Raw genomic sequence first — 56,157 nt, 5'->3', positions numbered from 1 at the left:
AGGATGCCGTACTTCTGGCTGCTGAGCCTGGCCTACATGGGCTGGAAGTACGTCTATGTTCCGCCCTGTTCGCTGGAGCTGGCGATGCTGGCGCTGACGCTGGCGGTGTTCGTGCCGCTGTATCTCGCCAGCTACTGGGCGCGCGGCTGGCAGGTGTTCGCCTGCATGCTGGCCGGTTGCCTGCTCGGCGCCGCCTGGGTGCGCTGGAACGTCGGCGCCGCCACCTTCTTCATCTTTGCCTGCGCGATGGCGGCCCGGATCGTGCGTTTCCAGCATGCGATGATGGCGATCGCCGGCGTGATCGCGGTCGGCCTGCTGGCTTCGCTGCAACTCACGAACTCGCAGATGCGTTTCGTGTTCCTGATGCCGCTGCTGACCGCCGGCCTGCCGGTGGGCATGGGCGCCTTCATGGATGCGCGCCTGCGCCGCTCGCGCCAGGAGCTGCTGCGCAAGCAGGAAGAGGTCGAGCATATGGCCACCATCGCCGAGCGCGAACGCATCTCGCGCGACCTGCACGACCTGCTCGGGCATTCGCTGTCGCTGATCGCCCTGAAGGCCGAGCTGGCCCGCAAGCTGGTGCACCGCGACCTCGACGCCTGCGCCCGCGAGGTGGGCGACATCGAGACCAGCGCGCGCCAGGCCCTGGCCGAAGTGCGCGCCGCGGTGACGGGTTACCGCGAGAAGGGCCTGGCCCATGCGCTGGCGAGCGCACGCGCGAGCCTGGCGGCAGCGGATGTGCGGCTGGACGAGAAGGTGGAACGCTTCGCGCTGGCGCCGGCGGCGGAGAACGTGCTGGCGCTGGCGCTGCGCGAAGCCGTCACCAACGTGGTGCGCCATGCCGGCGCGCGCCGCTGCAGCGTGTCGCTGGAGCTGGAACATGGCGTGGCCGTGCTGCGCATCCTGGATGACGGCAAGGCGCGCAGCGACGCCGACATCCGCCACGGAAACGGCTTGAGCGGCATGCGCGAACGGGCGCAGTCGGTCGGCGGCAGGCTGGCGCTGCGCGCCCGGGCCGGCCTTGAACTCGAACTGCGCGTCCCTGCCGCAGTCGCACCGGGAACCGCCCCATGATCCGCATCCTGCTGGCCGAAGACCAGACCCTCGTCCTCGGCGCGTTGGCCGCGCTGCTCAGGCTCGAACCCGACTTCGAGGTCGTCGGCGCCGCCACCAACGGCAGGGAGGCGCTCGACATGTGCGAGCGGCTGCAGCCCGACATCGTCCTGACCGACATCGAGATGCCCCTGATGACCGGGCTGGAGCTGGCGGCGCAACTGAAGGAGCGCCGCCTGCCGCCCAGGCTGATCGTGGTGACGACCTTCGGGCGCAGCGGCTACCTGCGCCGCGCCCTCGAAGCGGGCGTGCGCGGCTACCTGCTGAAGGACGCGCCGGTGGATGCGCTGGCGGCCGCGATTCGCGCCGTGCACGGCGGCGGTCGGGCGATCGCGCCCGAGCTGGCGATGGAGAGCTGGAGCGGCGGCGAGGACCCGCTCACCGAGCGCGAACGCCAGGTGCTGCGCCTGGCGGGGGAGGGGCGCTCCAGCGCCGACATCGCGCGCCAGGTGCACCTGTCCGAGGGAACGGTGCGCAACTACCTGTCCGAGGCGATCAGCAAGCTCCATGCGGCGAACCGGGTCGAGGCCTACCGCATGGCGCGCGACGCCGGCTGGCTGTAGCGGCGCCTGCAGCCTTAACGGCGTCCCAGCGCCGGCAGAGGGGAGCCGCCGTCGCGCGAGCGCATCTGGCGTCCGCCCGGCCGCTGTTGGAGCAGACCATACAGCGCCACCGATACGATCATCGTAAAGCTCAGCAGGGTCCCGCTGATCCACAGGGCCGACGGTTCTGTGCTGCGCCATAGCGTGACCGCGGCGAACAGGAAGGGCGCCAGCAGCAGCACGGCGCACAGGCGGCCCAGCACGGGCGAGCGCTTGATGCGTTGGCCGGCCAGGCCGATGAAGAAGAAGCTCGCGGCGGACAGCAGCAGTCCTGCCAGCATGGCGGCCGACCTGGCCACGTTCAGGGCGCCGTTCGGGTACAGAACGGCCGGCACAAGCAGTACCAGGATGCCGGCCAGCAGGCAGGTAAGACGCAAGAAGATCATTCGGTTCCTCGTTCAGTTCGTTGGCATGCAACTCATCTGTACGAAAGATAGCGAAATTACAATTTTTGTGGCGCGCGCCTGGCGCTACCCGTGTTTGACGGTGCTGGAAAAGAGCTGGGGAGAGCGGAGGAGGCCGCGAGTGCGGTGGCGCCGAAGGCAAGGTAGAGGAGAGGCCGGGTCTGCGGCCGGCCCTGCCTTGCCCGGAGCAGGAGCAGCCGGCACGATCGGGGAATCCCGATCATGCCGCGCCCGTCCCGATGACGCTTACTGTTCGCGGACCCAGGTCTGCGAACGGCCGAACATCGGCGCGCCGATGTAGCCGCGCACTTCGAGCTTGCTGCCGTTGTCCTTCAGGGTAGCCTTGCTCTTGTAGGTCTTGCCCTTGGAAGGGTCGAGGATCTCGCCGCCGGTGTACTCGTTCCCGTCCTTCTTGAGGCCCGACAGGATGGTCATGCCGATGATCGGCTGGTCCTTGCGCGCGCCTTCGCAGGCCGTGCATTTCGGGTTCTGGTCCTGGTCCGCCGGGCGGAACAGTTTTTCGATCTTGCCGGTCAGGGCGCCGCCTTCTTCGGTGATGCGCACCAGAGACTTCGGTTTGCCGGTCTCGTCGTCGATCGTTTTCCACACGCCCACCGGCGAGGCGTTCTGCGCCATCGCCACCAGGGGCATCGCAAGCATCGTGGCAATCAGGGCAGCCTTCTTCAAGTGTCGCATCTTGGGTCTCCAGAATCGTTATTGGGTATGGCAGAGTGTAGCAAACAGTGTTCACCAAGTGGACAGGGGAATCCGAGGAATCCCTCCAATCGCGACAAGCGCCACGCGCCGCCACGCCACCGGGGTGACAGTTGGTGATAATCCGGCTGCCTGCGCGCCAATACAATGCTTCTTTCCCTCGAAGACCCGCTTACCGTGAAATCCCTTGCCTTCCTGATCTCGATGTCGGCCGCACTATCCGCCCCTTGCGCCGGCGCAGCCGAGCCGGCCGCCGTCCACGCGATGAAAGTGCACGACCTGGCTACCGCCTTCCAGCAGGTGGCCGACCGTCACGCCGGCAAGCCGGAAGCGGCGGCGAAAGAGTTCCGCGAGACGATCGTGCCGCGATTCCCGCAGTTCTACGGACCCCAGCGCTACCAGGGCAAGGTGAGCGAGCAGCAGCGCGACGCCCAGTACCTCAAGGCCTTTGCCGAGTTTCCGGCGATCCGCACGGCTTATATGGAAAAGGTCGCCGGCTTCACACGTGGCCTGCCCGGGCACATCGCCCGCTTCCGCGAGGAATTCCCGGACTATGCGGCCACCACCGACATCTGGTTCCTCCATTCCCTGAGCGAGATGGACGGCGGCACGCGTACCCTGGACGGCAAGCAGTATTTCGTGTTCGGCGCCGACGTGATGGTGCGGGCGCATGGCAATGGCGACGAAACCGCCTTCTTCCACCACGAACTGTTTCACGACTACCACACCATGGGATGCGAGACGCGGCAGGTCTGGACCTCCCTGTGGGAAGAGGGGCTGGCAACCTATGTGTCGAAGCGGATGAATCCTGGGGCGAACAATGCAGAATTGCTGCTGGATATCCCGAGGAACCTGGTGGCGGACACGCAGGCGCAGATCGGCGCCGCCTTCGAGGACCTGCAGGCGAAGCTGGAGAGCAGCGACCCGGCAGCCATGCGGAGCCTGTTCCAGGGGTACACCACCAGCGCCAGCGGCCTGCCGGCGCGGCGCGGTTACTACCTGGGCTACCTGGTGGCAGAAGACATTGGCAAGGGCATGAGCATGCAGCAGATGGCGAAGCTGGACTGCGAGGCGGCGCGCAAGGAGGTGGTGGGGGCAGTGGAGCGGCTGGGCAGCGCGCATGCATCTGCTGTCCGGCGAGACCGGTAGCGTGGGCGGGTCTTCCCGCCCACGCGGTGAGCGCCAGAGGTACCGATCTCGGGCTCGATGATCTTGCCGCCAACGATCACCGCGTGGGCGGCGCCTGCGGTACCGATGTTCGAGCTGCAGGGTAGAGCCGCCCACCCTGCAAAAAAAAAGCACGGCCAAGGCCGTAATGCCGTTCAGTTAGCGTAAAAATGTAGGGTGGTCGGCTCTGCCGACCGCGCGTTCAGCTCACAGATGCTCTGTGGCGGAGCATATTTGAGTTGAACGCGCGGCCGGGAAACCCGGCCACCCTAGCTTTATCTAAACGGCATTACGGCCAAGGCCGCGTTTTTCATGAGGCTCAGGCCGCCGGCAGTTTCGCCAGCTGCTCCTGCATCTTGGCCAGCGTCGCCGAGAAGCTGGCAACGCGTTCCTTTTCCTGCTCCACCACGGCGGCCGGGGCGCGGGCGACGAAGCTTTCGTTGGACAGCTTGCCGCTGGCCTTGGCGATCTCGCCCTGCAGGCGCGCGATCTCCTTCGACAGGCGCTCGCGCTCGGCGGCGACGTCGATCTCGACCTTCAGCATCAGCTTGGTGGTGCCGACGATCGACACGGCGGCCGGCGATTCCGGCAGCGCATCGACGATCTGCACCTCGGCCAGCTTGCCCAGCGCCTGGATGTAGGGCGCGAACACCGCCATGCGTGCACGGTCTTCCGCATTGCCCGGTTCGACGATCAGCGGCACGCGCACCGACGGCGACAGCGACATCTCGCCGCGCAGGTTGCGGGTGGCGTCGATCAGGGCCTTGAGCTGCTCCATCCAGGCTTCCGCCTCTTCGCTCACGAACGAAGTGTCGGCCAGCGGGTAGGGCTGCAGCATGATGCTGTCGCGGTTTTCGCCCAACCCTTTGCCCGCCATCGGCGCGATCGCCTGCCACAGGGCTTCGGTCACGAAAGGAATGATCGGGTGCGCCAGGCGCAGCACCACTTCCAGCACGCGCAGCAGGGTGTGGCGGGTGGCGCGCTGCTGCGCTTCCGTGCCCTGCTGGACCGAGACCTTGGCCAGTTCCAGGTACCAGTCGCAGTACTCGTACCAGACGAAGTTGTAGATGTTGCTGGCGATGTTGTCGAAGCGGTAGTCGGCAAAGCCCCGGGCGATATCGAGTTCGACGCGGTTCAGCAGGGAGATGATCCAGCGGTCGGCCTGCGACAGGTCTTCCGGATTCGGCTGCCCGCAATCCTTGCCTTCCGTGTTCATCATCACGAAGCGGGTCGCGTTCCACAGCTTGTTGCAGAAGTTGCGGTAGCCCTCGCAGCGGCCAAGGTCGAAGTTGATGTTGCGGCCAAGCGAAGCGTAGCTCGCCATGGTGAAGCGCACGGCGTCGGTGCCGAAGGCCGGGATCCCTTCCGGGAATTCCTTGCGGGTGGCCTTGGCGATCTTGTCCGCGGCGCGCGGGTCCATCAGGCCGGTGGTGCGCTTGGCAACCAGCGATTCGATGTCGATGCCGTCGATCAGGTCGATCGGGTCGAGCGTGTTGCCCTTCGACTTGGACATCTTCTGGCCTTGCGAGTCGCGCACCAGGCCGTGCACGTACACGGTCTCGAACGGCACCTTGCCGGTGAAGTGGGTCGTCATCATCACCATGCGGGCGACCCAGAAGAAGATGATGTCGAAGCCGGTCACCAGCACCGAGGACGGCAGGAAGTGCTTCATGTCCGGGGTGTCTTCCGGCCAGCCCATGGTCGAGAAGGGCACCAGGGCCGAGGAGAACCAGGTATCCAGCACGTCGTCGTCGCGGCGCAACGCGCCCGTGATGCCTTGTGCCTTCGCCTTTTCCTGTGCTTCGGCGTCGTCGCGCGCGACCACGATCTGGCCGTCTTCGGCGTACCAGGCCGGGATGCGGTGGCCCCACCACAGCTGGCGCGAGATGCACCAGTCCTGGATGTTGCCCAGCCACTGGTTGTAGGTAGTGGTCCAGTTCTCGGGCACGAACTTGATCTCGCCGCTGGCGACCTTTTCCAGCGCGACGTCGGTGATCGACTTGCCCGGGTTGAACGTGCCTTCCGGCGCCGGCTTGCTCATGGCGACGAACCACTGGTCGGTGAGCATCGGCTCGATGACGACGCCGGTGCGGTCGCCGCGCGGCACCATCAGCTTGTGCGGCTTGACCTCGGCCAGCAGGCCTTGCGCGTCCAGGTCGGCGACGATCTGCTTGCGCGCGGCGAAGCGGTCCAGGCCCTGGTACTGGCTCGGGCCGTTCTCGTTGATTTTGGCGTCCAGCGTGAAGATGTTGATCGGCGCGAGCTTGGCGCGCTGGCCGACCGCGTAGTCGTTGAAGTCGTGGGCCGGCGTGATCTTCACGCAGCCGGTGCCGAATTCCTTGTCCACGTAGCTGTCGGCGATCACCGGGATCTGGCGGCCGGTCAGCGGCAGGGTGAGCAGCTTGCCGACCAGGCTCGCGTAGCGTTCGTCGGTCGGGTCCACGGCGACGGCGACGTCGCCCAGCAGGGTTTCAGGGCGGGTGGTGGCGACCGTCAGGTGGCCCGAGCCGTCGGCCAGGGGATACTTGATGTACCACATCGAGCCGTCTTCTTCCTGCGAATCGACTTCCAGGTCGGAGACCGCCGTGCCCAGCACCGGGTCCCAGTTGACCAGGCGCTTGCCGCGGTAGATCAGGCCCTGTTCATACAGGCGCACGAAGACTTCCGCCACGGTTTTCGTGCGGCTCTCGTCCATCGTGAAGTATTCGCGCTTCCAGTCCGCCGAGGCGCCCATGCGGCGCATCTGCCCGGTGATGGTGTTGCCCGACTTTTCCTTCCACTCCCAGACCTTCTCGACGAAGGCTTCGCGGCCCAGGTCGTGGCGCGAGATCTTCTGGGCGTCGAGCTGGCGCTCCACCACGATCTGGGTGGCGATGCCGGCGTGGTCGGTGCCCGGGATCCAGGCGGTGTTGTAGCCGCGCATGCGGTAGTAGCGGGTCAGGCCGTCCATGACGGTCTGGTTGAAGGCATGGCCCATGTGCAGGGTGCCGGTCACGTTCGGCGGCGGCAGCTGGATGCTGAACGACGGCTTGCCGTCTTCCATGGTGGCGGTGAAGTAACCGCGCTGTTCCCACTCGGTGCGCCAGTATTGTTCAATGTCTGCGGGCTCGAAAGACTTGGCAAGTTCCATAGTGTGGTAGCGAAAAATTGTGCGAAAAGAACCATTATAGAGTAGATGGCGCTATAATCCGCCGCGCTGCGTTCCGGGAAGCCGGGCGCGGCACACGCTAGGGGTCCTGCTGTCGCGAATGTGACACGCGGGTGAGAAATACCCTCCGAACCTGATCTGGATAATGCCAGCGAAGGGAAGCAGTCAGCACACAGCCCAGGGCGCACATGCGCCTGCGCGGCCGTACCTGGCACACTCCTTTGCTGGCTCCGCAAAGGAGCCACATGAACGCACCACTCACTGCCAAACCCCTGTTCGAAGCCGCGACCGCCACGGTCGACCAGGCGGCCATCGAACCCTTCCCGAATTCCCGCAAGGTCTACATCGAAGGCAGCCGGCCCGATGTCCGCGTGCCGATGCGCGAAATCTCGCTGTCGCCCACGCCTGACAGCTTCGGCGGCGAAGCCAATCCGCCGCTGTTCGTCTACGATACCTCGGGCCCGTACACCGACCCGGCGGCCAGCATCGACATCCGCCGCGGCCTCGGTACGCCGCGCCTGCCATGGATCCTCGAGCGCGGCGATACCGAGGAGCTGGCCGGCCCCACCTCCGACTACGGCAAGGCGCGCCTGCGCGACCCGGGATTGACCGCGCTGCGCTTCGAGCTGCAGCGCACGCCGCGCCGCGCACGCGCCGGGCGCAACGTCACCCAGATGCACTACGCGCGCCGGGGCATCGTGACGCCGGAGATGGAATTCGTCGCCCTGCGCGAAAACCTGCGCCGCAAGGAATACCTGGCCACGCTGCTTGACTCCGGACCGGTCGGTGCGCGCATGGCCGGCCTGCTGTCGCGCCAGCACCCGGGCCAGTCCTTCGGGGCCAGCATCCCGCAAGAGATCACGCCCGAGTTCGTGCGCCAGGAAGTAGCGCGCGGCCGCGCCATCATCCCCGCCAACATCAACCACCCGGAAATCGAACCGATGATCATCGGCCGCAACTTCCTGGTGAAGATCAACGCCAACATCGGCAACTCGGCGGTCACCTCCTCGATCGGCGAGGAAGTGGAAAAGATGACCTGGGCGATCCGCTGGGGCGCGGACAACGTGATGGACCTGTCCACCGGCAAGCACATCCACGAGACGCGCGAATGGATCATTCGGAATTCGCCGGTGCCGATCGGGACGGTGCCGATCTACCAGGCGCTGGAAAAGGTCGGCGGCAAGGCCGAGGAGCTCACCTGGGACATCTACCGCGACACCCTCATCGAACAGGCCGAGCAGGGCGTCGACTACTTCACCATCCACGCGGGGGTGCGTCTGGCCTATGTGCCGATGACGGCGAAGCGCCTGACCGGGATCGTCTCGCGCGGCGGCTCGATCATGGCCAAGTGGTGCCTGGCGCATCATCGGGAGTCCTTCCTGTACACGCATTTCGAGGAGATCTGCGAGATCATGAAGGCCTACGACGTGTCGTTCAGCCTGGGCGACGGCCTGCGGCCCGGCTCGATCTACGACGCCAACGACGAAGCCCAGCTGGCCGAATTGACGACCCTGGGCGAGCTGACGCAGATCGCCTGGAAGCACGACGTGCAGACCATGATCGAGGGCCCCGGCCACGTGCCGATGCACCTGATCAAGGAGAACATGGACCTGCAGCTGGAACAGTGCAGCGAAGCGCCGTTCTACACCCTGGGGCCGCTGACTACCGACATCGCGCCCGGCTACGACCACATCACCTCCGGCATCGGCGCCGCCACCATCGGCTGGTACGGCACCGCCATGCTGTGCTACGTCACCCCCAAGGAGCACCTCGGCCTTCCAGACAAACAGGACGTCAAGGACGGCATCATCACCTACAAGATCGCGGCCCACGCGGCCGACCTGGCCAAGGGTCATCCGGGCGCGCAGATGCGCGACAACGCGCTGTCGAAAGCGCGCTTCGAGTTCCGCTGGGAAGACCAGTTCAACCTGGGCCTGGACCCGGACAAGGCGCGCGCCTTCCACGACGAGACCCTGCCCAAGGATTCCGCCAAGGTGGCCCATTTCTGCTCGATGTGCGGGCCGCACTTCTGCTCGATGAAGATCACCCAGGAAGTGCGCGAGTACGCGGCCAGGGAGGGCGTGGAGGAGGGCGCCGCGCTGGCGAAGGGCATGGAAGAAAAGGCGATCGAGTTCGTGCGCGGCGGCGCCAAGCTCTACCGGGAGGTGTGATGATCGAGCTCGAACTGAACGGCGCCCCGTACAGCGCGCCGTCCGGCGTGTCGCTGCTGGACCTGGCCGGCCGGCTCGGCCTGGCCGGACAGGCGGTGGCGGTCGCCGTCAACCGCGAAGTGGTGCCGCGCCCGCAGTGGCCGGAGCGGCGCCTGCAGGCCCGGGACCGGGTGGACATCGTGCGCGCCATCGGCGGCGGATGAATGACGATTTTCGTAGGGTGGTCCGGGGCGCGTAGCCGGCTCCGCCGACCGCGCGTTCAGCTCCGGTATGCGCCGCGACGGAGCATGCGTGAGTTGAACGCGCGGTCGGGCAAGCCGACCACCCTACGCCATAGAAGGAATGTGAGAATGAACGCAATGCCAGACACTGATTTCCTGACCATCGCCGGCCGCCAGTATGCCTCGCGCCTGCTGGTCGGCAGCGGCAAGTACCGCGACCTGGAGCAAACCCGCGAGGCCACCCTGGCCGCGGGCGCCGAGATCGTCACGGTGGCGATCCGCCGCGTGAACATCGGCCAGGACCCGAACGCACCGAGCCTGCTCGACGTGCTCCCGCCGGACGAATTCACCATCCTGCCCAACACGGCCGGCTGCTACAGCGCGAAGGACGCCGTGTACACGCTGCAGATGGCGCGCGAGCTGCTCGGCGGGCGCAAGCTGGTCAAGCTCGAGGTGCTGGGCGACGAAAAGACCCTGTTCCCGCAAATGCCGGAAACGCTCAAGGCGGCGGAAACCCTGGTGCGCGACGGCTTCGACGTGATGGTGTATTGCAGCGACGATCCGGTGCAGGCCAGGCTCCTGCAGGAGATCGGCTGCGTGGCCGTGATGCCGCTGGCCTCGCTGATCGGCTCGGGCATGGGCATCCTCAACCCGTGGAACCTGTCGCTCATCATCGAGCAGGCGACGGTGCCGGTGCTGGTCGACGCCGGCGTCGGCACGGCCTCGGATGCGGCCATCGCCATGGAGCTCGGCTGCGACGGCGTGCTGATGAACACGGCGATCGCCGCGGCGAGCGACCCGGTGCGCATGGCGCGCGCGATGCGCCATGCCGTGATCGCCGGGCGCGAAGCCCATCTTGCCGGACGCATGCCGAAACGCTTCGCGGCCTCGCCCTCGTCGCCGCTGCAGGGGCTGGCCACCTGATGGTGCCGACCGTGCTCGTGTTCGCGGGGCTCGACCCCGGCGGCGGGGCTGGCCTGGCGGCGGACATCGCCGCCATCGGCGCGCTCGGCGGCCATGCGCTGCCGGTGGCGACGGCCATCACCGTGCAGGACAACAACCGCGTGTACGAGGTGCAGCCGGTCGACCCCGGCCTGGTCCTGCGCCAGGCCGAGGCCCTGGCCGCTACCTGCAGCATCGACGCGGTGAAGATCGGCATCCCCGGCAGCCGCGCGAACGCAGCGGCCATCGCCGGCCTGCTGCGCCGGCTGCGCGCGGCCGACCCGAGACTGCCGGTGGTGCTCGACCCGGTGCTGGCGAGCGGCCATGGCGACCCGCTCGGCCAGGGCGACGCCGTCGCCGCGCTGGCCGAGCTGCTGCCGCTTGGCACCGTGCTGGTGCCGAACCTGCTGGAAGCCCAGGCCCTGGGCGCCGTACCCTGCGAGCACGTGCTGCTCACCGGCGGCCATGGCGAGGGCAGCGTCGTCGTCAACCGCTGGCTGCGGAGCGGCGTGGAACAGCGCGCCTGGCGCACGCCGCGCCTGCCGCACAGCTACCACGGCAGCGGCTGTACCCTGGCCGCCGCGATCGCAGCGCGCCTCGCCCTGGGCGACAGCATGCACGACGCGCTCGAGTCCGCGCTGGACTACTGCCACCAGACCCTGGCGCATGCCTTCCGGATCGCCCCCGGGCAGCGCATCCCGCGCCGCATCCTCCAACCCCATTGAGCCAGTAAAGGACCATCGTGGACAAGCATTTCATGCGAGGCCTGTACCTCGTCACCCCGGACTGGGACGACACCGAAGCCCTGCTCGCCGTCACCGACAGCGCCCTGACGGCCGGCGCCGCGCTGGTGCAGTACCGCCACAAGACGGCCAGCCCGGCCCTGCGCGCCGAGCAGGGCGAAGCGCTGCTGGCGCTGTGCCGCGAACACGGCCGGCCGCTCGTCATCAACGACCACCTCGACCAGTGCCTGTCGCTCGGCGCCGACGGCGTGCACCTGGGCGGCACGGATGCGCCGGTGGCCGAGGCGCGCGCGCTGCTCGGACCGGGCAAGATCGTGGGCGCCTCCTGCTACGGCGACCTGAAGCTGGCCGAGCTGGCCCGGCAGGCCGGCGCCAGCTATGTCGCCTTCGGCGGCTTCTATCCCTCGCCGGTCAAGAAGTACAGCTTCGTGACGCCGCCGGAACTGGTCGAGGTATGGCGCGACCGCGTGTCGCTGCCGCTGGTGGTCATCGGCGGCATGACCCCGGCAAACGCGGCACCGCTGGTGCGGCGCGGTGCGGCCATGGTGGCGGCGATCACGAGCGTGTATGCGGCGCCGGATCCAGCCGCGGCGGTGCGCGAATTCTGCGCGCTGTTCAGGCAGGCCTGAACCTACAATAGCAGCCTTGACAACCACATACCGCCAACCATGCGACCGCTGCGCCTGCTCATCCATACCCGCCGCCACCCGTCCGCCATCCTGCTGCTGGTGCAGCTGCTCGGCATGCTGCTGTATCCCTTCATCGAAAAGGCGCCGGCCGGGCAAGCGGCCTTGAACGTGTTCGGCGTGCTGGTGCTGGCGCTGACCATCCGCATGGTGCGGCGCACGCCCGGCGAAACCTGGGTCAGCGTGGCGCTGGCGGTGCCGATCGTGATCCTGCTGGCGCTGCAGAGCTTCCTCGACATGCGCAGCGAGCTGCTGCCGTGGTCGTCGGCGCTGGAAGCGCTGTTCTACTTCTATGCCGCCGGCAGCCTAGTCGCCTACATGATGGGCGACCGCCAGGCCACTACCGACGAGCTGTTCGCCGCAGCCGCCACCTTCACGCTGCTGGCCTGGGGATTTACGCACCTGTTCCTCATGGTGCAGGAGCTGCAGCCCGGCACCTTTGCGGCCGCCGTCAACGCCGACGCGCCGCGCTCGTGGAGCGAGCTGAACTACCTGAGCTTCGCGCTGCTGTCGAGCACCGGCATCGGCGACGTGATTCCGCTCACCGTGCATGCGCGTGCGCTGTGCAGCGTCGAGATGCTGGTCGGGCTGATGTACCTTGCGGCCGTGGTGGCGCGCCTGATCGGGTTCACCACGCAGGGCGGGATCCACCGGCGCCAGCCGACTGCCATGCGTGAGCCGTGGGAAAAGCATTGAAGACGATCTGATAGGGCGGCGCTGTTGTACGGTGCTACCATTTCTTCGCCTCCGGCAAGCTTGCGTTCCCTGCCCGAGAGTTTGCCGATTACAATGCTGATCCGATCTCTTTCGTACTCATGATGTCGAATCCAATCGCTTCCCGTTTGGGCAGGGTATGTCGCGGCATGCTGGCCAGTGTCTTGTTGGTCGCATTGGCGGTCGCCGGCGCCGAGGCCCGGCCGATGCCGGTACGCGTCGGTCTCGATGCCGAGTTCGGCCTGGATAACAGTACCTCGGCGCAGGCCGTCGAACTGGGGCTGCGCACGGCCATCGCCGAGATCAACCGCGCCGGCGGCGTGCTGGGCGGCAGGCCCGTCGAGCTGGTCACCCGGGATCACCGCTCGATTCCGGCCCGCGGCATCCGCAATATCGAAGAGTTCGCGCGCATGCCCGATCTGGTGGCCGTGTTCGGCGGCCGCTTCAGTCCGGTCATCATCGAAGAGCTGCCCATCCTGAAAGCGACCCGGACCCTGTTCCTGGCGCCCTGGTCGTCGGCCGACGTGATCATCGATAACGGCATGCGGCCCAATTACGTCTATCGGCTGTCGCTGCGTGACAGCCTGGCCATGCCCAAGCTGCTGCAAACGGCGCACAAGCGTGGACTGGCGCGGGTCGGACTGCTCCTGACAAATACCTCCTGGGGACGCAGTAACCTGGCCGCGGCTGAAAAATTCGTGGCCGCAAACAAGCAGGTCGCGATCGTGCAGACCGCCTGGTACAACTGGCGCGACCAGACCCTGATCGCCAAGTACAAGGCGCTGCGCGCCGCCGGCGCCCAGGCGATCGTCCTGGTCGCCAACGACGACGAGGCGGCCGTGCTGGTGCGCGAAGTGGCCGCCTTGCCGAAAGCGGATCGACTCCCGGTCCTGAGCCACTGGGGCGTTACCGGCGGCGAGTTCACCAAGCAGGCCGGACCGGCCCTGAACGAGGTGGACTTCTCCGTGATCCAGACCTTTTCCTTCTTCAGGGCCGACAAGCAGCAGCTCGAGCGCTTCATGCGCAGCGCCGCCACGGTATCGCCGGTCCGCCGGATCGAAGACATCCACGGGCCGGTGGGCGTGGCGCATGCCTACGACCTGATGCACATCCTGGCCAAGGCGATCAACCTGGCGGGCAGCACCGACAGGAAGGCCGTGCGCGACGCCCTGGAAAAAGTGCGGTCGCATCGCGGACTGATCAAGAACTACGCGCCGCCGTTCACGCCGGCCCGCCATGAAGCGCTGGGCCCCCGGGAGCTGTTGATCGCCCGCTACCGTGCAGACGGCGTGCTGGTGCCGACTGACGACTGATCATGGCTCTGTGGTCGAAGCCTGGCACCGCGAGCCTGACGCAGCGTTTTGCGCTGGCGTCGGCCATCCTGACCGCCGTCGCCGTGCTGCTGGTGGCGGCGACTTCGCTCTGGCTGGTCAACCGCCAGCACGATTCCGCCATCGCCCTGCTGCAGCAGCGCGAGGCCGCGTTCAACGCACGCACGGTCGGCAACAACCTCGGCACGCTGGTCACCCGCATGGACGAGGTGGCAAGCAGCCCGATCCTGGCGACCGGCCTGGTCGACAGCGCGGGACGCGAAACCTATCTGTCGCCCTTTCTCAGCGGCCTGCGCCAGATCAACGGCATTCCGGTCCAGCTTCTGTTCACCGACTTCGAGGGCAAGCCAATTGCAGGCAATGGTCTCGAGCGCTTCGACCAGCAGCAACTGGCATGGCTGCGCGCGCGCATCGACGAGGGCAAGGAAAGCGCTGCCATTTTCGACGGGGCCGCGGGTGCGGAACTGGTCGGTGTCAGCCTGCTGCGCTATTCGCGTACCAACACCCCCGAAGGCGCGCTGGTCTACAAGGTCCGGATGCCCGACCTGCACCCCGGCCCCTCGTTCTCGCTGGCGTGGAAGGCGCAGGCGCGGGCGGCGTCGACCGGTTCCACGCTCGAGATGCCGGTCAGGGCGCCAGCCCGCCTGGCGCATCTCGGCCTGCTGCTGCGCGTGGATCCATCGGAGTTCGACCAGCTCCTGGAAGAACCCTGGTCCCAGTACGGCCTGATCGGCGGCATCGCGGCGCTGCTCGCCCTGGTGGTGTTCTTGCTGGGATCGCGCCTGTCGCTGGGCCTGACGCAAGACCTGCGGGAGCTCGAGCGGTTTGCCGGCAGGCTCGGCGAGGAGGGGATCAACGAGCGCCGCGCCAACCTGGCCGGCAGCAGCGAAACGATCAACCTTGCCAGGTCGATCAACCAGATGCTCGACCGCCTGCAAAAGCAGCAGGAGCACCTGCAGGGGGAACACCGGCGCAAGGACGAGTTCCTGGCCATGCTGGCGCACGAGCTGCGCAACCCGCTGGCACCGATCAGCAGCGCCGCGCAGCTCCTGCGCATGCTGTTTGCGAACGAGCCCCGGATCAGGCAGGCCAGCGAGGTCATCGCCCGCCAGGTCGCGCACATGACCCACCTGGTCGACGACTTGCTGGACGTGTCGCGCGTCACGCGCGGCCTGGTCACCATCAACAGGACGGAGGTCGAGCTCGGCGCCGTGCTGCGCGAAGCCGTCGAGCAGGTCGCTCCCGTGATCGAGGCCCGGGGGCACCGCCTGATGCTGGACTGCGCCAGCCAGCCCATGCATGTCAGCGGCGACCGCACCAGGCTGATCCAGGTGGCGGCCAACCTGCTCAACAACGCGGCGAAATACACGCCCGACGGCGGCGAGCTGCGCGTCGTGCTGCAGGAACAGGACGGCAGCGCGGTCCTGCAGGTGCGAGACAACGGCATCGGCATCGGTCCGGACCTGTTGCCGGCCGTGTTCGACCTGTTTACGCAAGCCCAGCGCACGCCCGACCGGGCGCAGGGCGGGCTCGGGCTGGGCCTGGCCCTGGTGAAGAAGCTGGTCGAGCTTCACGGCGGCGCCGTCGAGGCGCACAGCAGCGGCGTCGGCCAGGGCAGCACATTCACCGTCCGCCTGCCGCTGCTGCGGCCGTCCACGAGCTCGGACTAGGCGGCTGACGGCCGTTCCGGTCGTTCGGCGCTCAGGGAGCGCGGTAAATGCGCACCGCAGGAACACGTGTCATGACCTTGGCACGACCGGAGAAGCATCATGCAGCTTGCCGCTCGCTTCCTTGAGGCCGGCGCCGGGCAGGAAGCGCTCCGAGATCGTCAGGACCGCGTGCAGGTTCTGCCTGAGCTTGTCCAGTTCGATCGGTCCGGGCTGGAGCGCCGTCTGGAGCAGGTGGATCGCCATGTCGGCCAGCAGCAGGCGCTGCTTGTCCAGCCAGTCCTCCCTGTCGCCGTCCCTGGTGGCGGGGTGGCGCAGGGCGCTTTCTTCCACAGCATGGTGGATGCGCCAGGCCAGGTCCGCCAGTTCCACTCGTGTCACATCGTCCATGCTCATCCCCGGTTATGCATGCGCCTTTGCGTTAAGCTTTTAATAAGGCTGATCCGGTAAGTTTGCCATACTGTTCAGCCGGGCGCCTGTGTCGTGGCTGCAGCACCACGACGCGAGATGACGACCAAGACTTATCATTACACCCGCCGCGCCTGGGTCCTGTCCAGGAACCTCCTTGCCGGGCTGCTGGCCCTGGGATTGGCGTATGCGCTCGCCGCTTGCTTCCCCAAGCCGGTGTTCGACCATCACGTCACCTACCAGAATTACCGGGTATGGTCGGACCGCCCCATTCCGGACGAGATCGCCGATGTGCTCGACGACGTGACGCGCCGCTTGCGCACCTCGGTCCTGCACGACCGCAAGGTGCCGGTCGAGATCTTCTTCTGCAACGAGTCCTGGCGCCTCTGGCTGTACGGCCGGAGCTTCCATGCGCGGATGGGCGGCGCGGCCGATGTCTGGCTGACCCGGCAGGTGTTCATCCGCGCGTCCGACATTCCGGCCAACCGCATCCACCCGCCCGGGAAATGGCCGATCGCCGACGCGGCCCAGCGGCCCCTGTCCTACTTCATCGCGCACGAAATCACCCACAGCGACATCTCGCGCAGCTTCGGGCGCACGACCATGCTGCGCTATCCGAAGTGGCTGCTGGAAGGCTACCCCGACTACGTGGGCAAGGGCGGCGACTTCGACTTCGCGGAGAACCGCGCGCTGTTCGCCGCAGGCGCACGCGAGCTCGATGCCGAAAGGAGTGGCCTGTACCGCGAATTCCACCTGAAGGTCGCGTATCTGCTGGACAAGAAGGGCTGGACCCTGCAACAGGTGTTCGCGCGCCCGCCGGCGGAAGCCGAACTCGATGCCCTGATCCGCGCCTACCCCCAATAGTCGGCATGCTGGCGCCGCAGTTGCTCGAGATCGGGCGGAAAATCAAGTGCCTGTTCGGACCGCGCCTTCGCGAGGGCGGCATGACGGCGGGCGGAGACACGCATGCTCGCGTCGCCGCAGGCGCCGAGCTCTCCCAGGATGCGCTGCAGGCGCATCGACACCTCGATGAGTCCGGCGCCGTCGCGTGCGATCGCCGGAAAGGCGTCCTCGAACATGTCCGCGACGGCGAGTTCCGGCACTTCCACCCGGTCGTATTCCGGTTCGTCGGGTTCGGCAGTCCGCGCCGATTGGGCGAACAGGCGATGCAGCGCAGCCAGGATGCCGATGGCGGTACCCGGGTCGTTGATACCGGGAGACAGCGCGCGGCAAGCGATCTCCGACAGGGCCACGAGTCCGAACCGCGGGTCGTCGTCGAACTGGCGCAGTGGGCCGATGACGAAGGCCTCGCGCAGGATTGCTGCTTCGATCGGCCCGCTGTCGTCGGCATCCGGCAGCACGTAGCCGAGTGGGCGCGACGGCACGATCAAGGAACCGGGAAGGACAGCCAGCGTGATGCGGACCCCGCGTTTCGCAGCGATGCGCTGCAATGCGGCCATATGGATGCGCTGCAGGTAGCCGCCCCGCTCGCTATGGAAGGCCAGGCCGCCCGGTGGGCCGGAAGCGGCAATGCCGCCCAGGAAGGGACGGCGTTTGCGCTGGGCCATTGCCTCGGCACAAGCCTGCTCGACCTTCTCGATAACGGCGCCCAACCGGCCGAGGCGGGCGATGCTGTCCACCCATCGCACGAAGACCACGACGACGACGACCAGGGTCGACAAGGTCAGCACGAACAGCGTGAAGCGGCCAGCCTTTCCGAAATAATCGTTGGTCGTCGCACTGAGCGCGACGATGGCGAAAATGAAGGCGCCGACGAAGATCGACAATGCATTTTGAGAAACGTCGTCCGCCAGGACGAGCGGGAAGGCGCGTGCAGTCGCAGACTGCCCGGTCGAAGCGTAGGCCGACACCATCGAGGCGACGGCGAAGGTGGCCACGCCGAGCATGCTGGCTGCGATGATCTTGAGCAGGTCGACAACCGAACCCTGTGCGATCTCAGGTACCTTCAAGTCGATGGGAACGGCATCGGCGACATGCGCCAGCATCACGCCGGCGATCGACAGGACGCAAGCGATCAGGGGCTTGACCCACAGGCGCTCCCTCAGGCGGCTCAACAGGAATTGAAGCTGTTCTCGCATCGATCGGCACTCCGTCGGCATGGAGGAAAGGCAGTGCGGCATGCCTGCCTTCCTGACAAGGTACGAGGAAGTGTAAGGGGAGTTCGCAGCACAGTCCGTGCGCTTGGGAACATGCCGGCAAATACGCCGCAAGACATATGCATTGAAAAGCGCCTCTCACGGATTGACCGCATGCGGGCGGGCATGCGATATTGCTTTTCTAGCCATCTTTAACGGAAGCAATCGCATGCGTCTCTACCTTTCCGCCATCGTCCTCGCCCTGGCCAGCGCCGGCTGTGCCCAGATCCCCGCCACTGCCCCCGACACCATCTCGCCGGCGGCGCTGCGCGGCCATGTGTCCTTCCTCGCTTCCGACGCGCTCGAAGGGCGTGGCACGCCATCGCGCGGGCAGGACGTGGCGGCCGAGTACATCGCGGCCCAGTTCCGCCGCGCCGGCCTGGAGCCGGTGGGCGACGACGGCTACTTCCAGACCGCGAACTGGCAGTTTGCCGAGCGCAAGGCCGATGACGTGACGATGAGCGTGAACGCGGGCGGCAGCACCATCACGGTGGCGGCCGGCGGCGCGACCGGCAACTTCCTCGCCCCCCTGACGCTGGCGGCCACCCCGGCCGTCTTCATGAGCTGGAAGGATGCGCTGGACAACAGCGAGGCTGCCAACGGCAAGGTGCTGGTGGTGCCGGCCCCGCCGATGCCGGGCGCCGCGCGCCAGCTGCAGGAAAAACTCAAGGGCACGCCAAGGCTGGTCATCCTGCTCGACCGCGAGCGCCGCCATGGCGCCGGCACCGGGGGCTGGCTGATCGACCCCGAACAGCCGCGTCCGAAGAGCGCGCCGCCGGTACTGGTGTTGCATGCGGCCGATGCCGCGGCGGCGCTGGAGAAGGGCGGGGCGACGGTCTCGGCCCGGGTCGCGGCCCCGGCCATCCGTCCGGTCAAGCTGCGCAACGTGGTCGGCCTGCTGCGCGGCTCGGATCCGGCGCTGAAAAACACCTATGTCCTGGTGACGGCCCACCACGACCACGTCGGCATCCGCGACGGCGAGATCTACAACGGCGCCAACGACGACGCCAGCGGCGTGGTGTCGACCATCGAGATCGCCAATGCGCTGGCGGCGCGCAAGGAGCGCCCGCGCCGCAGCATCGTGTTCATGACCTTCTTCGGCGAAGAGATGGGCATGCTCGGCTCGAAGTATTACGCGCGCCATCCGGTGTTCCCGCTGAAGGACACGGTGGTGAACATCAACCTGGAGCAAACCGGCCGCACCGACGACAGCGAAGGGCGGCAGGTCGACTCGATCGCGATGACCGGCTTCGACTTCTCGACCCTGGGCGAGATGCTGAAGAAGTCCGCCGACCAGACCGGCATCCGCCTGTGGAAGCATGCGTCCTTCAGCGACATGTTCTTCTCGCGCGCCGACAACCAGTCGCTGGCCGACGTCGGGGTGCCGGCGCACACGCTGTCGGTGGCCTACGGCTTCCCGGATTACCACGGCAAGGACGACACCTGGGACAAGATCGACTACGACAACATGGCGCGCGTGACGCGCATGCTGGTGCAGGGCGTGGCCGACGTTGCCAACGCCGCCGAGCGTCCGACCTGGACCGCTGCGCCGAAGGCTGCGGGCTACGCCGCCAAGGGGCGCGCGCTGGCCGCGCCGCAATGATGGAAGCGGTCGAGGAGGGGAACGCGGTGCGGCGCCTGCAACCGGCAGACTGGCAGGCCTACCGCGCGATCCGGCTGGCCGCCCTGGCGGATGCGCCCGACGCCTTCTGCGCCACGCTGGAGGAAGCGCAGGCCTGGCCGCCGGAGCACTGGGCGGCGCGGCTGGACAAGGCTGCGATGTCGGGCATCGACTATCCGCTCGGCGCTGAACGCGACGGCGAACTGGTCGGGCTGGTGTGGGCCCAGGTGGATACCGACGATCCGGATACCGTCAACCTGTACCAGATGTGGGTGGCGCCCGCCTGGCGGGGACGCGGCGTCGCCGGCGCACTGCTCGATGCCGCGATCGGCTGGGCCAGGGCGCGCGGCGCGCGTACCGTGGGGCTGGGCGTGAATTGCGCGAACCGGGCCGCGGTGGCGCTGTACGAGCGCGCGGGTTTTTGCGTGCTGGGGGAGGCCTATCCGATGGCGGGAACTGCGGGGCGCATGGAGTATGCGATGCGCCTGCAACTGATGTAGGGTGGTCGGCTCTGCCGACCGCGCGTCCAGCTACGCTCGGCGCAGCCACAGCGCATCATTGATTTGAACGCGCGGTCGGCGAAGCCGGCTGCGCGCCCCGGACCGCGCTACAAAAAAAAGGGACGCCAGCAGGCGTCCCTTCTACGTTGCGACGACAGGTATTCCTTAGTTACCGCAGCCCAGCGAAGCGATGCGGTCGCGTGCGGCCTTGGCCTGCACCAGGCCGAAGCCGTACTTGGTGTCGCGGCCAGCGGTGCCCAGGTCGAGCGCGCTCTTGGTGAGCGAGGCGCGCATCTGTGCGGCGGTGCATGTCGGGAAGTAGCTCCACACCAGGGCGGCGACGGCCGACACGTGCGGGGTTGCCATCGAGGTGCCGTCGAAGTAGGCGTAGTTGCTGGCCTTGATGCCGACAGTCGCGCTCTGGCCCAGCTGCGCCTTCATCGCGGCGCCATCGGTATCGGTCGCGGTGACCGACGGGATGCTCGTCACGGTGGTGCCCAGCGTGCCGCCGAAGGCGCCCGCCACGTTGTTGTACACGATGGCGCCGACACCGCCGCTGGCCTGGCAGTTCGATACCTTGGCCGAGAAGTCCACGGTGCCGCGCTGGATCAGGCAGACCTTGCCTGCGACGGCGGTGTTGACCTTGTCGCCGATGCCGAAGTCGGCCAGCGGGGCAGTCGCGGTCTTGACCGGCGAGCCTTCCATCGCGCCCGGGGCGTAGGTGGCGGCGCCGACGGTCAGGACGGCTTCCTGGCCAGTGCCCATCGGGACGGTCGACAGCACGCTCACGCCGGGGCCGGCGAGTTCCACCTTGCTGTTGTACTGCGAGAAGGTGGCCCACTGCTTGTTCTCGTCGACGGCGCCGACCATGATCACGCTGGTGTAGCCGGCCGGGTAGGACACCACGGTGTTGCCGTCGTTGCCGGCGGCGGCCAGGTTCAGCACGCCCTTGGCATACAGGCTGTCGAAGGCGCGCTGTTCGGTCTTGCTGGAACGGCCGCCGCCCAGCGACATGCTGATCACGTTGGCGCCGGCGGCCCCGCACTTGTTGGCGGCCGAGGCCAGGGTCGAGGAGTAGGCCCAGCCGCTGGCCCCGAATACTTTCACGATGTGCAGCTTGAGCTGCTTGTTGGCGGCCACGCCGACCACGCCGGTGCCGGCATTGTTGACGGCGGCGATGGTGCCGGCCACGTGGGTGCCGTGGCTGTCCTCGTCGGTGTACCACCAGCCGGTGCCCGCATCGTATTCGCCGGTAGCCGGGTTGGCGGACAGGTCTTCATGGCTGCGGTCATAGCCCGAGTCGATGATGCAGACTTTGCGGTTGGCCGCGTTGGCGTCGCCCAGCTGGTCTGCCTGAACCTGGGGAATGCCATAAGGAACCTGCTGGCCCGATGCGTACGGGGTGCCGGTCGATGGGCTGGTCAGGGCAAAGGGCTTGCGCACCACGTCTTCTTCGATGTACTCGACGTTCGGGTTGTTCTCCAGGCCTTTCAGCGCGACGCGCGGCACTTCGATGGCCATCGCGTTCATGCCGAAGATCTCATGCTTGACCGAGCCCCTGGCCGTGGCGACGTCCGACTTCAGCTTGGCGGCGGCGCCCGGCTTGAAGGCGACGATGATGCGGGTAGTGTCGGGGGCTGCGGCCTGTGCGTTGCCGACCACACCGGCAGCGACCAGGGCTGCCAGGCAAACGCGAAGGGAGGATGCGCGAGTGTTCTTGTCTACCATTACTATTCTCCGTTTGAAAACATATTGTGACGCCTTGGCTCTGCTGGCCTCGTGCGCTGGTTGTTTCCGCATACATACGTCTGCGGTGAAATTAGTCTATGCCAAAAGTCATACTTTATGCACCACAAATTCAAGCGTGCGATGCGAAAGTATTGACACATAATGAATGGTGTCGTTTTTGTTATGCCAAACCACGATTGGCGTGTTATCGTTTCTCCCAAATATCTGCAAGATGCGTTCGCCATCGGCAGATGCCCTCGCTCCCCGCCACGCGGTTTCGTCACGCGGATTTCCGCTCCTTGTTATCATTTCAAACTTGACGGCTCTGCAAGTGCGGCAGCGCCGCGCCACACGTTCCGGTTCAGGAAGGAAAAACATGAAGACCAAGGCAGCAGTTGCATGGAAAGCGGGCCATCCGCTCACGATCGAAGAAGTCGAGCTCGAAGGCCCGAAGGCCGGCGAGGTGCTGGTGGAAGTCAAGGCGACCGGGATCTGCCACACCGACTGGTACACGCTGTCCGGCGCCGATCCGGAAGGCCTGTTCCCCGCCATCCTGGGCCATGAAGGCGCGGGCGTGGTGGTGGATGTGGGCCCTGGCGTGAGCACATTGCGCCGCGACGACCATGTCATCCCGCTGTACACGCCGGAGTGCCGCCAGTGCAAGTTCTGCCTGTCGCAGAAGACCAACCTGTGCCAGGCGATCCGCTCCACGCAAGGCCGCGGCCTGATGCCCGATGCGACCTCGCGCTTCTCGCTGGACGGCAAGCCGCTGTATCACTACATGGGTACCTCGACCTTCTCGAACTACATCGTGGTGCCGGAAATCGCGCTGGCCAAGGTGCGCCCGGACGCGCCCTTCGACAAGATCTGCTACATCGGCTGCGGCGTCACCACCGGCATCGGCGCCGTGATCTTCACCGCCAAGGTGGAGGCGGGCGCCAACGTGGTCGTGTTCGGCCTGGGCGGCATCGGCCTGAACGTGATCCAGGCTGCCAAAATGGTCGGCGCCGGCAAGATCATCGGCGTGGACCTGAACCCGGAACGCGAAGCCATGGCGCGCAAGTTCGGCATGACCGACTTCATCAACCCGACCAAGGTCGAGAACGTGGTCGACGCCATCGTCCAGCTGACCGACGGCGGCGCCGACTACAGCTTCGAATGCGTAGGCAACGTCACCACCATGCGCCAGGCGCTGGAGTGCTGCCACAAGGGCTGGGGCCAGTCGATCATCATCGGCGTGGCGGCGGCCGGCCAGGAAATCTCGACCCGCCCGTTCCAGCTGGTGACGGGGCGCGTGTGGAAAGGCTCCGCTTTTGGCGGCGCGCGCGGCCGCACCGACGTGCCGAAGATCGTCGACTGGTACATGGAAAACAAGATCAACATCGACGACCTGATCACCCACCACCTGCCGCTCGAGCGCATCAACGAAGGCTTCGAGCTGATGAAGTCGGGCGAGTCGATCCGCTCCGTCGTCGTGTACTGATCCTTCCGGGCGGACCGCCACGGTGCGCCCGGCAACATGCTTCCTGCGCGGCCGCCCGGCCGCGCTGTCGTTTGATCCCCGCCTGTCATTCTGTTCCCCGAATCCTGCCGCCTGTCGCAGCGCGCTGGCCGGGCGCTGCGCGCGCACCTATCCTGCAAGCTCGCCGGACCAGTCCGGCTTGAAGTAGAAAAAAAGTTCTAGACAATTCGATCTAGAACTTTTAATCTAGATGCCAATGACGAAGCAGCGCCCTTTGGCGCACGAGGGGAGAGCACCCGATGAACGAACTGGTCGGCACGGCCGCGTCCAGCCTGGCCTGGGCACTGATCGATTTCCTGTGGCAGGGCCTGCTGGTCGGCTGGGCTGCCGCGCTGCTGCTGGCGCTGATGCGCAAGGCGCGGCCGCAGGCCCGTTACCTGGTCGCCTGCGCTGCCCTGCTGCTGTGCGCGGCGTTGCCGCTGGCCGGGATGGTCGCGCGCATGGCCGAGCCGAATGCCGGGATGCCGAACTCGGCGCTGCCGCTGCTGGCATCCGAAACGGTGGCGACGGCGGCATCGAAGCTGCCGGTGGTCGTCATCGACGCCGGCCGTTTCGCCGGCTGGGAGATGGCCTTGCAGGAGCGCCTGCCGATCGTGGTGCTGTTCTGGGCGCTGGGCGCGGGCCTGCTGGCCCTGCGCATGATGCTGGGCCTGGCCTGGGTGCGCCGCCGTAGCCGGCCGGGGCAGTACCGGCCCGATCCGGCATGGCAGGCGCGCCTGGACCGCATCGCGCAGCAGATGGGCATTGCCCGGCGCGTCACGCTCGGCCTCGTCGATGATTTGACGAGTCCGGTAACGGCCGGCTGGTGGCGCCCGATCGTGCTGGTGCCGGCGGCGCTGGTATCGGGCATGCCCCCGCAGCTGCTGGAAGCGCTGCTGGCGCACGAGCTGGCGCACGTGCGCCGTTGTGACTACCTGGTGAATTTGATCCAGAGCGCGATCGAGATCCTGCTGTTCTACCACCCGGCCGTGTGGTGGCTGTCGAACCGGATCCGCGAGGAGCGCGAACAGATTGCAGATGATGTAGCCGCAAGCACGCTTGGCGAACCGCGGCGCCTGGCGCTTGCATTGTCCGAGCTGGATTTGTTCCAGTTCACCCCGCAACTTGCCCCAGCAGCACATGGAGGAAATCTTATGTCCCGTATTAAACGCCTGGTTCGTCCCGAAGCCGAACCGCTGAACTGGAAACTGGCCCTGCCGATCCTTGGCCTGGCCACTGCCGCCGCCTTCTATTCCTGGTCCGCGCCGGCCTATGCGGCATCGGCTGAAAGCGCAGCCGCAAGCGCGGCCGCATCCGAAGCGCCGGCCGAGCGCCGCGTGGTGCGCAAGGAGGGCCGGCAACATCCGTATGCCGTGGTGCGCGCCGGCGACAAGGACATGACCGTGAGCGGCAGCGACGACGACTGGGACGACATCAAGGACGCCAAGCGGCGCGTTCAGGGCGACTTCCTCTGGTTCCGCGACGGCGGCCAGGCCTGGTATATCCAGGACCAGGCCCTGCTGGCCAAGGTCGACGCGGCCTGGGCGCCGATGAACCGGCTCGGCGCCCAGATGGATGTGTACAGCAAGGAAATGGACGTGCACAGCAAGAAGATGGATGCGCTGGGCAAGGACATGGACGTGGCGGCGCGCGGCTTCAAGCCCGACGAAGACAAGCTCCGCGTCGTCGAGGAACGCATGGAAGCGCTGGGCGTCGAGATGGAAAAGCTCGGCAAGCAGATGGGCGCCACCGACAGCGTCAAGGAGCGTGAACGCCTCCAGCGCCGCATGAGCGAAGTCGGCGAGAAGATGTCGGCGGCCGGCCGGGAGATCAGCCAGCTCCATGAGGGGCCGGGCATGCGCCAGGCGCACAAGTCGATGGACGAGATCGGCCGCCGCATGAGCGACGCCGGCAAGCCGATGGATGCGATCGGCAAGAAAATGGGCGCGCTCGGCAAGGAGATGGAGCGCGAGAGCAAGGCGGCCGACAAGACCGTGCGCGCCCTGATTCGCGAGGCGCGCGAAAAGGGATTGGCCAAGCCGGTGCCGCAGGCGGGCTGATCGGCGCGACGGCTTGCCCTGACGAAGAAACGGCCTGCCGCGTCATGCGGCAGGCCGTTTTTTACCAACCGGTAAAAAAGTTGGCGGCGCGCGATGCCGAGGCAGCGCGCGTCAGGTCAGCGCGATCTCATTGTTGAGCGATCTTGCCGCGCCATGCGCCGGTTTCGGAGCCACGCTTCTCCAGCAGTTCCTTGAAGTTCTGCAGGTTGCTACGCAGTTCCATGCGCACGGCGCCCATGGCGTCACCCAGGGATTCGATGGCGTTTTCCGGCGTATAGTCCATCTGGACCGTGACGCGGCAGCAGGTGTCCGAGATCTTGTGGAAATCGGCGACGCCGCCGTTCTTGACGCCGGTGACGCTGCGCCAGGCGATGCGCTTGTCCGGGATCTGCTCGGTGATCTCGACATCCCATTCCTTCTCTTCGCCGGCCACGTTGGCGCGCCAGTGCAGGTGCTTGTCGTCCAGTTGACGGATCTCCTTCACGCTCTTCATGAACTGCGGGAAGTCCTCGAACTGGGTGTACTGGTTATAAGCGGTCCTGACCGGGACGTTGATTTCGATGGTCTCGGTCACCGACGAGCTGGCGCCAAAGCCGCTACGGTTCGATTTCAGTTTTTTGGACAGCATCATGCCGCCGACGGCAAGCGCGGCAACGGTAACTACGCGGTTCAGCATAAGAATTCTCCTTTGAGCTGGGAAGCTGCTCGCACCTACGAAATGTTGGCCCGAAACTTAGGTATGCGAGACTGAGTGCTTCGGAACGTAATGGTCTGACGGGCCACGCGAATCTGTCGCGATCTGTATTTAAAATAAGCGAAAAGACAATCGGGCGGCGCGCGGAAGGATGGGCCGCTTATACTGATGAGTCCGTTGTTGGCCACCGGAAAGGAGACCAGGATGAACTTGCAGGGAGGATGTTTCTGCGGTGCAGTTCGCTATACGGTAAGCGATGAGACGTTCAACAGTACGCTGTGCCATTGCACGGATTGCCGCCGGATCTCCGGCGCCCCGGCCCTGGCCTGGTTCAGCGCGCGCCGCGCCGACTTCCGCTACACCCAGGGCGAGCCGCAACGCTTCGCGTCGAGCGAACACGTGCTGCGCGGCTTTTGCCCGCACTGCGGCACGACGCTCAGTTTCGAAGACGCGCGCTGGCCCGAAGAGCTCGATATCGCCAGTGCGACCCTCGACGATCCGGAGCAGGCCCCGCCCGGCGACCACACCTTCGTGCGCAGCCGTTTGCGCTGGATGAAGACGGACGACGGGCTGCCGGAATACCCGGGCAAGCGCTCGGCCGGGAAATAGCTGCGCCGCCCAGCATGCCGCCGCTGTTGCAAAGCTGGATGGGCATACAGTAATCCCGGCGTTATAATGGCCGGATGCAGAATCTCCTCCATAACCTCAATCCCGAACAGCTCGCCGCCGTCACCCTGCCGTCGCAGAGCGCGCTGATCCTGGCCGGCGCCGGTTCCGGCAAGACGCGCGTACTGACCACCCGTATCGCCTGGCTGATCCAGACCGGGCAGGTCTCGCCGGCCGGCATCATGGCCGTGACGTTTACGAACAAGGCGGCGAAGGAGATGCTCACCCGCCTGTCCTCGATGCTGCCGATCAATACGCGCGGCATGTGGATCGGCACCTTCCACGGCCTGTGCAACCGCCTGCTGCGCACCCATTTCAAGGACGCGGCGCTGCCCCAGGCCTTCCAGATCCTCGATTCGCAAGACCAGCTCTCGCTCATCAAGCGCTTGCTGAAGGCGGCCAACGTCGACGATGAAAAGTACCCGGCCAAGGCGCTGATGTACTTCATTAACAACGCCAAGGAGCAGGGCCTGCGCGCAGGTCGGCTGGAACCAAATGACCCGATCGAGCGCCGCATGATCGAGCTCTACGAGCTGTACGAGGGCCAGTGCCAGCGCGAGGGCGTGGTCGATTTCGCCGAGCTGCTGCTGCGCTCGTACGAGCTGCTGGCCCGCAACGGCCCGCTGCGCCACCACTACCAGATGCGCTTCCGCCACATCCTGGTCGACGAGTTCCAGGATACCAACGACCTGCAGTACAACCTGCTCAAGCTCCTGGCCGGCCACGACGAGGACGGCGGCGGCGCCATCTTCGCGGTGGGCGACGACGACCAGAGCATCTACGCCTTCCGCGGCGCGAACGTCGGCAACATGCAGGCCTTCGAGCGCGAATTCCGCGTCACGAACCTGATCAAGCTGGAGCAGAACTACCGCTCCTTCGGCCACATCCTCGACAGCGCCAACTTCCTCATCGCGAACAACACCAAGCGCCTCGGCAAGAACCTGCGTACCGACGCGGGGCAGGGCGAGCAGGTGCGCGTGTACGAAGCGGCCAGCGACCTCGAAGAAGCGCAGTGGATCATCGACGAGGCCAAGAGCCTGGTCAAGGATGGCCTGCCGCGCAGCGAGATCGCGATCCTGTACCGCTCCAACGCGCAGAGCCGCGTGATCGAGCACGCGCTGTTCGCGGCCGGGCTGCCCTACACCGTGTACGGCGGCCTGCGCTACTTCCAGCGCGCCGAGGTCAAGCATGCCATCGCCTACCTGCAGCTGATGGACAACCCGCACAACGATTCGGCCTTCCTGCGGGTGGTGAACTTTCCCACGCGCGGCATCGGCGCACGCTCGATCGAGCAGCTGCAGATGGCGGCCGACTCCTACGGCATCTCCTTGTATGCCGCGGTGCCCTACATGACGGGCAAGGCCGGGACCTCGCTCGGCGGGTTCGTCAAGCTGGTCGAATCGGCGCGTTTCGAGACCCAGCAGCTGCCGCTGCCGGAACTGGTGCGCGTGGTGCTGGAACGCAGCGGCCTGCTGCAGCACTACCAGAACGAGAAGGAAGGCGCCGACCGCATCGAGAACCTGGAGCAGATGGTCAACGCCGCCACCCAGTTCGTGCAGGAAGAAGGCTTCGGCCAGGGCGCCCCGGCCCACCTCGGCCCGCAGGCGCTGCCCTCGACGGGCGAGGCCATCGTCAACCAGGACGGCATCGAGATCCTCGATTCGGATGCGCCGCTGGCCAGCGTGATGTCGCCGCTGTCGGCCTTCCTGACGCACGCGTCGCTGGAAGCGGGCGACGCCCAGGCCCAGGCCGGCCAGGATGCGCTGCAGCTCATGACGGTGCACTCGGCCAAGGGCCTGGAATTCGACGCCGTGTTCATTACCGGCCTGGAAGAAGGCCTGTTCCCGCACGAGAGCAGCGCGCGCGAGCTCGATGGCGTCGACGAGGAACGGCGCCTGATGTACGTGGCGATCACGCGCGCGCGCAAGCGTCTGTATATGAGCTTTACCCAGCAGCGCATGCTGCATGGCCAGACGCGCTTCAACATGAAGTCGCGCTTCTTCGACGAGCTGCCGGAAGAATCGATCAAGTGGCTGTCGCCGCGCGTGCAGACCAGCTGGTTCGCCGGCCGCAAGCAGACCACGGCCTGGGACGACGCCGCCTTCCGCGACGGCTCGGACAACCGCATCGCGCAGCAGATCACGCAAAAATCCGGCAACGGCTCCGGCTGGCGCGTGGGAGAGAGCGTTGCCCACGCCAAGTTCGGCGAAGGCGTGATCGTGAATATCGAAGGCGGGGCGGGCGCGGCGCGCGCCCAGATCAACTTCGGCGCGGCGGGGATGAAGGTGCTGGACCTGTCGGTGGCGAAGCTGGAGCGGGTGGGGCGTTGACGGTCTGCCGTTCGTAGGGTGGTCGGCTATGCCGACCGCGCGTTCAACCGGCCAATGAATAATCGGGGCGCATGATCTCAAACGTGATTTGAACGCGCGCACGGCGAAGCCGTGCACCCTACTTGGTCAGATTCACCGGTTCGGTCTGCACACCATCCACCGGCTTCCCGAAAATCTGCCGGTACCCCGCATACATCGCGCACTGCAGCAGCAGGACGAACAGGAAGATCAGCCACATGATCACCACGCGCGTCATGTTCGAGGCGCCCAGCAGCAGGGTGATCACCATGCAGATCCCGAAGAAGATCGCAAACCAGGCCAGCAGCAGCACGATGAACACGCGCGCGCTGCGCACCACGGCGAAGAAGCTGTAGAAGGTCGCCTTGCCCGGGCCCATCTTCTGCCAGTAGGCCAGCGGGGCGGCGAAGCACAGCGCCATCAGGATGGCCACGTCCAGCGCGAAGATCGAGAGCATGGCCAGGATGTCCGAGCCCGCCACCTGCGGTTGACCGCCTTCGCGGCTCTGGCGCGCCACCTGTTCCCAGAAGCCCGGATCGACCACGAAGCGCGTGACCAAGGCCATCAGCAGCGAGGCGCCCAGGTAGACCAGGCCCACCTTGCACAGGTCCTTCACCACCGGCTGGCGGAATCCCGTCAGCAGCACGGCGAGCGTCACGCGTTCGCCGTGCTCGATCATCAGGCAGGCCTTCATGACCGCCATCGAGAACGAGGGAATCAGGATCACCGCGATCATCGGCCCGGCCAGGGGCACGGCGCTGATGCCGATGCTGAACAGGATGTTCGCGAACAGCAGGGTGGTGAGGGCGGCAGGCTGCTTGCGGAACAGGCCGGCGCCTTGCTTGAGCCAGTGCCAGCCGGTGATTGCGGGAAGTGAGTTCATGGTGGGAGTTCAGGTGCGCCGCGCTCGATGCGCTCGCGCAGGATGCGTTCGAAATGGGTAGGGTCGTGCGGCGTCAGCAATTCGGCTGCGCGCGGAATATGGAGATCGTACAGGCGCGACAGCCAGAAGCGCAGCGCGCTGGCGCGCAGCATCGGCAGCCATGCCGCCTGTTCTTCGGGCGTGAACGGACGTACCGCATGGTAGGCGTCGAGCAGGGCGCGCACCCGTGCCGCATCGAGCACGCCGGTCGCGAGGTCGACGCACCAGTCGTTGACGGTCACGGCGACGTCGAACAGCCAGGTATCGACGCCGGCAAAGTAGAAGTCGAAGCAGCCGGTCAGGCGCTCGCCGTCGAACATCACGTTGTTGCGGAACAGGTCGGCGTGCACCGGGCCACGGCTCAGGGCCGCGTAGGCGGCGCTGCCCGCGAACGCGGCCTGGTAGGCCACCTCGCGGCGCAGCAGCTCTGCCTCCGGCGTGGAGATCAGCGGCAGCACGGTGGGCGCGGTCGCGCCGATCCAGTCGAGGCCGCGCAGGTTCGGCTGGTGCAGCGGGAAGTCGCGCCCGGCCAGGTGCATGCGCGCCAGCATGCTGCCGACCTCGGCGCAGTGCACCGGCTGCGGATCCAGCTGCGAGGCGCCGTTCAGGCGGCTGACGATGATCGCCGGCTTGCCCTGCAGCGCGACGACCAGCTCGCCCTCATGGGTCGGCACCGGCGCCGGCACCGGAATGCCGCGCTCGGCCAGGTGGCGCATCAGCTGCACATAGAAAGGCAGCTGCTCGAAGCGGAGGTTCTCGAAAATGGTCAGCACGAATTCCCCACGCTCGGTGGTGAGGAAAAAATTGCTGTTATCGATGCCGGAGGAAATGCCCTGGAGCGCGAGGGCGCGGCCGAGGGGGAACTGCTTGATCCACTGGGAAAGGTCGTCCAGCGAGACCGCGGTAAAAACTGCCATGAGCTAGCAACGAAGGTGAGGGTCGGCTGCAGCCGTCGAAGCCGGCTGCAGCGTCAGGATTATTTTTTTTCGACGGGTTCCAGCGGTGGCGGAGGCGGCGCATCGGCGCGCGGCGGCACGCCCGGCCTGGCCGGCGCCGGCGACGGCGCGGCCGGATTGGCCTCCTGCTTCTTCGGATTGCCAAAGTCGAATTCCATGACCTGCCATTGCGGGGCGCGGATCGCGCCGCTCTGGGCGTCGCCGGGTTGGGCGTTGCCGGGCGGGTTGTGCGGCTTCATGATGTAACGGCTCTTGCCGCTTTGCACTTCCACTTCGGTGACCTGTCCGCTGTTGTCCCGCTTCTCGGTAATGCGGGTACGTTCTTTCGGCGGAATCGTGGTGGCCGGCGTGTCGCTGCCCGGCTCGATACGCTCGAGCTGGGGCGGCGTCTGCGCCGGGCGGGCCTGCTGTTGCTGGCTCTGTTGCTGGCTCTGTTGCTGACTCTGCTGGGCCTGCGCCATGGCCAGGCCGGCGGGTGCGAGGAGGCACAGCGACAAGAGTTTCAGGCGGGAAGATGTGCGCAACATGATGGTCACCTTGTGTCGTTTGGTTCATTGTAACAAACGACACGCTTCCCTGTGAAAAGTGTGCAGAGACCGGCCGGATTCCGTCCCGGTCGTGCCCGGCATCTCTTGTGCGTCGGCCAAGCCGATTCTGCGATAATGCCGGACACTCTGGCGCGTGCGCCACCCCACTTTCATTTGCCTTGCCGCCCTATGGACAATACCCTGCTGCTCGTCGACGGTTCCAGCTATCTCTATCGCGCCTACCACGCGCTTCCCGACCTGCGCAGCCCTGACGGCTTCCCGACCGGCGCGATGCACGGGATGGTCAACATGCTGCGCCGCCTGCGCGCCGACTATCCGGCCGCCTACATCGCCTGCGTGTTCGACGCCAAGGGCAAGACCTTCCGCGACGACCTCTATCCGGAATACAAGGCCACCCGCGCCTCGATGCCGGAAGACCTGGGCAGGCAGATCGAACCGATCCACGAAGTGGTGCGCCACATGGGCTGGCCGATCCTGATGGTCGACGGCGTCGAGGCCGACGACGTGATCGGCACCCTGGCCGTGCAGGCGGCCGCGCGCGGCATGAAGACGGTGATTTCGACCGGCGACAAGGACCTGGCCCAACTGGTCAACGACAAGGTCATGCTCATCAATACGATGAGCAACGAGAAGCTCGACGAAGCGGGCGTGGTCGCCAAGTTCGGCGTGCCGCCGAACCGCATCATCGACTACCTGACCCTGATCGGCGACACCGTCGACAACGTCCCCGGCGTGAACAAGTGCGGCCCGAAGACGGCCGTGAAGTGGCTGACCCTGCACGGCTCGCTCGACGGCGTGATCGAGAACGCGCATGCGATCACCGGCGCGGTCGGCGAGAACCTGCGCGCCGCCCTGGAATGGCTGCCGAAGGGCCGCGAGCTGATCACCGTCAAGACCGACTGCGACCTGGTCAAGCACGTGGTCTCGTTCGAGGAAACCCTGGTCGGCCGTCCCGAAAACGCCGAGGCCCTGCGCGACTTCTTCCAGCGCTACGGCTTCAAGACCATGCTGCGCGAACTGGGCGGCAGCCCGCGCGCCGATGGCGCCGTGGCGCCGGCGCGCGGCCTCGGCGCGGGCGGTGCGCCGCTGAATTCCCCCGAAGGGGCGTCGGGCGCATCCGCCACCTTGCCCGGCATGGCCATCATCAAGGGCGAATACGAGACCATCCTTACCGACGAGCAGCTGGACAAATGGCTGGCGCTGATCGACGCGGCCGAGCTGACCTCGGTCGACACCGAGACCACCTCGCTCGACCCGATGACGGCCCGGATGGTCGGCATCTCGCTGTCGGTCGAAGCGGGCAAGGGCGCCTATATCCCGGTGGCGCACCGCTACGCCGGCGCGCCCGACCAGCTCGCGCGCGAACATGTGCTCGAGCGCATGCGCCCCTGGCTGGAAAACCCGGACAAGCCGAAGCTGGGCCAGAACCTGAAGTACGACATGCACATCTTCGAGAACCACGGCATCAAGCTGGCCGGGATCGTGCACGACACCCTGCTGGAGTCCTACGTTTTCGAGTCGCACAAGCCGCACGACATGGACACCATGGCGATGCGCCACCTGGGCTACACCACGATTCCTTTTGTCGACGTGTGCGGCAAGGGCGCCAACATGATCTGCTTCGACCAGGTGGAGCTGGGCCGCGCCACCGAATACGCCGCCGAGGATTCCGATATCACCCTGCGCCTGCACCAGACCATGCTGCCGCACGTCGAAAGCGATGCGGGCCTCACCCGCATCTACCGCGAGATCGAGATGCCGACCATGGAGGTGCTGCAGAAGATCGAGCGCAACGGCGTGCTGATCGACGCCGAGCTGCTCGCCGTGCAGTCGGGCGAGCTGGGTGCGCGCATGCTGGAGCTGGAGCAGCAGGCCTATGAACTGGCGGGCGGCCCCTTCAACCTCGGTTCGCCCAAGCAGATCGGCGAGATCTTCTTCGGCAAGCTCGGGCTGCCGGTGATCAAGAAGACCGCCACCGGCGCGCCGTCCACCGACGAAGAGGTGCTGCAGAAGCTGGCCGAGGACTACCCGCTGCCGAAGATCCTGCTGGAACACCGCGGCATGTCCAAGCTCAAGTCGACCTACACCGACAAGTTGCCGAAGATGGTCAACCCGGCGACGGGCCGCGTGCACACGAACTACGCACAGGCGGTGGCGATCACCGGCCGCCTGTCCTCGAACGAGCCGAACCTGCAGAACATCCCGGTGCGCAATGCCGAAGGGCGCCGCATCCGCGAAGCCTTCATCGCTTCGCCGGGCAGCGTGATCGTGTCGGCCGACTATTCGCAGATCGAGCTGCGCATCATGGCGCACATCTCGGGCGACCCTGCCATGCTGAAGGCCTTCGCGGAAGGGGAAGACATCCACCGCGCCACCGCCGCCGAGATCTTCGGCATCAACCCTGACGAAGTGCAGAGCGAGCAGCGCCGCTACGCCAAGGTGATCAATTTCGGCCTGATCTACGGCATGAGCGCCTTCGGCCTGGCCCAGAACCTCGGCATCGAGCGTGGGGCGGCAGCGAACTACATCGACCGCTACTTCGCCCGCTTCGCGGGCGTGAAGCAATACATGGACGAGACCCGCCTGCAGGCCAAGGCGCGCGGCTATGTCGAGACCGTGTTCGGTCGCCGCCTGTGGCTCCCGGAGATCAACTCGCCGAACGGCCCGCGCCGCGCCGGCGCTGAACGCGCGGCGATCAACGCCCCGATGCAGGGCACGGCGGCCGACCTGATCAAGCTGGCCATGATCGCGGTGCAGGCCTGGCTGGAAGCCGAGCAGCTGGGCACCCGCATGATCATGCAGGTGCACGACGAACTGGTGCTCGAAGTGCCGGAAGCGGAGCTGGAGCTGGTGCGCGTGAAGCTGCCCGAGCTGATGGCGGGCGTGGCCACGCTGAAGGTGCCGCTGGTGGCCGAGACCGGGGTGGGGCCGAACTGGGAACGCGCCCATTGAGCCTGCGCGTTTGCGCCTGATGCCGGCAGCTTGAGACAAAAGGAGAGATTTCTCCGTCCGTTCTGGCATATCCTTCGCTGACTGGCGACGATCGTCGTCGCCGCTCGCGAAGGAGAGCCAGGCAATGCAGATTCCGGCAGACCGTTCCCGTTCCCGTCCCCGCACGATCACGCGCGCCACGGCGGTGGAGCGCATGCGCGCCCGCCTGCTGCGCGAAGGCTTCCCGCGCGTCCAGATGTTCATCCTGGTCTCGCTCACCGGGCTGGCCGGTTTCGCCGCATCGGCGGCAATGCTCCTGGCCGGGATCGATACGATGGCGCTGCGCTACACGCTCGCCATGGGCGTGGCCTATATCGTTTTTCTCCTGCTCCTGTGGCTGTGGCTGCACACCAGCGCCGCGGACTACTTCGACGTGCCCATGTCCGGCGGCGATGGCGGCGGAGGCGGCCTTGCCGACGGTCCCGCCGAATTCGCCGGCGGCGGGGGCGGCTTCGATGGGGGTGGGGCCAGTGCCAACTTCGATGCCGGCGCGGCCGGGAGCGGCATCGAGGCCATCGCCGACAAGCCGCTCGAAGCGATCGCCCAGGCGGAGGAAGGCGCGATTCCGCTGGCAATCATCCTGCTTGCCCTGGGCATCGCGCTGTCGTCGCTGTTCGTGGTGTGGTCGGCGCCGCTGCTGTTCGCCGAGATCCTGGTGGATGCCCTGCTGGCGGCCGGCCTGTACCGGCGCCTGCGCACGCTCGATCCCCGGCACTGGATGCTGGGCGCGCTGAGACGGACGCTGCTGCCCTTCGTGCTGACGACCCTGACGATTGCCGCTGCGGGGTGGGGCATGCAGGCCTATGCTCCCGGGGCGAGGTCGGTCGGCGAGGTGTTCGCCGGACCATAAGAAAAAGGCGCCGGTGTTGCCGGCGCCTTGTCGATCAGCCGCGCTGCTTGCGGCGGATGCCTGCCATGCCCAGCAGGGCAATGCCGAACAGGAGCACCGAGCCGGGTTCCGGCACGTCGACCGTATTATTGGACCCCGGTACGCTGATGTCGAGGTCGAGGATCGCGCTTTCCAGATCGAGGTCGCCCTGCACCAGCAGGCTGAAGTTCAGTGTCTTGGTCAGGATTAGCGACTTCAGCACGGAGGTGTAGTCCATCAGCGAACCGTCGAAGGTGATCTGGCCGGTGTACTCTTTCGTGTGGTCGAAGCGGGTGTAGTAGCTGGTGTTGGTCGTGCGCAGAACCTTCTGGCAGATACTGGTGCCGCTCTTGGTCCCCCATTGGGTCGAATTGCAGGACGCACCGCTGCCGGACCACTGGTACACCGTCTTCGACGAGGTGCCCGAGCCTGTCGGCATGGTAAAGACGCCGCCCGGGGTGTTCACGCCCTCGAAAGACACGCCGCCGAACGAGAGCGTGATCGATTCCTGCTCGCCCGAGCTGGTGCGCGGCGTAGTGGCGGTGGCGGTGATCGTTTCCTTGACGGTCTTTGCATCGACGTTCTCGCGCTTGGTCTCCAGCGTCGCGTGCTCGGTCGTCCCGGGCGTCTGCACGACCGTATCCTCATCGTCCATGAAGACGAAGGAGAATTGCAGGCTGTTGATAATGAACGGACCTTGCGGGAGCAGGGAATTGCCCTTGAAGCTAGCCTGGTAGCTGCCCTGGGTGAGGTGCCCCGAAATGCCGGTGGCTTCGATCGAGTAGGGCACGGCCATGGCGGAGCTGGCGCTGCATGCGAGCAGGGCGAGCGCGGTCTTGAAGCAAGTCTTGAATTGCATGGTTTCCTTGTACTGCACGAATACTAAATTGACAGATTGAATTAATTCCAACAGGAAGCAATTCTTGTGCCATGGAAAAAATATTCTAACAATCAACAACTTGCATTTCCGGCGCCGGTGGGCTGTCAAGTTTTTCGACATGTCTGGGTTGCACAATTGAAATTGTGGCGCGCCCCGCAAAAGCCATGCTGTTAAGATAACCTTCCCATTTCACTTCAGCCGGAGGGACGTTCATGAAAGACCTGATATCGGACGGCGAAAGCCTGCTTGGCGCCAGTGCATTCGACAACGGCGTCGATCGCCGTGTCTTCCTGAAGGCCGCCGTCGGCGGCGGCTTTGCCGTGGCCGCGCTGCCGGTGGTGGCGCAGACCCAGATCCAGACCAGCGCCGAAGGCCTCGACGCCGCCGACCACATCGTCGTCGTCAACGGCCAGGACGTGCCGGTCTACCGCGCCCAGCCCAAGGACCGCACCAACCTGCCGGTGGTGCTGGTCATCTCCGAGATCTTCGGCGTCCACGAACACATCAAGGACGTGGTGCGCCGCTTCGCCAAGGCCGGCTACCTGGCCGTGGCGCCCGACCTGTTCGTGCGCCAGGGCGATGCCACCAAGACCCCGATGCCCGCCCTGATGCGCGACATCATCGCCAAGGTGCCGGACGCCCAGGTCATGACCGACCTCGACACCATCGTCAAGTGGACCAAGCAGCGCGGCGGGAACACCGACAAGCTGGGCATCACCGGCTTCTGCTGGGGCGGCCGCATCACCTGGCTGTACGCGGCCCACAACCGCGACGTGAAAGCCGGTGTGGCCTGGTACGGCCGCCTGGTGGGCGAGACCAACCCGCTGCAGCCGCAGCACCCGATCGACGTGGCCCAGAACCTGAAGGTGCCGGTGCTGGGCCTGTACGGCGCCAAGGACACCGGCATTCCGCTGGAATCGGTGGAGCGCATGCGCAAGGCCCTGGACGCGGGCAACAGCCGCTCGATGATCCATGTCTATCCGAACTCGGGCCACGCCTTCCACGCCGACTACCGTCCGAGCTTCAATGCCGACGACGCCAAGGATGGCTGGAGCAAGGCGCTGAACTGGTTCTCCAGGCACGGCGTCGCCTGATCTTGCGCAGGGCGGGACCGGGCAGGGTACAATGCCCGGTTTGCCGCCCGGAGCGTTGAGCAGCACCCCCAGGGCAAGCATGGAGGGTGTTGCCCGGCGCGCTCCGCAAGAACAGAACAAGAGGCTTTCAAATCGACCCCGTCCTATCTTCCATCCTGCTGGCGACCGTGATCGCCGGCGTCGCCAGCATTACCGGCGCTGCCGTGTTTTCGTTCGCGCTGCTGTCGAAGGTGGTGGAACGGATGGTCAGCCTGTCGGTCGGCATCATGCTGGCCACCTCGCTGCTGCACGCGCTGCCGGAAGCCTTCCTGTCCGGCGCCGATATCCGCAGCCTGTTCGCCACCCTGCTGGGCGGCCTGCTGGCCTTCTTCGTGCTGGAAAAGCTGGCGATCCTGCGCCACTCGCACCATCACGAGGGCGACGGCCACCACCACGCCCACGGCCATGACGCCCACCAGGCCGGCAAGTCCGGCTGGATGATCCTGCTGGGCGACGCGATGCATAACTTCACCGACGGCATCCTGATCGCCGCGGCCTTCCTGGCCAACCCGGAACTGGGCATCGTCACCGCGCTGGCCATCGTCGCGCACGAGATCCCGCAGGAGATCGGCGACTTCATCGTGCTGCTCAACGCCGGCTTCTCGCGCCTGCGCGCCTACGTCTTCAACCTGCTGTGCAGCCTGATGGCGGTGGCGGGCGGCCTGCTCGGCTACTTCACCCTGGACCGCGCCAGCGGCCTGATTCCCTATGTGCTGGTGTTCGCCTCGTCGGGCTTCATCTACATCGCGGTGAGCGACCTGATGCCGCAGATGCAGCGCCGCGCCACGGTGCGCGAATCGGTGCCGCAGGTGCTGCTGATCGCCCTCGGCGTCGCCATCGTGGTGGTGCTGAACCACGCCTATTGAGCGGGCAGTGTTCGATCGGGGCGTGGGATGCGTCCGGTGCTTGCCTGTCTATTGATAATGACTTATCATTACCGGAGAATACAACCAAGGAAGCCTTGCCATGTCCATTTCGACCTTCCCCCGCACGCCGCTCGCGCTGGCGATCCTGTTTGCCTTTGGCGCCCTGCACACGTCGGCCCAGGCCCAGACCCGGACCGACGACAGCCGTCTCCAGTCCGATCCCGACACCGTCCCGACCGTGGTGGTGTCCGCCAGTGCGCTCGGCGTGGTCAGCGACGACATGATCACCCCGGTCACCTCGCTGGGCGGCGGTGAACTGGTGCGCGTGCGCGAGTCGACGCTGGGCGAGACGCTGGCCAACCAGCCCGGCATCAACTCGAGCCACTTCGGCGCCGGCGCCAGCCGCCCGGTCATCCGCGGCATGGACGGCCCGCGCGTGAAGATCCTGTCGGACGGCGCGGAGGTGCAGGACGCCTCCACCATCAGTCCTGACCACGCCGTCGGTTTCGAGCCCGTGCTGGCCGAACGCATCGAAGTGCTGCGCGGCCCGTCGGCGCTGGCCTATGGCGGCGGCGCCGTCGGCGGCGTCGTCAACATCCTGGACCGCAAGATTCCTACCCGGATGCCGGAAAAAGGGGTCGAGGGCAGCTTTGAAGCGCGCGCCAATTCGGTGGCGCGCGAGAAGACCGGCGCCTTCGAAGTGACCGGCGGCAGCGGCAGTGTCGCCGTCCACGCCGAGGGCGTCAAGCGCGACGCCGGCGAATACCGCGTCGGCAAGGGCTGGCAGGACGGCAAGCGCGTCCCCGGCAGCTACAAGGAAACCGAGACCGGCAGCGTCGGCCTGTCGTGGGTCGGCGAGCGTGGCTACCTGGGCGTCGCCTATACCAAGGAGCGCAACGAATACGGCATCCCGGGCCACGGGCACGAGTTCGAGAGCTGCCATCCGCACGGCGACCACCTGCATTGCGACGGCCATGACGAGGAAGAGGGCGAACACGAGGGCGAGGACGACCACGAACACGAGCACGGCGCGGAAGAAACCCCGGTGGTGAAGCTCAAGAGCGACCGCTGGGACCTGCGCGGCGAAGTGCGCAATCCGCTGCCGGGCATCGCCAAGGCCCGCCTGCGCGCATCGTTCACCGATTACCGCCACGACGAGCTCGAAGAAGGCGTGGTCGCGACCAGCTTCATGAACAAGTCGCACGATGCACGCGTCGAACTCGAGCATGTGCCGGTGGCCGGCTGGCGCGGCGTGGTCGGGCTGCAGAGCACGCGCCGCGACTTCGATACGGCGGGCGACGAAGCCTATGTGCCGCCGACCGTCACCTCCCGCCACGCCGCCTTCGTCACCGAGGAGTACAAGCTCGACAACTGGCGCTTCGAAGCGGGCCTGCGGCATGAATGGCAGGACATCGAGGTCGACAACGCGCGCTTCGCTGGCGCACGCGATACCGATGCCCGCGGCACTTCGATGGCGCTGGGCGCGGTCTGGAAATTCCAGCCCCAGTACTCGCTGCGTGCCGGCATTTCGCGCGCCCACCGCCTGCCGGCCGCCGAGGAACTGTATGCGGACGGCGTGCACCTGGCCACCAGCACCTACGAGATCGGTAACCAGAACCTGGGCAAGGAAACCTCGAACAACGTCGACCTCACCCTGCGCAAGTTCGAAGGCGACACCACCTTCTCGCTGAGCGCCTTCCACAACCGGGTCGACAACTATATCTACGCGCACACGCTGGACAACCACGAAGGCTTCCAGCTGGTCGAGTACGCCCAGCGCGACGCCACCTTCACCGGCCTGGAAGGGGAGCTGCGCCACAAGTTCTCGAAGGTGGTGGAAGGCACCCTGTTCGGCGACATGGTGCGCGCCCGCTTCGATGGCGGCGAAGGCAATCGCAACATCCCGCGCATCCCGGCGCACCGGATCGGCGTGCGCCTCAATGCGGACTGGCAGGCATGGCACGGCATGGTCGAACTGGTCCGCGTCGGCAAGCAGGACAAGGTGGGAGAGTTCGAGGGCCGTACCGGGGGCTACAACATGCTGAACCTCGGCACCCATTACACCACGCGCATCCTCGGCGTGCCGGCCCAGCTCTACGCGCGCATCAACAACCTGACGGACGAGCTGGCGTTCAGCCACACCTCCTTCATCAAGGAAGCGGCGCCGCTGCCGGGCCGTAACATCACTGCCGGCCTGCGATTCATCTTCTGATGAAAACCCTGATCAGGTTCGCCGACTACGCCGGCATGGCGGCGTCGGCCCTGTGCCTGGTGCACTGCCTGGCGATGCCGCTCTTGATCGCGGCGTTTCCATTGCTCGGGCTGGGCGGGGAGCATCATGCGCTGCACGATGCCCTGCTGCTGGGGGTGACAGTGCCGGTGCTGCTGGCGCTGGTGCCGGGCTACCTCAAGCACCGCGATCCGCTTGCCTTGTCGCTCGGGCTGGCGGGGCTGGGCGCGTTCCTGCTCGCTGTGTTCGTGGTCGGCCCGCAGTGGGGCGAGATGGCGGAGACGGTGGCGGCGGTGTTGAGCAGCGTGCTGCTGCTGGGGGCGCATGTGCGCAATCACCGTTATTGCAAGGATTGCCGCAGCGCGTAGGGTGGTCGGCTCTGCCGACCGCGCGTTCAGCTAAAGCCTGCCTTGCCACTGCGCATCCGTGAGTTGGACGCGCGGTCGGCGAAGCCGACCACCCTACGAGTAGAATGTCGCCCGCATCAGCGGCAGGCGTTGCACAAGCCGTACAAGGTCAGCTCATGCGACTCCAGCACGAAGCCATTCGGCGTCAGCTTCTGCATGTCGCCGGGACAGGCGTGCACTTCATATACCTTGTCGCAGGAGCGGCAGTGGAAATGGTGATGGTGGCCGTGCCCCGCGATCTCGTAGCGGTCGCCGCCGCCCGGCAGCGACACCGTGGCGATCTCGCCGGCTTCCAGCATCGACTTGATGTTGCGGTACACCGTCGCCAGGCCGATGCCCGGCACCACGGTCTGGGCGTGTTCGAGGATTTCCTGCGGGGCGAGCGGCCGCCCGGCATCTTCCATGCACTGGTGGATGGCCTTGCGCTGGCGTGTATTGCGTTCCATGGTGCCTACTTCTTCGCGCGCAAGGATTCGAGTTCGGCGCGCAGGGCGCTGCGCTCGGCATAGGATTTGTCCAGCTGCGCGCGCAGGGTCTTCACCTCGGCCGCGAAGTTGTCGCGTGCGGTGGTGGCGCCGACCAGCTCCATTTCGGCGGCCAGGCGCGCGTCCGATTCGGCAGCCTGGGCCGCGACGTTGCGCTCGAGCTGGGCGCGCAGGTCGGCCAGCTGGCGGTCCTTGCCTTCGATCGCCAGCTGGTCTTTCGCCTTGCTCACCACGGCGTCGGTGGCGACCTGGCGCGCGTCGCGCAGCTCGGTGTTCAGGCGTTCGATATCGGCCGCATGTTCGGCCGCGGTGGCCAGGGCCTGGTCGCGCGCGGCCGCCAGGCTGGCGCCGGTGTCGCGCAGCTCGGCCGCTTCGCTCTCGGACTGGGCCAGCGCCTCGCGCACCGGCGCGGCGGTCTGTTCCGCGACCTGCTGCACCCAGCCGCTCAAGGCGGCGGCAACCGCTTCAGGAATCTCCAGCGCGGCTGCGCCGGCGTTCGTCTTGTCGTCGTCGGACATGGCTGCCTGCTCTTTCGTCGTTGCTTTTTTCATTGGATGCCCCTCCCTCACGCCTCGCCGGTAGCGACCGGGCGGCCGGTCGCCTGCTTGCCGTCGCCCACCCATTCGCTCCACGATCCCGGATACAGGGCGGCGCCCGGCATGCCGGCGACTTCCAGCGCCAGCAGGTTGTGGCAGGCGGTCACGCCCGAGCCGCACTGCATGATGGCCCGCGCCGGGTCGTCGACCAGCGGCGCGAACTCGCTGCGCAGCGTATCGGCGTCCTTGAAGCGGCCGTCCGGCTGCAGGTTGTCCTTGAAGAAGCGGTTCCTGGCGCCCGGAATGTGTCCTCCCACCGGGTCGATGGTCTCGTTCTCGCCGCGGAAACGGTCGCTGGCGCGCGCGTCGATCACGATGCGCTCGCCCCTGGCCACGTTGTCCACCACCTCGGCCAGCGTCACGGTCGGCACGAATGGTGCGCGTACCTTGATGCGGCCGTGCGGCTTCGGCGGCGCATCGGTCGCGAGCGGCATGCCGAGCGACTGCCAGGCCGCCATGCCGCCGTCCAGCACCGCCACCGCCTCGTGGCCCAGCCAGCGCAGCAGCCACCACAGGCGCGCCGCGTACATGCCGCCGTGCGCGTCGTAGGCGACGACCTGCGAATCGTCGTTCACGCCCCAGCCGCGCAGGGTCTCGGCGAGCTGCTCTTTCTCGGGCAGCGGATGGCGGCCGCGGAACACGCCGTCCGCGCCGTGCCTGGCGCCCGACAGCTGGCGCTCGATGTCGCCGAAGACCGCGCCCGGCAGGTGGCCGATCGCATAGCCGTCGCGGCCGGCGGCCGGGTTCATCAGGTCGTGGCGGCAGTCCACGACCACCCAGGACGGATCGTCGATGTGCGCCGCCAGGTCTTGCGCGGAGATCAGGGTCGCGTAGTTGTTCATCCTATGTTGCTCCTCAGCTCAGTTTTCATGTCTCGCTGGCGATGGGGTCGGTGTCCTTGACGACGGCGCCCTTGGCCGTGCTGCGTGTATTGTAGAACGTCGCGGCGATGCCGGAGGCCAGGATGACGCCGATGCCCAGCCAGACATGCCAGTCGAAGGTGTCGCTCCACAGCGCCAGGCCCCACAGGCTGGAGAAAACGATGCCGGTGTACTGCAGGTTGGCCACCACCAGCACCTTGCCGACGCGGTAGGCGCGCGTCATGGCCATCTGCGCCATCAGGGCGGCCACGCCGATTCCCAGCAACAGGAGTGCGCTGCCCCAGCTATGGTCCTGGAATACCGCGTCGCCGGGACCGTCGCCCGCGAGCACGCCCAGCAGGCCGGCCAGCGCGGTGGTCAGCGAGAAGTAGAACACCACACGGTATTCCGGCTCGCCCATCTGGCCGAGCCTGCGCACCTGCATGTAGGCCATGGCCGAGATCACCGACGAACACACGCCGGCCAGGCCGCCCAGCCACTGCTCGCTCTCGATGGCAGGCTGCAGCACCAGGGTCACGCCGAAGAAGCTCATCGCGATGGCCAGCAGCAGCGGCCACTCTGGCAGCTTGGTGCCGCGCCACCAGCCGATGCCGAGCATGAAGGCCGCGATCCAGATCGGGGCCATGTAGTTGAGGGTGACGGCGGTCGCCAGCGGCAGGCGCGTGATGGCGAAGAACCACAGCCACAGCGAGGTCACGCCGACCACGCTGCGCCAGATGTGGGCCCTGGGGAAGACCGTCCTGAAGCTGCCGCCGCGCTGGCGGACGATCATGAACAGCACCAGCGTGCCGATCAGGCCGCGGTACATCACGAGTTCGGAGGTGGAGTACAACTCGGACGCCAGCTTCACGCCCGCGCCCATGGCGGCGAACGCGAAGCTGGCAAACAGCATCCAGAGTGAAGCCACGCTCTAGAGTTCCAGTTCCAGCTTGCTGCGGTACCACTCGTGGAAGTGCTGCATCCCGTCTTCCATCGGCGACTGGTAAGGCCCCACTTCGTTGACGCCGCGATCCAGCAGGATCTTGCGGCCCGCATCCATGCGCAGCGCGATCTCGTCGTCCTCGACCGCCGTTTCCATGTAGGCGGCGCGCTCGGCCTCGACAAAACCGCGCTCGAACAGCACGAACTCTTCCGGGTAGTAGAACTCGACCACGTTGCGCGTCTTCTGCGGGCCGATCGGCCACAGGGTCGACACCACCAGCACGTTCGGATACCACTCGACCATGATGTTCGGATACAGGGTCAGCCAGATGGCGCCGTACTTCGGCGGCTGGCCGTTGTTGAACTTCAGGACCTGTTCCTGCCACTTCTTGTAGGCCGGCGAGCCCGCCTTCTGCAGCGAACGGTTCACGCCCACGGTCTGGACGCTGTAGTCGCGGCCGAATTCCCACTTCAGGTCGTCGCAGGAGACAAAGTTGCCCAGGCCCGGGTGGAAGGGCTCGACGTGGTAATCCTCCAGGTAGACCTCGATGAAGGTCTTCCAGTTGTAGTCGCACTCGTGGATCTCGACGTGGTCGAACATGTAGCCGGTGAAGTCGAGGTCGCGGGTCGCTTCCATGTGCCTGAGCTTGTCCATGACGTCGTAGCCGTTCTGCTCGAACAGCAGGCCGTTCCAGTTCTGCAGGGGCGTCTTCGACAGGTTCAGGCAGGGCGTCTCCGGGAAATGCGGAGCGCCGATCAGCTGGCCCTTCAGGTCGTAGGTCCAGCGGTGCAGGGGACACACGATGGTGTTCGCATTGCCGCGGCCATTGAACATCAGCGCCTGGCGGTGGCGGCAGACGTTGGACAGCACTTCGATGCCGCCCGCATTACGGACCAGCATGCGGCCTTCGTTTTCGGATGCAAGTGTCGCGAAATCGCCTGGCTCAGGCACCATCAATTCGTGGCCGACGTAGCGCGGGCCTTTGCTGAACAACTGCGCGAGCTCGCGCTGCATCAGCGCATTGTCAAAATAGACATGTACCGGCAGCTGAGCGCAAGAAAGCGCCAGCTTGGCGTGGGTAGCCAGATCGGACATCCCAACCCCCCTTTAATCAAGTACTACCAAAGAAGAGAAAGAATCCAAAGACCAAAATCTCAGGAAGATGAATACGGTATTTCGGACAGAACCGAAGATTATACCGTGGAAACAGCCTCAGGGGTCAGGGCCCGTCACGGGCAAGTGGCGAAACCGCGCAAATAAGTTGTTGAAAATTCACGGATTTCGGGAGGAAGGACGCCGTTGCAGTCAAATGTTCCATACAGGCAAGTTGCGGATGATGCAATGTGCGCCCCTTGAGGGGAAGGATTGATCTAAAATACGCGATTGGATTGACCGATGGCGCACCCTTGCGCCTACCCTACAAGATAGCTATGGCAAATAATACCAACGCCACGACCCTGGCAGCGCCGCCCGAGTCTTTCGAAGGGGCGATGGCCGAGCTGGCCCAGCTCGTGTCGCAGATGGAATCCGGCCAGCTGCCGCTCGAAGCGTCGGTGGCCGCCTATGCGCGCGGCTCCGAGCTGGTGAAGTACTGCGCGGCCCAGCTCGAAAAGGTCGAGTCCCAGGTCAAGGTGCTCGAAGGCGACATGCTGAAACCCTTCTCGGCCGAAGGCGAGGGGGACCAATGACGGCGCAGCCGTTCCAGGAATGGATGCACGCGGTGCAGCAGGAGGTCGAGGGGGCCCTCGAGACCTTGCTGCCCCCGGGCGCCACCGTGCCGCACAAGCTGCACGAGGCGATGCGCTACACCGCGCTGGGCGGCGGCAAGCGGGTGCGCCCGCTGCTGGCCTATGCGAGCGGCGCGCTGTTCGGCGGTGACGCTGCAGCGCTGGCGCGCGTGGCGGCTGCCGTCGAGATGATCCACGTCTATTCGCTGGTGCACGACGACATGCCCTGCATGGACGACGACGACCTGCGCCGCGGCAAGCCGACCGTGCACGTGGCCTACGACGAAGCGACCGCGCTGCTGGCCGGCGACGCACTGCAGGCCCAGGCCTTCGAGGCGCTGGCCGGCATCGACACGCTGCCCCCCGGCCGCCAGGTCGCCATGCTGCGCCTGCTGGCCGAGGCGGCCGGCACCAAAGGCATGTGCGGCGGCCAGGCGATCGACCTGGACAGCGTGGGCCTGGCGCTCACGCGCGAGGAACTCGAGCGCATGCACCAGCTCAAGACGGGCGCCATGCTGCGCGTGTCCGTGATCCTCGGCGCGCTGGCCGGCCGCGACCTGTCGCCTACCGAGCTGGAAGCCCTGGGCGCCTATTCGACGGCGATCGGCCTGGCCTTCCAGGTGGTGGACGACGTGCTCGACGCGACGGCCGACTCGGCCACGCTGGGCAAGACCGCGGGCAAGGACGCGGCCGACAACAAGCCGACCTATGTGTCGATCCTTGGGCTGGAACAATCGAAGGAACTGGCCGAGCAATTGCGGCGTGAAGCGCACGAAGCGCTGGCGCCATTCGGAGAACAAGCACTGCGGCTGCGCGAACTCGCGGACCTCATCGTGCAGCGGAAGGCATAAATGAACCTGCTAGAGACCATCAACGACCCCGCCGACCTGCGCCTGCTGGCGCGGAACCAGCTGACCCCGCTCGCCACCGAGCTGCGCCAGTTCCTGCTCGACTCGGTGTCGAAGACCGGCGGCCACCTGTCCTCGAACCTGGGCACGGTGGAACTGACCATCGCGCTGCACTACGTGTTCAACACCCCGCACGACCGCATCGTGTGGGACGTGGGCCACCAGACCTATTCGCACAAGATCCTCACCGGCCGCCGCGGCCGCATGCCCAGCCTGCGCCAGCTGAACGGCCTGTCGGGCTTCCCGAAGCGCGACGAGAGCATCTACGACACCTTCGGCACCGCGCACTCGTCGACCTCGATCTCGGCGGCGCTGGGCATGGCCCAGGCAGCCAAGATCAAGGGCGAAGACCGCCACGCGATCGCCGTGATCGGCGACGGCTCGATGACCGCCGGCATGGCCTTCGAGGCCCTGAACAACGCGGGCGTGGAAGAAGACTGCAACCTGCTGGTGGTCCTGAACGACAACGACATGTCGATCTCGCCGCCGGTGGGCGCGCTGAACCGCTACCTGGCGCGCCTGATGAGCGGCCAGTTCTACGCCGCCGCCAAGAATGTCGGCCGCACCGTGCTGCCCGGCCCGGTACTCGACCTGGCGCGCAAGATCGAAGAACACGCCAAGGGCATGGTGGTGCCGGCCACGATGTTCGAGGAATTCGGCTTCAACTACATCGGCCCGATCGACGGCCACGACCTCGATTCCCTGATCCCGACCCTGGAGAACATCAAGAAGCTCAAGGGCCCGCAGTTCCTGCACGTGGTCACCAAGAAGGGGCAGGGCTACAAGCTGGCCGAGGCCGAGCCGATCCTGTACCACGGCACCGGCAAGTTCAACCCGACCGAGGGCATCAAGCCGGCCACGGCGCCTGCCAAGATCACCTACACCGAAGTGTTCGGCAACTGGCTGTGCGACATGGCAGCAAGCGACAAACGCCTGGTCGGCATCACGCCGGCGATGCGCGAAGGTTCGGGCATGGTGCGCTTCCACCAGCAGTACCCGGAGCGCTACTTCGACGTCGGCATCGCCGAGCAGCACTCGGTGACCTTCGGGGCCGGCATGGCCACCGAGGGCCTCAAGCCGGTGGTCGCGATCTACTCTACTTTTCTCCAGCGCGGCTACGACCAGCTGATCCACGACGTGGCCTTGCAGAACCTGGACGTGACCTTCGCACTCGACCGCGCAGGCCTGGTGGGCGCCGACGGCGCCACCCATGCCGGCAACTACGACCTGGCCTACCTGCGCTGCATCCCGAACATGGTCGTCATGGCCGCGTCCGACGAGAACGAGTGCCGCCAGATGCTGACCACCGCCTACCACTACCCGGGCCCGGCCGCGGTGCGCTATCCGCGCGGCGCCGGCGTGGGAGCAAGCATCCAGGAAGCGTTGACCTCGATCGAGATCGGCAAGGGTATCGTGGCGCGCGAGGGCAAGGGCATCGCCATCCTCGCCTTCGGTTCGATGGTGGCGCCGAGCGTCGCCGCCGGCGAGGAGCTGGACGCGACTGTCGCCAACATGCGCTTCGTGAAGCCGCTCGACGTGGAACTGGTCAAGCGCCTGGCGAAGGAACACGACTACCTGGTGACGGTGGAAGAGGGCTGCATCATGGGCGGCGCGGGCAGCGCCGTGATGGAAGCGCTAGCGGCGGCGGGGATCGCCAAGCCGGTGCTGAATCTCGGCTTGCCGGACAAGTTCATCGACCAGGGGGATCCGGGGGCGCTGCTGGCGTCGGTGGGCCTGGATGCGAAGGGCATCGCGGCCTCGATTCGTGCGCGATTTGCTTCGGGTGAGCCGCGCCTGGTGGTCAACAACACGTAGGGTGGTCGGCTTTGCCGGCCGCGCGTTCAACTACGGCGTGCATTTCCACAATGCCTGGGGGAGTTGAACGCGCGGGCGGGAAACCGTGATCTGGTCCACTGGACCAGATCACCCCTACGTCCCCCCAAACAGCGCCTCGGCCCGCTGGAACAAGATCCACGAGGTCGCAATATACTTGTCCCCGCTGCGTGACACATGCCCTTTGTGGGTATGCGTAAACCCCGCCGGCGCAATGATCAAGCGCCCCTTGCGCGCCTCCACCTTGCGCCCCTGGTACAGGAACTCCGTCTCCCCGCCATCTTCCACGTCGTTCAGGTAGAACTGCCACAGCAGCACCCGGTGCAGCGTCTCGCAGCTGGCGTTCTGCGGGTAGATCTCGGAATGCCAGTGGTGGTAGCCGCCGCTGCCCTGCAGGTACTTCTGCAGGTTGATGTGCCCGACCCGGTAGATCGACTGCATCAGTTCCACAACATTGGGCGTGCCGAACTCGTCGAAATTCTGCAGCGACAGCGTCACCGGCGCGCCCGTCTGCGGATGCGCCACCTGGGGCGACAGCGCGCCGATCAGCAGCATGCGGTACTTGTCCATGTACTGCGCCAGGTGGCGCGCCATGGCCTGGGTGAGCAGTGCGCCGACGTCGTCCCATTCGGCATGTCCGTTGATGGTCAGGTCGTAGCTGTCCTTCTTGCTGACGTCCACGCCGTTGCCGGTGCGGCCGCGCGCCACCTTCTTGCTGGCGTCGAAGCGCGCGCGGATGGCGTCGCACTGTTCAGGCGTAAGGGCGCCGTCGTAGATGCCGATGAAGTCTTCCATGCGCCGTGCCTTATCCGCGCTTGCGCTCGTGCTGCCACAGCACGTCGCTGCCGCCGGCGAAGCGGTTCAGCACGCGCGCCAGCACGAACATCAGGTCTGACAGGCGATTGACGTACTGGCGCGGATGCGGCCGGATCTGTTCGGCGTGCGACAGCGCCACGATGCTGCGCTCGGCGCGGCGGCACACGGTGCGGCACACATGGGCCAGTGAGGCCGCGCGCGAACCGGCCGGCAGGATGAATTCCTTGAGCATCGGCAGGTCGGCGTTGTACTTCTCCAGCAGGGCGTCGAGGCGCGCCACGTGCTCGTCCTTGATCATCTCGTAACCGGGAATGCACAGCTCGCCGCCCAGGTCGAACAGGTCGTGCTGGATCGAGACCAGTTCTTCGCGCAGGTCGGCGGGCATCTCTTCGCACAGCAGCAGGCCGACGAAGGAGTTGAGCTCGTCGACTTCGCCGAGCGAATGGATGCGCGCGCTGTCCTTGCCCGTGCGGCTGCCGTCGCCCAGGCCGGTGGTGCCGTCGTCGCCGGTGCGGGTGGAGATTTTCGAAAGTCGGTTGCCCATGATTTAGCCTTATACAATCTGTCAAAAAAACGATAGGGCGAGCATACGATAAAACGCGGCCCTTGTGCCCCGCGTGCGGCCATTTGTGCCTACAATCCCGACATGAGCGTCACCACCTCCACCCTCGACGGACGGCGCGCGCAGGTCGCCGCCGCGCTGCGCGCGCGCCTGCCGGCGCATCTGGCCCATTCATGCGTCCTGTCCGATCCCGAAGACACCCGTCCATACGAATGCGACGGCCTGGCCGCCTACCGCCAGCTGCCGCTGATCGTCACGCTGCCCACCAGCGAAGAGCAGGTGCTGGCGATCCTGGACACCTGCCGCGAGCTCGGCGTGCCGATCGTGCCGCGCGGCGCCGGCACCGGCCTGTCCGGCGGCGCGCTGCCGATCGCCGAGGGCGTCGTGCTCTCGACCGCGCGCCTGAACCGCATCGTGAAGGTGGATGCGTTCGCACGCACTGCCGTGGTCCAGCCCGGCGTGCGCAACCTCGCGATCTCGGAAGCGGCCGCCCCGTACGGCCTGTACTACGCGCCCGACCCCTCGTCGCAGATTGCCTGCACCATCGGCGGCAACGTGGCCGAGAACTCGGGCGGCGTGCATTGCCTGAAATACGGCCTGACCGTGCACAACGTGCTGCGCGTGCGCGTGGCCACGATCGAGGGCGAGATCATCGAACTCGGCAGCGAGGCGCTGGATGCCCCGGGCCTGGACCTGCTGGCCGTGTTCATCGGCTCGGAAGGCATGCTCGGCATCGTTACCGAGGTGACGGTCAAGCTGGTGCCGAAGCCGGCGGTGGCCCAGGTGGTCATGGCCTCGTTTGCCGACGTCATCACGGCCGGGAATGCGGTGGCCAGCATCATCGCCGCCGGCATCATCCCGGCCGGGCTGGAGATGATGGACCGCACCTCGGTGCGCATGGTCGAGCCTTTCGTGCACGCCGGCTACGATCTGGAGGCCGCCGCCATCCTGCTGTGCGAGGCCGACGGCACCGCGCTGGAAGTGGCCGAAGAGATCGAACGCATGAAGGCCGTATTCGAAGGCGCCGGGGCGACCGCCATCGCCGTATCGCAGAACGAGCCTGAGCGCATGCGCTTCTGGTCCGGCCGCAAGAACGCCTTTCCGGCGGCGGGCCGCATCTCGCCGGATTACTACTGCATGGACGGCACCATCCCGCGCAAGCAGCTCGCGCGCGTGCTCGGCGGTATCGAACAAATGGAGCAGACCTTCGGCCTGCGCTGCTCGAACGTGTTCCATGCGGGCGACGGCAATATGCATCCGCTGATCCTGTTCGACGCCAGCCAGCCCGGCGAGTTCGAGCGTGCCGAAGCCTTCGGCGCGGCTATCCTGGCGCTGTGCGTCGAGGTGGGCGGCACCATCACCGGCGAGCACGGCGTGGGCATGGAAAAGATCAACTCGATGTGCGTGCAGTTCGGCCGCAAGGAGCTCGACGCCTTTTTCGACGTCAAGCGCGCGTTCGACGCGCCAATGCTGCTCAACCCGGACAAGGCGATCCCGACCCCGCACCGCTGCGCCGAATTCGGCAAGATGCACGTGCACGGCGGCGCGCTGCCGTTCCCCGACCTTCCGCGGTTTTAAATGGACATGCAGTCGATCGAACAATTCCAGGAACGGGTGCGCGCCGCCGCAGCCGACAAGACGTCCCTGCGCATCCGGGGCGGCGGCACCAAGGACTGGTACGGCCAGCGCCTCGAGGGCGAGATCCTCGACACGCGCGGCCATGCCGGCATTGTCGACTATGAGCCCACCGAGCTGGTGATCACGGCGCGCAGCGGCACGCCGCTTGCCGAGATCGAGGCCGTGCTGGCCGAGCGCAATCAGATGCTGGCTTTCGAGCCGCCGCATTTCGGCGAGGGCGCTACCCTCGGCGGCGCGATCGCCGCCGGCCTGGCCGGACCGCGCCGCGCCAGCAGCGGCGGCGTGCGCGATTTCGTGCTGGGCGCGCAGCTGCTGGACGGGAAGGGCGACGTCTTGCGCTTCGGCGGCCAGGTCATGAAGAACGTGGCCGGCTACGACGTGTCGCGCATGCTCGCGGGCTCCCTGGGCACGCTCGGCCTGCTGCTGGAAGTATCGGTCAAGGTCTTGCCGAAACCCTTTGCGGAAACCACGCTGCGCCTGCAACTGCCGCAGGTCGACGCGATCCGCCGGCTGAACGAATGGGGGGGCCAGCCGTTGCCCTTGTCTGCCAGCTGCTGGCACGAGGGCATCCTGTGGCTGCGCCTGTCGGGCGCCCAGGCGGCGGTCGACGCAGCCGTGCGCCTGATCGGCGGCGAGGCCGTCCCGGATGCCGCCTCTTTCTGGGAAGCGCTGCGCGAGCAGCGTTTGGCTTTCTTCGGCGGCGACGAGGCGCTGTGGCGCCTGTCGGTGCCGTCGTCGGCGGGCGCGATCGTGCCCGGCGGCGGGCCGGGATCGGGCCAGCTGATCGAGTGGGGCGGCGCCCAGCGCTGGCTGCGCGGCGACGTCGACGCCGCAAGCATTCGCCAAGCCGTCGGCGCCGTCGGCGGCCACGCGAGCCTGTTCCGCGGCGGCGACAAAGCGGTGGGCGTGTTCCAGCCGCTGGCGCCCGCCATCGCGCGCATCCACGAACGCCTGAAGCACTCCTTCGATCCGGCGCATCTCTTCAATCCGGGACGGATGTACTAGCATGCAAACCAATCTCGCCGACTTCATCAAGGACACTGCGGACGGCAAGGAAGCCGAAGCGATCCTGCGCGCCTGCGTGCACTGCGGCTTCTGCACCGCCACCTGCCCGACCTACCAGCTGCTGGGCGACGAGCTCGACGGCCCGCGCGGCCGCATCTACCTGATCAAGCAGGTGCTGGAAGGCGCGCAACCCACCCGCAAGACCCAGCTGCACCTGGACCGCTGCCTCACCTGCCGCAACTGCGAGACCACCTGTCCGTCCGGGGTCAAGTACGGCCGCCTGGTCGACATCGGCCGCCGCGTGGTGGAGGAACGCGTGCCCCGTCCGCTGAAGGACCGGGTGAAGCGCATGACCCTGAAGGAATTCCTGCCGCGCACGGCGCTGTTCAAGCCCGCGTTCGGGGCGGGGCAACTGGCCCGCCCGCTGCTCGCGAAAGGACTGCAGGACAAGCTGCAGCCGGCGCGCAAGCCCGGCGCCTGGCCGACGCGCACCCACGCGCGCAAGATGCTGGTGCTGGCGGGCTGCGTCCAGCCGGCGATGGCGCCGAACATCAACGCGGCGACGGCGCGCGTGCTGGACGCCTTCGGCGTGCAGTTGATCGCTGCGCCGAAAGCCGGATGCTGCGGCGCCGTGCGCCATCACCTGAACGACCAGCAGGGCGGCCTGGCCGACATGCGGCGCAACATCGACGCCTGGTGGCCCTGGGTGGAGCGGGAAGAGATCGAAGCGATCGTCATGACGGCGTCCGGCTGCGGCGTCACCGTCAAGGAGTACGGCCACCTGCTGGCGCACGACGAAGCCTATGCCGCGAAGGCGGGACGCATCGCGATGCTGACGCGTGACCTGTCCGAAATCATGCCGGAGTTCGAGGAGCAGCTGGCCGCGAAGCTGAAGGGCAGGATCGCGAAGCGGGTGGCCTACCACCCACCCTGCACGCTGCAGCACGGCCAGCAGATCCGCGGCAAGGTGGAGGGCGTGCTGCGCGCCGCCGGCGTCGATGTGAGCCTGTGCGCAGACAGCCACCTGTGCTGCGGCTCGGCGGGCACCTATTCCGTGCTGCACCCGGAGATCGCCCACGCACTGCGCGACCGCAAGCTGGCCAGCCTGGATGCCTGCAATCCGGACGAGATCGTCTCGGCCAACATCGGCTGCATGACCCACCTGCAGTCGGGTACGCAAACCCCGGTCAGCCACTGGATCGAACTGATCGACCGCGCACTGGCCTGAACGCCGATGCAGCTCACTGGCTGCGGCCAAGCGTGTGCGCTTGAATCGTGGTTTGTCTATAGTTGAGTGAGCGCCAGGCAGCAATGCAGACCTTCCGTTTGCAGCGAGCCCACACGGGACAATGCCTGGTCATCCAACAACCGGACACACAGACCAGGAGGGCAGGATGGAATCGATCAGGATGCTACAGGTGTCGACGTACTTATTCGCTTTGACAGCGCTCGGCGGTATCGTCATGGGATGGATCCGCTTCTCGACCGGCAGGAATCCGCCGGATTCGATTGCGATGGCGCACGGCTTCCTGGCGGCCGCGGGCGTTACCTTGCTTGCCTACGCCGTGTTCGCGCTGGAAGCGCCCGGCATGGCGCTCATTTCGCTCCTGCTGTTCCTGGGCGGCTCGCTGGGGGGCGTGGTGCTGAACCTGCACTATCACCTGAACGAGAAGCCGCTGCCGAAGGGATTCGTGGTGGCGCACGCGATCATTTCGGTGATTGCATTCGTCTTGCTGTACATGGCGGCATTCACGGGCGACTGACGATGAAAAGACCGGCGGCGCGGCAAGGCCGGCCGCCGCGATGCACGGTATGCGCCGCAAGCCGATGCATGGTGTGCTAGGATCGCCCCGTTTCGCCAACGAGGATCGATCTTGAGTTTCATTTTCCAGCTCATCCGCGAAGACGAGGACCTGCCGCCCATGGTCGTCTTCGAGGATTCCACCACGCCCGGCCTGGTGCCCGTCTGGGACGAGGTGGGCGTCTACGATGCGCTGTACAACAGCGACGGCAAGCGGGCGCGCGACGTCTCGCGCGCCATCTCCTATGGCCTCGACCGGGTCAGCGAAGACGCCTTGCTGGCCGCCCTGGTGCCGCCCGGCGTGTCCCAGGGCGAGGCGATCCGCTTCCTGGAAAACGTCAACCGGGCCTGCATCACCCACGGCGCTGCCTGGATCCAGACCCGCTGAGCGCGTGAGCTGGTAGTCAAGTTACATCTTTTTGTCGTAGTATTGCTGAGATATGCTAGAGATAGGTAGTTTTGCTACCGACGACGCCATCACGACAAGGAGATCACCGTGCCCATCCGTTTCCTCACTGGCGCCGCCGCGCTGCTCGCATCCTGCCTGCTCTCTGTTCCGGCATGGGCCCAGCAGATCATTGCCGGCGCTGCGTCTCCCGGCAATGTGCTGAGCGTCGAGGTGCAGGTCGACGGCATGGGCAAGCTCGCCTACGGCGTCAAGCGCAAGGGCAAGGAGATCATCGCGCCCTCGCGGCTCGGCTTCAACCTGGCCAATGCGCACAAGCTGGATGGCGGCTTCAGCCTGCGCCGCCAGGCCGTAAGCGAGCATGACAGCACCTGGGAACAGCCCTGGGGCGAGCGCCAGCATGTGCGCAACCGCTACCGCGAGCTGCGCGTCGACCTCGAGCAGAAGAACCGGGCAGGGCGCCAGCTGACGGTCGTGTTTCGCATCTACGACGACGGGATCGGTTTCCGCTACGAATTCCCGTCCCAGCCCGCATTGCGCACGGCCGAGATCATCGATGAGCTGACCGAATTCACGGTCGCCCAGCCGGCCACCGCCTGGTGGATTCCGGCCGGCGAATTGCCCGGGCTGGAAGAAGAAATCCGCAAGGCGCCGCTCAAGGAGATCGGCATCGCCAACACGCCGCTCACCCTGCGCCTTGACGACGGCACCCACATCGCCTTCCACGAAGCGGCGCTGGTCGACTACGCCACCATGTGGCTGCGCAAGGTCGACGGCCAGAAGCTGCGCGCGATGCTGGCGCCGTCCCCGAGCGGCCCGGCCGTCGTGCGCAAGGGCGCCTTCAGCACGCCATGGCGCACGCTGCAGATCGCGGACAATGCCGCGGGCCTGTACATGTCGGACCTGATCCTCAACTTGAACGAGCCGAACCGGCTCGGCGACGTGTCCTGGGTGAAGCCCTCGAAGTTCGTCGGCGTCTGGTGGCAGATGCACCTGAACAGCGGCACCTGGAACGCCGGCCCGAAACATGCGGCCACCACCGCCAACACGAAAAAAACCATCGACTTCGCGGCGCGAAACGGATTCCGCGGCGTGCTGGTCGAAGGCTGGAACCGGGGCTGGGAGAGCGACTGGGGCCATGGCGGCGCCGACTTCAGCTTCACCCAGCCCTATCCCGATTTCGACCTGCCCGGCCTGGCCGCGTATGCGAAATCGAAGGGCGTGCGCCTGATCGGCCACCACGAGACCGGCGCCAACATCGTCGCCTACGAAAAGCAGATGGATGCGGCGTATAAACTGTATGCGAAGCTGGGCGTGGACAGCATCAAGTCGGGATATGTGCACGAGGCGGGCAGCGCGCTGTTGCCGGGGCGCGACGGCAAGCCACGCCATGGCCACTACGATTCACAGGAAGGCGTGAATCACTTCCTGAAGGCCGTGACCGAGGCCGCGAAATACAAGCTGTCGATCGACA

Annotated in this window: 51 protein-coding genes and 1 riboswitch (2 of these 52 only partly in view); of the genes, 33 read left to right on the top strand and 18 right to left on the bottom strand. The window is 66.4% G+C overall.

Annotated elements, in window-relative coordinates; all coding sequences use genetic code 11:
- Positions 1-1,071, top strand: partial view of a sensor histidine kinase gene (locus tag AC56KL_RS11570; RefSeq protein WP_497180304.1) — the 3' portion only. The gene continues 54 nt to the left of window position 1, outside the view; 1,071 of the gene's 1,125 nt are visible here — the last part of the coding sequence; the start codon falls outside the window, past its left edge; the stop codon is at positions 1,069-1,071.
- Positions 1,068-1,673 (top strand): response regulator transcription factor, encoded by a 606-nt coding sequence (locus tag AC56KL_RS11565; protein WP_497180303.1) that lies wholly within the window; start codon positions 1,068-1,070, stop codon positions 1,671-1,673. Before AC56KL_RS11570 ends, AC56KL_RS11565 begins: the two co-directional genes overlap by 4 nt.
- A gap of 14 nt (positions 1,674-1,687) precedes the next feature.
- On the opposite strand, the gene AC56KL_RS11560 is transcribed toward AC56KL_RS11565, so the two are convergent.
- Positions 1,688-2,098: a hypothetical protein gene (locus tag AC56KL_RS11560; protein ID WP_497180302.1), complete on the bottom strand. Its 411-nt coding sequence runs from the start codon at positions 2,096-2,098 to the stop codon at positions 1,688-1,690.
- A gap of 264 nt (positions 2,099-2,362) precedes the next feature.
- Entirely contained in the window at positions 2,363-2,812 is a 450-nt protein-coding gene (locus tag AC56KL_RS11555) for a DUF2147 domain-containing protein (protein WP_497180301.1), read from the bottom strand.
- A 165-nt stretch (positions 2,813-2,977) separates the two neighbouring features.
- On the opposite strand from AC56KL_RS11555, the gene AC56KL_RS11550 reads away from it, so the two are divergent.
- On the top strand, positions 2,978-3,979 hold the full coding sequence (locus tag AC56KL_RS11550) for a hypothetical protein (protein WP_497180300.1): 1,002 nt from the start codon (positions 2,978-2,980) through the stop codon (positions 3,977-3,979).
- A 337-nt stretch (positions 3,980-4,316) separates the two neighbouring features.
- Here AC56KL_RS11550 and AC56KL_RS11545 read toward each other — a convergent pair whose 3' ends face one another.
- Positions 4,317-7,127, bottom strand: coding sequence for a valine--tRNA ligase (locus tag AC56KL_RS11545; protein ID WP_497180299.1), 2,811 nt, complete (start codon positions 7,125-7,127; stop codon positions 4,317-4,319).
- Positions 7,128-7,216: 89 nt separating this feature from the next.
- A riboswitch (TPP riboswitch) is annotated at positions 7,217-7,322 on the top strand.
- Between the two features lie 68 nt (positions 7,323-7,390).
- Between AC56KL_RS11545 and thiC the strand changes: the two genes are divergently transcribed.
- The 8 genes from thiC to AC56KL_RS11505 all read left to right on the top strand — a co-directional run bounded on the left by thiC (position 7,391) and on the right by AC56KL_RS11505 (position 15,623).
- A complete protein-coding gene (gene thiC, locus AC56KL_RS11540; RefSeq protein ID WP_497180298.1) occupies positions 7,391-9,316 on the top strand; it encodes a phosphomethylpyrimidine synthase ThiC in 1,926 nt (641 codons plus the stop codon).
- Entirely contained in the window at positions 9,316-9,519 is a 204-nt protein-coding gene (thiS, locus tag AC56KL_RS11535; RefSeq protein WP_497180297.1) for a sulfur carrier protein ThiS, read from the top strand. Before thiC ends, thiS begins: the two co-directional genes overlap by 1 nt.
- Before the next feature lie 147 nt (positions 9,520-9,666).
- Positions 9,667-10,461: a thiazole synthase gene (locus tag AC56KL_RS11530; RefSeq protein ID WP_497180296.1), complete on the top strand. Its 795-nt coding sequence runs from the start codon at positions 9,667-9,669 to the stop codon at positions 10,459-10,461.
- Entirely contained in the window at positions 10,461-11,204 is a 744-nt protein-coding gene (thiD, locus tag AC56KL_RS11525) for a bifunctional hydroxymethylpyrimidine kinase/phosphomethylpyrimidine kinase (protein WP_497180295.1), read from the top strand. The genes AC56KL_RS11530 and thiD overlap by 1 nt, the downstream gene beginning before the upstream one ends.
- A 32-nt stretch (positions 11,205-11,236) precedes the next feature.
- Complete coding sequence (gene thiE, locus AC56KL_RS11520; RefSeq protein ID WP_497180417.1) at positions 11,237-11,851, top strand: thiamine phosphate synthase; 615 nt, start codon at positions 11,237-11,239, stop codon at positions 11,849-11,851.
- 39 nt (positions 11,852-11,890) lie between these two features.
- Positions 11,891-12,604 (top strand): ion channel, encoded by a 714-nt coding sequence (locus tag AC56KL_RS11515; protein ID WP_497180294.1) that lies wholly within the window; start codon positions 11,891-11,893, stop codon positions 12,602-12,604.
- Positions 12,605-12,771: 167 nt separating this feature from the next.
- Positions 12,772-13,935, top strand: a complete 1,164-nt coding sequence (locus tag AC56KL_RS11510) for an ABC transporter substrate-binding protein (RefSeq protein ID WP_497180293.1) — start codon at positions 12,772-12,774, stop codon at positions 13,933-13,935.
- Positions 13,936-13,937: 2 nt separating this feature from the next.
- Positions 13,938-15,623, top strand: coding sequence for a sensor histidine kinase (locus AC56KL_RS11505; protein ID WP_497180292.1), 1,686 nt, complete (start codon positions 13,938-13,940; stop codon positions 15,621-15,623).
- Between the two features lie 69 nt (positions 15,624-15,692).
- Here the strand turns inward: AC56KL_RS11505 and AC56KL_RS11500 are convergent, their stop codons facing one another.
- Positions 15,693-16,010 (bottom strand): hypothetical protein, encoded by a 318-nt coding sequence (locus tag AC56KL_RS11500; protein WP_497180291.1) that lies wholly within the window; start codon positions 16,008-16,010, stop codon positions 15,693-15,695.
- A gap of 117 nt (positions 16,011-16,127) precedes the next feature.
- Here AC56KL_RS11500 and AC56KL_RS11495 point away from each other — a divergent pair, with 117 nt between their 5' ends.
- Positions 16,128-16,892 carry a hypothetical protein gene (locus tag AC56KL_RS11495; protein WP_497180290.1) on the top strand — a complete coding sequence of 255 codons (765 nt, stop codon included), beginning with the start codon at positions 16,128-16,130 and terminating at the stop codon, positions 16,890-16,892.
- Here the strand turns inward: AC56KL_RS11495 and AC56KL_RS11490 are convergent.
- A complete protein-coding gene (locus tag AC56KL_RS11490; RefSeq protein ID WP_497180289.1) occupies positions 16,880-18,169 on the bottom strand; it encodes a DUF2254 domain-containing protein in 1,290 nt (429 codons plus the stop codon). The genes AC56KL_RS11495 and AC56KL_RS11490 overlap by 13 nt on opposite strands.
- Positions 18,170-18,353: 184 nt before the next feature.
- Between AC56KL_RS11490 and AC56KL_RS11485 the strand changes: the two genes are divergently transcribed.
- Positions 18,354-19,787 carry a M28 family peptidase gene (locus AC56KL_RS11485; RefSeq protein WP_497180288.1) on the top strand — a complete coding sequence of 478 codons (1,434 nt, stop codon included), beginning with the start codon at positions 18,354-18,356 and terminating at the stop codon, positions 19,785-19,787.
- Positions 19,784-20,305 carry a GNAT family N-acetyltransferase gene (locus AC56KL_RS11480; protein ID WP_497180287.1) on the top strand — a complete coding sequence of 174 codons (522 nt, stop codon included), beginning with the start codon at positions 19,784-19,786 and terminating at the stop codon, positions 20,303-20,305. Before AC56KL_RS11485 ends, AC56KL_RS11480 begins: the two co-directional genes overlap by 4 nt.
- A gap of 165 nt (positions 20,306-20,470) precedes the next feature.
- Here the strand turns inward: AC56KL_RS11480 and AC56KL_RS11475 are convergent, their stop codons facing one another.
- Positions 20,471-22,033, bottom strand: coding sequence for a S8 family serine peptidase (locus tag AC56KL_RS11475; RefSeq protein WP_497180286.1), 1,563 nt, complete (start codon positions 22,031-22,033; stop codon positions 20,471-20,473).
- A gap of 376 nt (positions 22,034-22,409) precedes the next feature.
- On the opposite strand from AC56KL_RS11475, the gene AC56KL_RS11470 reads away from it, so the two are divergent.
- Together AC56KL_RS11470 and AC56KL_RS11465 are read left to right on the top strand one after the other, a co-directional pair.
- Positions 22,410-23,516, top strand: coding sequence for an S-(hydroxymethyl)glutathione dehydrogenase/class III alcohol dehydrogenase (locus AC56KL_RS11470; protein ID WP_497180285.1), 1,107 nt, complete (start codon positions 22,410-22,412; stop codon positions 23,514-23,516).
- A 278-nt stretch (positions 23,517-23,794) separates the two neighbouring features.
- Positions 23,795-25,594, top strand: coding sequence for a M56 family metallopeptidase (locus tag AC56KL_RS11465; protein WP_497180284.1), 1,800 nt, complete (start codon positions 23,795-23,797; stop codon positions 25,592-25,594).
- 127 nt (positions 25,595-25,721) lie between these two features.
- On the opposite strand, the gene AC56KL_RS11460 is transcribed toward AC56KL_RS11465, so the two are convergent.
- Positions 25,722-26,270 carry an SRPBCC family protein gene (locus AC56KL_RS11460; protein WP_497180283.1) on the bottom strand — a complete coding sequence of 183 codons (549 nt, stop codon included), beginning with the start codon at positions 26,268-26,270 and terminating at the stop codon, positions 25,722-25,724.
- 222 nt (positions 26,271-26,492) lie between these two features.
- Between AC56KL_RS11460 and AC56KL_RS11455 the strand changes: the two genes are divergently transcribed.
- Both AC56KL_RS11455 and AC56KL_RS11450 read left to right on the top strand, forming a co-directional pair.
- Complete coding sequence (locus AC56KL_RS11455; RefSeq protein ID WP_497180282.1) at positions 26,493-26,897, top strand: GFA family protein; 405 nt, start codon at positions 26,493-26,495, stop codon at positions 26,895-26,897.
- Positions 26,898-26,971: 74 nt separating this feature from the next.
- Positions 26,972-29,284 (top strand): UvrD-helicase domain-containing protein, encoded by a 2,313-nt coding sequence (locus AC56KL_RS11450; protein WP_497180281.1) that lies wholly within the window; start codon positions 26,972-26,974, stop codon positions 29,282-29,284.
- Positions 29,285-29,402: 118 nt separating this feature from the next.
- On the opposite strand, the gene AC56KL_RS11445 is transcribed toward AC56KL_RS11450, so the two are convergent.
- Genes AC56KL_RS11445 through AC56KL_RS11435 form a run of 3 tightly spaced genes read right to left on the bottom strand, consistent with a single transcriptional unit; the run spans position 29,403 to position 31,707 of the window.
- Positions 29,403-30,185: a BPSS1780 family membrane protein gene (locus AC56KL_RS11445; RefSeq protein ID WP_497180280.1), complete on the bottom strand. Its 783-nt coding sequence runs from the start codon at positions 30,183-30,185 to the stop codon at positions 29,403-29,405.
- Positions 30,182-31,141 carry a homoserine kinase gene (locus tag AC56KL_RS11440; RefSeq protein ID WP_497180279.1) on the bottom strand — a complete coding sequence of 320 codons (960 nt, stop codon included), beginning with the start codon at positions 31,139-31,141 and terminating at the stop codon, positions 30,182-30,184. Before AC56KL_RS11440 ends, AC56KL_RS11445 begins: the two co-directional genes overlap by 4 nt.
- 59 nt (positions 31,142-31,200) lie before the next feature.
- Entirely contained in the window at positions 31,201-31,707 is a 507-nt protein-coding gene (locus tag AC56KL_RS11435) for a hypothetical protein (protein ID WP_497180278.1), read from the bottom strand.
- 189 nt (positions 31,708-31,896) lie between these two features.
- Here AC56KL_RS11435 and polA point away from each other — a divergent pair, with 189 nt between their 5' ends.
- Both polA and AC56KL_RS11425 read left to right on the top strand, forming a co-directional pair.
- Positions 31,897-34,680, top strand: coding sequence for a DNA polymerase I (gene polA / locus AC56KL_RS11430; RefSeq protein ID WP_497180277.1), 2,784 nt, complete (start codon positions 31,897-31,899; stop codon positions 34,678-34,680).
- 124 nt (positions 34,681-34,804) lie between these two features.
- Positions 34,805-35,569, top strand: coding sequence for a hypothetical protein (locus tag AC56KL_RS11425; RefSeq protein WP_497180276.1), 765 nt, complete (start codon positions 34,805-34,807; stop codon positions 35,567-35,569).
- A gap of 34 nt (positions 35,570-35,603) precedes the next feature.
- On the opposite strand, the gene AC56KL_RS11420 is transcribed toward AC56KL_RS11425, so the two are convergent.
- Positions 35,604-36,446 carry a PEP-CTERM sorting domain-containing protein gene (locus AC56KL_RS11420; RefSeq protein ID WP_497180275.1) on the bottom strand — a complete coding sequence of 281 codons (843 nt, stop codon included), beginning with the start codon at positions 36,444-36,446 and terminating at the stop codon, positions 35,604-35,606.
- A gap of 233 nt (positions 36,447-36,679) precedes the next feature.
- On the opposite strand from AC56KL_RS11420, the gene AC56KL_RS11415 reads away from it, so the two are divergent.
- From AC56KL_RS11415 to AC56KL_RS11400, 4 genes are all read left to right on the top strand, one after another.
- A complete protein-coding gene (locus AC56KL_RS11415; RefSeq protein WP_497180274.1) occupies positions 36,680-37,561 on the top strand; it encodes a dienelactone hydrolase family protein in 882 nt (293 codons plus the stop codon).
- A gap of 167 nt (positions 37,562-37,728) precedes the next feature.
- On the top strand, positions 37,729-38,466 hold the full coding sequence (locus tag AC56KL_RS11410) for a ZIP family metal transporter (RefSeq protein WP_497180273.1): 738 nt from the start codon (positions 37,729-37,731) through the stop codon (positions 38,464-38,466).
- 100 nt (positions 38,467-38,566) lie between these two features.
- Complete coding sequence (locus AC56KL_RS11405; RefSeq protein ID WP_497180272.1) at positions 38,567-40,678, top strand: TonB-dependent receptor domain-containing protein; 2,112 nt, start codon at positions 38,567-38,569, stop codon at positions 40,676-40,678.
- Complete coding sequence (locus tag AC56KL_RS11400; RefSeq protein WP_497180271.1) at positions 40,678-41,064, top strand: MerC domain-containing protein; 387 nt, start codon at positions 40,678-40,680, stop codon at positions 41,062-41,064. The genes AC56KL_RS11405 and AC56KL_RS11400 overlap by 1 nt, the downstream gene beginning before the upstream one ends.
- Positions 41,065-41,180: 116 nt before the next feature.
- On the opposite strand, the gene AC56KL_RS11395 is transcribed toward AC56KL_RS11400, so the two are convergent.
- Genes AC56KL_RS11395 through AC56KL_RS11375 form a run of 5 tightly spaced genes read right to left on the bottom strand, consistent with a single transcriptional unit; the run spans position 41,181 to position 45,082 of the window.
- Positions 41,181-41,549, bottom strand: coding sequence for a Fur family transcriptional regulator (locus AC56KL_RS11395; protein WP_497180270.1), 369 nt, complete (start codon positions 41,547-41,549; stop codon positions 41,181-41,183).
- Between the two features lie 5 nt (positions 41,550-41,554).
- Positions 41,555-42,139, bottom strand: a complete 585-nt coding sequence (locus AC56KL_RS11390) for a DNA-binding protein (protein ID WP_497180269.1) — start codon at positions 42,137-42,139, stop codon at positions 41,555-41,557.
- A 14-nt stretch (positions 42,140-42,153) separates the two neighbouring features.
- Positions 42,154-43,026, bottom strand: a complete 873-nt coding sequence (locus AC56KL_RS11385) for a sulfurtransferase (protein WP_497180268.1) — start codon at positions 43,024-43,026, stop codon at positions 42,154-42,156.
- Between the two features lie 25 nt (positions 43,027-43,051).
- The gene (locus AC56KL_RS11380; RefSeq protein WP_497180267.1) at positions 43,052-43,972 is read right to left on the bottom strand and encodes a DMT family transporter; all 921 of its coding nucleotides are present in this window, start codon (positions 43,970-43,972) and stop codon (positions 43,052-43,054) included.
- Positions 43,973-43,975: 3 nt separating this feature from the next.
- The gene (locus tag AC56KL_RS11375) at positions 43,976-45,082 is read right to left on the bottom strand and encodes an aromatic ring-hydroxylating oxygenase subunit alpha (protein WP_497180266.1); all 1,107 of its coding nucleotides are present in this window, start codon (positions 45,080-45,082) and stop codon (positions 43,976-43,978) included.
- Positions 45,083-45,417: 335 nt separating this feature from the next.
- Between AC56KL_RS11375 and AC56KL_RS11370 the strand changes: the two genes are divergently transcribed.
- The 3 genes from AC56KL_RS11370 to dxs are packed head-to-tail and all read left to right on the top strand — an operon-like array spanning position 45,418 to position 48,437.
- Positions 45,418-45,675, top strand: coding sequence for an exodeoxyribonuclease VII small subunit (locus AC56KL_RS11370; protein ID WP_497180265.1), 258 nt, complete (start codon positions 45,418-45,420; stop codon positions 45,673-45,675).
- Entirely contained in the window at positions 45,672-46,565 is an 894-nt protein-coding gene (locus AC56KL_RS11365; RefSeq protein ID WP_497180264.1) for a polyprenyl synthetase family protein, read from the top strand. Before AC56KL_RS11370 ends, AC56KL_RS11365 begins: the two co-directional genes overlap by 4 nt.
- A complete protein-coding gene (dxs, locus tag AC56KL_RS11360) occupies positions 46,566-48,437 on the top strand; it encodes a 1-deoxy-D-xylulose-5-phosphate synthase (protein WP_497180263.1) in 1,872 nt (623 codons plus the stop codon).
- Positions 48,438-48,551: 114 nt separating this feature from the next.
- Here dxs and AC56KL_RS11355 read toward each other — a convergent pair whose 3' ends face one another.
- Both AC56KL_RS11355 and AC56KL_RS11350 read right to left on the bottom strand, forming a co-directional pair.
- Positions 48,552-49,250, bottom strand: a complete 699-nt coding sequence (locus AC56KL_RS11355; protein ID WP_497180262.1) for a 2OG-Fe(II) oxygenase — start codon at positions 49,248-49,250, stop codon at positions 48,552-48,554.
- Positions 49,251-49,260: 10 nt separating this feature from the next.
- Positions 49,261-49,815 (bottom strand): cob(I)yrinic acid a,c-diamide adenosyltransferase, encoded by a 555-nt coding sequence (locus AC56KL_RS11350; protein WP_497180261.1) that lies wholly within the window; start codon positions 49,813-49,815, stop codon positions 49,261-49,263.
- Between the two features lie 102 nt (positions 49,816-49,917).
- Between AC56KL_RS11350 and AC56KL_RS11345 the strand changes: the two genes are divergently transcribed.
- The 6 genes from AC56KL_RS11345 to AC56KL_RS11320 form a co-directional block, all read left to right on the top strand.
- A complete protein-coding gene (locus AC56KL_RS11345) occupies positions 49,918-51,411 on the top strand; it encodes an FAD-linked oxidase C-terminal domain-containing protein (RefSeq protein ID WP_497180260.1) in 1,494 nt (497 codons plus the stop codon).
- A 6-nt stretch (positions 51,412-51,417) separates the two neighbouring features.
- Positions 51,418-52,476 carry a glycolate oxidase subunit GlcE gene (glcE, locus tag AC56KL_RS11340; RefSeq protein ID WP_497180259.1) on the top strand — a complete coding sequence of 353 codons (1,059 nt, stop codon included), beginning with the start codon at positions 51,418-51,420 and terminating at the stop codon, positions 52,474-52,476.
- Between the two features lies 1 nt (position 52,477).
- Positions 52,478-53,704, top strand: coding sequence for a glycolate oxidase subunit GlcF (glcF, locus tag AC56KL_RS11335; RefSeq protein ID WP_497180258.1), 1,227 nt, complete (start codon positions 52,478-52,480; stop codon positions 53,702-53,704).
- Positions 53,705-53,939: 235 nt separating this feature from the next.
- Positions 53,940-54,239, top strand: a complete 300-nt coding sequence (locus AC56KL_RS11330; protein ID WP_497180257.1) for a hypothetical protein — start codon at positions 53,940-53,942, stop codon at positions 54,237-54,239.
- Between the two features lie 111 nt (positions 54,240-54,350).
- Positions 54,351-54,665, top strand: coding sequence for a hypothetical protein (locus tag AC56KL_RS11325; protein WP_497180256.1), 315 nt, complete (start codon positions 54,351-54,353; stop codon positions 54,663-54,665).
- Between the two features lie 108 nt (positions 54,666-54,773).
- Positions 54,774-56,157 carry the 5' portion of a glycoside hydrolase family 97 protein gene (locus AC56KL_RS11320; RefSeq protein WP_497180255.1) on the top strand. Its footprint extends 662 nt past the window's final position, so 1,384 of the gene's 2,046 nt are visible here — the first part of the coding sequence; the start codon lies at positions 54,774-54,776; the stop codon falls past the right edge of the window.

This window comes from Telluria sp. ZB4P34 (assembly GCF_059686055.1).
The sequence above is the reverse complement of the archived record's forward strand: the minus strand, read 5'-3'. Positions and strand labels throughout refer to the sequence as shown.

Bases quoted from the DNA above. Each gene is read 5' to 3' on its own strand.
- AC56KL_RS11500 (WP_497180291.1), bottom strand. From the start codon at position 16,010: ATGGACGATGTGACACGAGTGGAACTGGCGGACCTGGCCTGGCGCATC.
- polA (WP_497180277.1), top strand. From the start codon at position 31,897: ATGGACAATACCCTGCTGCTCGTCGACGGTTCCAGCTATCTCTATCGC.
- AC56KL_RS11510 (WP_497180293.1), top strand. From the start codon at position 12,772: ATGCTGGCCAGTGTCTTGTTGGTCGCATTGGCGGTCGCCGGCGCCGAG.
- AC56KL_RS11440 (WP_497180279.1), bottom strand. From the start codon at position 31,141: ATGGCAGTTTTTACCGCGGTCTCGCTGGACGACCTTTCCCAGTGGATC.
- thiS (WP_497180297.1), top strand. From the start codon at position 9,316: ATGATCGAGCTCGAACTGAACGGCGCCCCGTACAGCGCGCCGTCCGGC.
- AC56KL_RS11565 (WP_497180303.1), top strand. From the start codon at position 1,068: ATGATCCGCATCCTGCTGGCCGAAGACCAGACCCTCGTCCTCGGCGCG.
- AC56KL_RS11370 (WP_497180265.1), top strand. From the start codon at position 45,418: ATGGCAAATAATACCAACGCCACGACCCTGGCAGCGCCGCCCGAGTCT.
- AC56KL_RS11485 (WP_497180288.1), top strand. From the start codon at position 18,354: ATGCGTCTCTACCTTTCCGCCATCGTCCTCGCCCTGGCCAGCGCCGGC.
- AC56KL_RS11545 (WP_497180299.1), bottom strand. From the start codon at position 7,127: ATGGAACTTGCCAAGTCTTTCGAGCCCGCAGACATTGAACAATACTGG.
- AC56KL_RS11450 (WP_497180281.1), top strand. From the start codon at position 26,972: ATGCAGAATCTCCTCCATAACCTCAATCCCGAACAGCTCGCCGCCGTC.
- dxs (WP_497180263.1), top strand. From the start codon at position 46,566: ATGAACCTGCTAGAGACCATCAACGACCCCGCCGACCTGCGCCTGCTG.
- AC56KL_RS11460 (WP_497180283.1), bottom strand. From the start codon at position 26,270: ATGCTGAACCGCGTAGTTACCGTTGCCGCGCTTGCCGTCGGCGGCATG.
- AC56KL_RS11445 (WP_497180280.1), bottom strand. From the start codon at position 30,185: ATGAACTCACTTCCCGCAATCACCGGCTGGCACTGGCTCAAGCAAGGC.
- AC56KL_RS11515 (WP_497180294.1), top strand. From the start codon at position 11,891: ATGCGACCGCTGCGCCTGCTCATCCATACCCGCCGCCACCCGTCCGCC.
- AC56KL_RS11375 (WP_497180266.1), bottom strand. From the start codon at position 45,082: ATGTCCGATCTGGCTACCCACGCCAAGCTGGCGCTTTCTTGCGCTCAG.
- AC56KL_RS11480 (WP_497180287.1), top strand. From the start codon at position 19,784: ATGATGGAAGCGGTCGAGGAGGGGAACGCGGTGCGGCGCCTGCAACCG.
- AC56KL_RS11530 (WP_497180296.1), top strand. From the start codon at position 9,667: ATGAACGCAATGCCAGACACTGATTTCCTGACCATCGCCGGCCGCCAG.
- AC56KL_RS11355 (WP_497180262.1), bottom strand. From the start codon at position 49,250: ATGGAAGACTTCATCGGCATCTACGACGGCGCCCTTACGCCTGAACAG.
- AC56KL_RS11475 (WP_497180286.1), bottom strand. From the start codon at position 22,033: ATGGTAGACAAGAACACTCGCGCATCCTCCCTTCGCGTTTGCCTGGCA.
- AC56KL_RS11560 (WP_497180302.1), bottom strand. From the start codon at position 2,098: ATGATCTTCTTGCGTCTTACCTGCCTGCTGGCCGGCATCCTGGTACTG.
- thiC (WP_497180298.1), top strand. From the start codon at position 7,391: ATGAACGCACCACTCACTGCCAAACCCCTGTTCGAAGCCGCGACCGCC.
- AC56KL_RS11435 (WP_497180278.1), bottom strand. From the start codon at position 31,707: ATGTTGCGCACATCTTCCCGCCTGAAACTCTTGTCGCTGTGCCTCCTC.
- AC56KL_RS11465 (WP_497180284.1), top strand. From the start codon at position 23,795: ATGAACGAACTGGTCGGCACGGCCGCGTCCAGCCTGGCCTGGGCACTG.
- AC56KL_RS11425 (WP_497180276.1), top strand. From the start codon at position 34,805: ATGCAGATTCCGGCAGACCGTTCCCGTTCCCGTCCCCGCACGATCACG.
- AC56KL_RS11490 (WP_497180289.1), bottom strand. From the start codon at position 18,169: ATGCCGCACTGCCTTTCCTCCATGCCGACGGAGTGCCGATCGATGCGA.
- AC56KL_RS11420 (WP_497180275.1), bottom strand. From the start codon at position 36,446: ATGCAATTCAAGACTTGCTTCAAGACCGCGCTCGCCCTGCTCGCATGC.
- AC56KL_RS11345 (WP_497180260.1), top strand. From the start codon at position 49,918: ATGAGCGTCACCACCTCCACCCTCGACGGACGGCGCGCGCAGGTCGCC.
- AC56KL_RS11365 (WP_497180264.1), top strand. From the start codon at position 45,672: ATGACGGCGCAGCCGTTCCAGGAATGGATGCACGCGGTGCAGCAGGAG.
- AC56KL_RS11405 (WP_497180272.1), top strand. From the start codon at position 38,567: ATGTCCATTTCGACCTTCCCCCGCACGCCGCTCGCGCTGGCGATCCTG.
- AC56KL_RS11390 (WP_497180269.1), bottom strand. From the start codon at position 42,139: ATGAAAAAAGCAACGACGAAAGAGCAGGCAGCCATGTCCGACGACGAC.
- AC56KL_RS11350 (WP_497180261.1), bottom strand. From the start codon at position 49,815: ATGGGCAACCGACTTTCGAAAATCTCCACCCGCACCGGCGACGACGGC.
- AC56KL_RS11400 (WP_497180271.1), top strand. From the start codon at position 40,678: ATGAAAACCCTGATCAGGTTCGCCGACTACGCCGGCATGGCGGCGTCG.
- AC56KL_RS11395 (WP_497180270.1), bottom strand. From the start codon at position 41,549: ATGGAACGCAATACACGCCAGCGCAAGGCCATCCACCAGTGCATGGAA.
- AC56KL_RS11470 (WP_497180285.1), top strand. From the start codon at position 22,410: ATGAAGACCAAGGCAGCAGTTGCATGGAAAGCGGGCCATCCGCTCACG.
- AC56KL_RS11330 (WP_497180257.1), top strand. From the start codon at position 53,940: ATGGGATGGATCCGCTTCTCGACCGGCAGGAATCCGCCGGATTCGATT.
- AC56KL_RS11495 (WP_497180290.1), top strand. From the start codon at position 16,128: ATGACGACCAAGACTTATCATTACACCCGCCGCGCCTGGGTCCTGTCC.
- AC56KL_RS11415 (WP_497180274.1), top strand. From the start codon at position 36,680: ATGAAAGACCTGATATCGGACGGCGAAAGCCTGCTTGGCGCCAGTGCA.
- glcF (WP_497180258.1), top strand. From the start codon at position 52,478: ATGCAAACCAATCTCGCCGACTTCATCAAGGACACTGCGGACGGCAAG.
- glcE (WP_497180259.1), top strand. From the start codon at position 51,418: ATGCAGTCGATCGAACAATTCCAGGAACGGGTGCGCGCCGCCGCAGCC.
- AC56KL_RS11455 (WP_497180282.1), top strand. From the start codon at position 26,493: ATGAACTTGCAGGGAGGATGTTTCTGCGGTGCAGTTCGCTATACGGTA.
- AC56KL_RS11550 (WP_497180300.1), top strand. From the start codon at position 2,978: ATGCTTCTTTCCCTCGAAGACCCGCTTACCGTGAAATCCCTTGCCTTC.
- AC56KL_RS11505 (WP_497180292.1), top strand. From the start codon at position 13,938: ATGGCTCTGTGGTCGAAGCCTGGCACCGCGAGCCTGACGCAGCGTTTT.
- AC56KL_RS11555 (WP_497180301.1), bottom strand. From the start codon at position 2,812: ATGCGACACTTGAAGAAGGCTGCCCTGATTGCCACGATGCTTGCGATG.
- AC56KL_RS11385 (WP_497180268.1), bottom strand. From the start codon at position 43,026: ATGAACAACTACGCGACCCTGATCTCCGCGCAAGACCTGGCGGCGCAC.
- thiD (WP_497180295.1), top strand. From the start codon at position 10,461: ATGGTGCCGACCGTGCTCGTGTTCGCGGGGCTCGACCCCGGCGGCGGG.
- thiE (WP_497180417.1), top strand. From the start codon at position 11,237: ATGCGAGGCCTGTACCTCGTCACCCCGGACTGGGACGACACCGAAGCC.